The organism is Kistimonas scapharcae, from assembly GCF_039540975.1.
In the GTDB taxonomy this organism is placed as follows: domain Bacteria; phylum Pseudomonadota; class Gammaproteobacteria; order Pseudomonadales; family Endozoicomonadaceae; genus Kistimonas; species Kistimonas scapharcae.
In genome coordinates this window covers 57,672-115,342 of the sequence record NZ_BAABFL010000481.1, presented here as the reverse complement: position 1 = coordinate 115,342, position 57,671 = coordinate 57,672, and the positions used below count along the sequence as shown (strand labels likewise).

Annotated in this window: 33 protein-coding genes (2 of these 33 cut by a window edge); 17 read left to right on the top strand and 16 right to left on the bottom strand. The window is 55.9% G+C overall.

Annotation, left to right across the window (positions count from 1 at the left end):
* Positions 1-1,407, top strand: the 3' portion of a protein-coding gene (locus ABD892_RS26910) for an inositol phosphate phosphatase SopB (protein ID WP_345199518.1). Its footprint begins 1,299 nt before the window's first position; 1,407 of the gene's 2,706 nt are visible here — the last part of the coding sequence; its start codon lies beyond the left edge, outside the window; its stop codon occupies positions 1,405-1,407.
* Between the two features lie 64 nt (positions 1,408-1,471).
* Here ABD892_RS26910 and purL read toward each other — a convergent pair whose 3' ends face one another.
* Positions 1,472-5,374: a phosphoribosylformylglycinamidine synthase gene (purL, locus tag ABD892_RS26905; RefSeq protein ID WP_345199516.1), complete on the bottom strand. Its 3,903-nt coding sequence runs from the start codon at positions 5,372-5,374 to the stop codon at positions 1,472-1,474.
* 228 nt (positions 5,375-5,602) lie between these two features.
* On the opposite strand from purL, the gene ABD892_RS26900 reads away from it, so the two are divergent.
* A complete protein-coding gene (locus ABD892_RS26900; protein ID WP_345199560.1) occupies positions 5,603-6,454 on the top strand; it encodes a transglycosylase SLT domain-containing protein in 852 nt (283 codons plus the stop codon).
* Between the two features lies 1 nt (position 6,455).
* Here the strand turns inward: ABD892_RS26900 and tadA are convergent, their stop codons facing one another.
* Together tadA and ABD892_RS26890 are read right to left on the bottom strand one after the other, a co-directional pair.
* Positions 6,456-6,953: a tRNA adenosine(34) deaminase TadA gene (gene tadA / locus ABD892_RS26895; protein ID WP_345199513.1), complete on the bottom strand. Its 498-nt coding sequence runs from the start codon at positions 6,951-6,953 to the stop codon at positions 6,456-6,458.
* A gap of 60 nt (positions 6,954-7,013) precedes the next feature.
* Positions 7,014-7,862 carry a MaoC family dehydratase gene (locus ABD892_RS26890; RefSeq protein WP_345199511.1) on the bottom strand — a complete coding sequence of 283 codons (849 nt, stop codon included), beginning with the start codon at positions 7,860-7,862 and terminating at the stop codon, positions 7,014-7,016.
* Between the two features lie 259 nt (positions 7,863-8,121).
* Here ABD892_RS26890 and ABD892_RS26885 point away from each other — a divergent pair, with 259 nt between their 5' ends.
* Positions 8,122-9,189 carry an AraC family transcriptional regulator gene (locus tag ABD892_RS26885; RefSeq protein ID WP_345199509.1) on the top strand — a complete coding sequence of 356 codons (1,068 nt, stop codon included), beginning with the start codon at positions 8,122-8,124 and terminating at the stop codon, positions 9,187-9,189.
* Between the two features lie 45 nt (positions 9,190-9,234).
* On the opposite strand, the gene ABD892_RS26880 is transcribed toward ABD892_RS26885, so the two are convergent.
* The 7 genes from ABD892_RS26880 to ABD892_RS26850 all read right to left on the bottom strand — a co-directional run bounded on the left by ABD892_RS26880 (position 9,235) and on the right by ABD892_RS26850 (position 39,774).
* Positions 9,235-19,005 (bottom strand): Ig-like domain-containing protein, encoded by a 9,771-nt coding sequence (locus ABD892_RS26880; RefSeq protein ID WP_345199507.1) that lies wholly within the window; start codon positions 19,003-19,005, stop codon positions 9,235-9,237.
* A 52-nt stretch (positions 19,006-19,057) separates the two neighbouring features.
* Positions 19,058-31,396: a LamG-like jellyroll fold domain-containing protein gene (locus tag ABD892_RS26875; protein WP_345199504.1), complete on the bottom strand. Its 12,339-nt coding sequence runs from the start codon at positions 31,394-31,396 to the stop codon at positions 19,058-19,060.
* A gap of 352 nt (positions 31,397-31,748) precedes the next feature.
* The gene (locus ABD892_RS26870) at positions 31,749-33,065 is read right to left on the bottom strand and encodes a TolC family outer membrane protein (RefSeq protein ID WP_345199502.1); all 1,317 of its coding nucleotides are present in this window, start codon (positions 33,063-33,065) and stop codon (positions 31,749-31,751) included.
* 139 nt (positions 33,066-33,204) lie between these two features.
* Positions 33,205-34,662, bottom strand: a complete 1,458-nt coding sequence (locus tag ABD892_RS26865) for an HlyD family type I secretion periplasmic adaptor subunit (protein WP_345199500.1) — start codon at positions 34,660-34,662, stop codon at positions 33,205-33,207.
* Entirely contained in the window at positions 34,616-36,775 is a 2,160-nt protein-coding gene (locus tag ABD892_RS26860; RefSeq protein WP_345199498.1) for a type I secretion system permease/ATPase, read from the bottom strand. Before ABD892_RS26860 ends, ABD892_RS26865 begins: the two co-directional genes overlap by 47 nt.
* Before the next feature lie 68 nt (positions 36,776-36,843).
* On the bottom strand, positions 36,844-38,211 hold the full coding sequence (locus ABD892_RS26855) for a L,D-transpeptidase family protein (protein WP_345199495.1): 1,368 nt from the start codon (positions 38,209-38,211) through the stop codon (positions 36,844-36,846).
* A 141-nt stretch (positions 38,212-38,352) separates the two neighbouring features.
* Positions 38,353-39,774, bottom strand: a complete 1,422-nt coding sequence (locus ABD892_RS26850) for a 3-oxoacyl-ACP reductase (RefSeq protein ID WP_345199493.1) — start codon at positions 39,772-39,774, stop codon at positions 38,353-38,355.
* A 195-nt stretch (positions 39,775-39,969) separates the two neighbouring features.
* Between ABD892_RS26850 and ABD892_RS26845 the strand changes: the two genes are divergently transcribed.
* The 10 genes from ABD892_RS26845 (at position 39,970) to sctU (ending at position 48,597) form a co-directional block, all read left to right on the top strand.
* Entirely contained in the window at positions 39,970-41,259 is a 1,290-nt protein-coding gene (locus tag ABD892_RS26845) for an acetyl-CoA C-acetyltransferase (protein WP_345199491.1), read from the top strand.
* 210 nt (positions 41,260-41,469) lie between these two features.
* A complete protein-coding gene (locus ABD892_RS26840) occupies positions 41,470-41,979 on the top strand; it encodes a type III secretion system chaperone (RefSeq protein ID WP_345199489.1) in 510 nt (169 codons plus the stop codon).
* Positions 41,980-42,137: 158 nt separating this feature from the next.
* Positions 42,138-43,472, top strand: coding sequence for a type III secretion system ATPase SctN (gene sctN / locus ABD892_RS26835; RefSeq protein WP_345199487.1), 1,335 nt, complete (start codon positions 42,138-42,140; stop codon positions 43,470-43,472).
* Positions 43,472-43,933 carry a type III secretion system stalk subunit SctO gene (gene sctO, locus ABD892_RS26830; RefSeq protein WP_345199485.1) on the top strand — a complete coding sequence of 154 codons (462 nt, stop codon included), beginning with the start codon at positions 43,472-43,474 and terminating at the stop codon, positions 43,931-43,933. Before sctN ends, sctO begins: the two co-directional genes overlap by 1 nt.
* A gap of 39 nt (positions 43,934-43,972) precedes the next feature.
* Complete coding sequence (locus ABD892_RS26825) at positions 43,973-44,713, top strand: type III secretion HpaP family protein (protein ID WP_345199483.1); 741 nt, start codon at positions 43,973-43,975, stop codon at positions 44,711-44,713.
* Positions 44,714-44,721: 8 nt separating this feature from the next.
* Positions 44,722-45,774, top strand: a complete 1,053-nt coding sequence (sctQ, locus tag ABD892_RS26820) for a type III secretion system cytoplasmic ring protein SctQ (RefSeq protein WP_345199481.1) — start codon at positions 44,722-44,724, stop codon at positions 45,772-45,774.
* Positions 45,775-45,800: 26 nt separating this feature from the next.
* The gene (gene sctR, locus ABD892_RS26815) at positions 45,801-46,451 is read left to right on the top strand and encodes a type III secretion system export apparatus subunit SctR (RefSeq protein WP_345199479.1); all 651 of its coding nucleotides are present in this window, start codon (positions 45,801-45,803) and stop codon (positions 46,449-46,451) included.
* A gap of 18 nt (positions 46,452-46,469) precedes the next feature.
* Entirely contained in the window at positions 46,470-46,736 is a 267-nt protein-coding gene (sctS, locus tag ABD892_RS26810; RefSeq protein ID WP_345199477.1) for a type III secretion system export apparatus subunit SctS, read from the top strand.
* The gene (sctT, locus tag ABD892_RS26805) at positions 46,736-47,530 is read left to right on the top strand and encodes a type III secretion system export apparatus subunit SctT (protein ID WP_345199474.1); all 795 of its coding nucleotides are present in this window, start codon (positions 46,736-46,738) and stop codon (positions 47,528-47,530) included. Before sctS ends, sctT begins: the two co-directional genes overlap by 1 nt.
* On the top strand, positions 47,527-48,597 hold the full coding sequence (gene sctU, locus ABD892_RS26800; protein ID WP_345199471.1) for a type III secretion system export apparatus subunit SctU: 1,071 nt from the start codon (positions 47,527-47,529) through the stop codon (positions 48,595-48,597). The genes sctT and sctU overlap by 4 nt, the downstream gene beginning before the upstream one ends.
* Here sctU and ABD892_RS26795 read toward each other — a convergent pair.
* Positions 48,594-49,196, bottom strand: a complete 603-nt coding sequence (locus ABD892_RS26795) for a Yip1 family protein (protein WP_345199468.1) — start codon at positions 49,194-49,196, stop codon at positions 48,594-48,596. The genes sctU and ABD892_RS26795 overlap by 4 nt on opposite strands.
* A 215-nt stretch (positions 49,197-49,411) precedes the next feature.
* On the opposite strand from ABD892_RS26795, the gene yedF reads away from it, so the two are divergent.
* Genes yedF through ABD892_RS26780 form a run of 3 tightly spaced genes read left to right on the top strand, consistent with a single transcriptional unit; the run spans position 49,412 to position 51,101 of the window.
* Positions 49,412-49,762, top strand: a complete 351-nt coding sequence (yedF, locus tag ABD892_RS26790; RefSeq protein ID WP_345199466.1) for a sulfurtransferase-like selenium metabolism protein YedF — start codon at positions 49,412-49,414, stop codon at positions 49,760-49,762.
* Entirely contained in the window at positions 49,759-50,892 is a 1,134-nt protein-coding gene (locus tag ABD892_RS26785; RefSeq protein ID WP_345199464.1) for an aminotransferase class V-fold PLP-dependent enzyme, read from the top strand. Before yedF ends, ABD892_RS26785 begins: the two co-directional genes overlap by 4 nt.
* Positions 50,889-51,101 (top strand): putative Se/S carrier protein, encoded by a 213-nt coding sequence (locus tag ABD892_RS26780; RefSeq protein WP_345199461.1) that lies wholly within the window; start codon positions 50,889-50,891, stop codon positions 51,099-51,101. Before ABD892_RS26785 ends, ABD892_RS26780 begins: the two co-directional genes overlap by 4 nt.
* 66 nt (positions 51,102-51,167) lie before the next feature.
* On the opposite strand, the gene ABD892_RS26775 is transcribed toward ABD892_RS26780, so the two are convergent.
* The 4 genes from ABD892_RS26775 to ABD892_RS26760 all read right to left on the bottom strand — a co-directional run bounded on the left by ABD892_RS26775 (position 51,168) and on the right by ABD892_RS26760 (position 55,671).
* Positions 51,168-52,331: a double-cubane-cluster-containing anaerobic reductase gene (locus ABD892_RS26775; protein ID WP_345199459.1), complete on the bottom strand. Its 1,164-nt coding sequence runs from the start codon at positions 52,329-52,331 to the stop codon at positions 51,168-51,170.
* Between the two features lie 18 nt (positions 52,332-52,349).
* A complete protein-coding gene (locus ABD892_RS26770; protein ID WP_345199457.1) occupies positions 52,350-53,111 on the bottom strand; it encodes an acyl-CoA dehydratase activase in 762 nt (253 codons plus the stop codon).
* A 437-nt stretch (positions 53,112-53,548) separates the two neighbouring features.
* On the bottom strand, positions 53,549-55,324 hold the full coding sequence (locus tag ABD892_RS26765) for a C2 family cysteine protease (protein ID WP_345199455.1): 1,776 nt from the start codon (positions 55,322-55,324) through the stop codon (positions 53,549-53,551).
* Positions 55,325-55,338: 14 nt separating this feature from the next.
* Positions 55,339-55,671, bottom strand: coding sequence for a hypothetical protein (locus ABD892_RS26760; protein WP_486330437.1), 333 nt, complete (start codon positions 55,669-55,671; stop codon positions 55,339-55,341).
* A 341-nt stretch (positions 55,672-56,012) separates the two neighbouring features.
* Between ABD892_RS26760 and aspA the strand changes: the two genes are divergently transcribed.
* Positions 56,013-57,455: an aspartate ammonia-lyase gene (aspA, locus tag ABD892_RS26755; protein ID WP_345199451.1), complete on the top strand. Its 1,443-nt coding sequence runs from the start codon at positions 56,013-56,015 to the stop codon at positions 57,453-57,455.
* A 69-nt stretch (positions 57,456-57,524) separates the two neighbouring features.
* Here the strand turns inward: aspA and ABD892_RS26750 are convergent, their stop codons facing one another.
* Positions 57,525-57,671: the final stretch of a hypothetical protein gene (locus ABD892_RS26750; protein ID WP_345199449.1), read on the bottom strand. 609 nt of this gene lie beyond the right edge of the window; the window shows 147 of its 756 coding nt (coding positions 610-756); its start codon lies off the right edge, out of view; its stop codon occupies positions 57,525-57,527.

Genomic DNA, 57,671 nt, shown 5'->3' with positions numbered 1-57,671 from the left:
AAAGCCTTCGTAAAACAGCAGGCTTTTCGAGTCAATGGTGTTCTGCATCAATCAGAAACCCGCTACTGCCCTGCAGCCAAACTACGCTATCACCACCCTGACGAACCCCAGGGGGGGAGAGATCCTTTCGAGCATAGCTACCAGGATCGTATGAGCACCTCCATGCGACGGGACAGTGACTCAGCGGTAAACCTCTATACATCAAGCTTATCCATGGATGGCAGAGATGTTGAAAAGTCAGTCAGGGTAGGCATTCCCTACGCCTATGCCCATCCTGCTGACCAACGGGACACTATTACCCATCGCCGGCTCAATGAAGCCCTGACAGCCCTGTTGCTGCAACACAAGGCCGACACCGAAGAACTGGCAAATGCCATGGACAATCCTGATGCCGCCATTGACATGCCGGTATGCTACACCAACCTCATGAGCCCCGATGCATTGCGCAGCATGGGCAAGCACATCCCCATCACGAAAGTGAAAGATGTCATGGATGATGAGCGAAAATGGTGCCGCGAAACCTGGAAAAGCATGAAAAAACACTGGCAGGATAAAACAACCACTCTCACCATTTACTCAAGTGCCGGCACCCCCCATACGGTCAACATTAATGTTGAACCATTCATGTTTATCTGTCCCTGTAATCTGATTGCCCACAACAAACTTCTCGCGCTAACCGGCGATACATGGAGAGACGCAGAAAAACAGAATGGTAAAATGCTCGGACGGCTGATTGGCAGCCTGACACCCGGTGACCCCATAGAGGGATTTATTGGTCAACGACTTCAGCAGTACCCACCCGAAACCCAACAAAAGATCCAGCTACTGGCTGACCACATGCGTGAGCTGACACGTACTGGCATGCGCCACTGCGCTGAGAAAGACCCTTTTCTGTATAGCCGTACACTTAATTCCCTGCTTAACAGTATCGACATGCCAATCATTGAAGGCTGCAAAAGCAACAAGGATAGAACTGGACTCAAAAAAGCCCACGATCATACCCAGCTCTGCTACCTGAAGGCCTGCCAAGCAGATGCTATGGAAACGGATTTCATCCGTCGGCATATCATGACAGAAAGCCCAGAGTTCGAGGCGTTATTACAGCAGATGGCGGTTAATGGCGGCCATACCACGATTCAAACGCAAAATACGGCTATGCCGGGTTATCGAATTACCCGCTCGGTAAGCGCCCATCTTGACCCGATATTTGAGCTGATCCAACGAGGCACCCCACTCTCCAAAAAACAGGAAAAGATATTGCAAAAATCGCTGGCCGAGAGAGCGAGCCATATTCCAGCCAGTCAGAATGCCCACGAGCAGGGCACCCCAAAACAACAACCAGCCCCCTACCGACCTGCCGTCAATGCGGTGGATAATCCCAATCGCCCATTGGTGCCACCGGTATAACCACCAACAACGGTAATACCATAAAAAACCCCGCTTGCGCGGGGTTTTCAGTTTTCACTCAGAATCAGTTAACCCAGACCCGGGCATTACGGAACATCCGCATCCAGGGGCCATCCTCTTCCCACTCATCAGGACGCCAGGAATTCTGGACCGCCCGGAATACCCGCTCCGGGTGGGGCATCATAATCGTGACCCGACCATCATTTGTCGTCAGGCCGGTAATGCCTTCCGGCGAGCCATTGGGGTTGAACGGATAGCGCTCGGTCACCTGGCCATGGTTATCGACATAGCGCAAAGCCACCAGGCCGCTGCCGCTTGAACGACGCAGGGCATCCGCATTGACAAACTCCGCATGTCCTTCACCGTGGGCAATGGCGATCGGCAAACGATCTCCCACCATGCCAGACAGGAAGATCGAAGGACTCTTCTCAATCTGTACCATGGCCACCCGCGCTTCAAACTGCTCGGAGCGGTTACGGACAAAGTGAGGCCACAACGACGCACCGGGAATCAGCTCTCGCAGGTTGGACAGCATCTGACAACCGTTACACACCCCCAGCGTGAAGGTATCCCGGCGATCAAAGAAAGCAGCAAACTGTTCCCGTGTACGGCTGTTGAACAGGATCGATTTCGCCCAGCCTTCACCCGCACCAAGCACGTCACCGTAAGAGAAACCGCCACAGGCTGCCAGACCGGTGAAATCAGCCAGCGAACGGTCACCGCTCATGAGATCGCTCATGTGCACGTCAACCGCAGCAAAACCGGCACGGTCAAACGCTGCCGCCATTTCGACCTGACCATTCACGCCCTGCTCCCGCAGTATCGCGATCCGGGGTTTAGCGCCCCGGGCAATGTAGGGCGCAGCAATATCCCGGTTATGGTCCCAGGCCACCACGGCGTGCAGGCCGGGATCCCGGTCGTCCAGCAGGTTATCAAACTCCTGACGGGCGCATTCGGCGTTATCACGCAGCGCCTGGATCCGGTAGCTGGTCTCTGACCAGATGCGATGGTAACGAATCCGGTTGCCGGTCAACACGTCATGCCCACGGAAGACGAACTCGACATTCTGCTCATCCGCCAGTGTACCGATACTGTGGACACAACCTGACAGACCGAACTCGGCCAGGCAGTCCATCACATAGCCCTTGTCCTCACGGCGTACCTGGATCACTGCACCCAACTCTTCGTTGAACAGGGCCGGCAGCAGGTCTGACGGGGTTTCCGCCAGCTTATCCAGCTCAACCCGGATACCGGTATGGCCGGCAAAGGCCATTTCCAGCAACGTAGCCAGCAAACCACCGTCTGAACGGTCGTGGTAAGCAACGATCTTCTGCTCATCCATCAACTGCTGGATTGCATCAAAGAACGCTTTCAGGTCTTCCGGGCTGTCCAGGTCAGCCGGCACATCACCCAACTGACGATAAACCTGCGCCAACGCAGAACCACCGAGGCGATTCCGGCCACGCCCCAGGTCGATCAACACCAGCTCGGTGTCGCCCAGATCCGTCCTCAACTGCGGCGTCACCGTCTTGCGAATATCCTGAACCGGCGCGAACGCGGAAATAATCAGCGACAGCGGTGAGGTAACAGACTTCTCGGTACCATCCTCGTTCCAGGCTGTCCGCATGGACATGGAATCCTTGCCCACGGGAATGGTGATACCCAGTTCAGGACACAATTCCATACCCACGGCTTTCACCGTATCGTACAGACGCTCCCCTTCACCGGGGTGGGACGCTGCAGACATCCAGTTGGCCGACAGACGAATATCAGACAGGCTGCCAATCCGGGCACTGGCAATATTGGTGATCGCCTCACCGATCGCCATACGGCCGGATGCAGGGCCATCCAGCAAGGCCACAGGCGTACGCTCGCCCATGGACATGGCTTCACCGGTGTAGACATCGAAACTGGTCGCAGTAACGGCACAGTCCGCCACGGGTACCTGCCACGGACCTACCATCTGGTCTCGATTGACCAGACCGGTGATTGAACGGTCACCAATGGTAATCAGGAAACTCTTGCCAGCGACTGCCGGCAGGCGGAGTACCCGCTCTGTCGCCTCGGCCAAATCAATACCGGCCAGCTTCAGTGCCTTGCGCTCAAAATCGGTGCGTTCCACCGACCGGTGCATACGGGGCGCCTTGCCCAGCAGGACTTCCAGCGGCATATCAACCGGGTTGTTGTCAAAATGGCTATCTGACAGACGCAGGTGCTCTTCATCCGTGGCGGTACCTACCACTGCGAAAGGACAGCGTTCCCGACGACAGATCGCTTCAAAGCGCGCCATATCCTCCGGCTCAACAGCCATCACATAGCGTTCCTGAGACTCATTGCACCAGACCGCCAGCGGCGACATGCCGGGTTCATCGTTGGGGATGTTGCGCAGCTCAAAATTGCCGCCGCGGCCACCGTCACTCACCAGTTCAGGGAACGCGTTGGACAGACCGCCGGCGCCGACATCGTGAATAAAGCGAATCGGGTTCTTGTCACCCAGCTGCCAGCAGCGGTCGATGACTTCCTGGCAACGGCGCTCCATTTCGGGGTTTTCCCGCTGTACAGAGGCAAAATCCAGGTCTTCCTGGCCTTCACCGGTACTCATGGACGACGCCGCACCACCACCCAGACCGATCTGCATGGCCGGGCCACCCAGAACGATCAGCTTGGCGCCAGCAGCGAATTCGGCTTTCTGCACATGATCAGCTCGAATGTTGCCCAGGCCACCGGCAATCATGATCGGCTTGTGGTAACCACGCACTTCCTCACCGGCCGGGCCGTTGACCTGCTCTTCATAGGTCCGGAAATATCCGCAGAGATTGGGACGACCGAATTCATTATTGAAACCGGCGCCGCCCAGCGGCCCCTCAATCATGATATCGAGGGCGGAGACGATACGGTCCGGCTTGCCAAAATCCCCTTCCCAGGGTTGCTCATAACCGGGAATACGCAGGTTAGAGACAGAGAAACCGGTCAGGCCCGCCTTCGGCTTGGCACCACGACCGGTCGCACCTTCGTCACGGATCTCTCCACCGGAACCGGTGGAGGCGCCGGGGTAAGGGGCAATGGCCGTTGGATGGTTGTGGGTTTCCACTTTCATCAGGATATGGACATCTTCCTCATGAAAACCGTATTCGCAGGAGTCAGGGTTGGGGAAAAAGCGGCCGGCGCGGGAGCCGGTGATGACGGCGGCATTGTCCTTATAGGCAGACAACACGCCATCGCTGTGCATCTCCCAGGTATTGCGGATCATGCCAAACAGGGATTTATCCTGCGCTTCACCGTCAATATCCCAGGACGCGTTGAAGATCTTGTGCCGGCAATGTTCCGAGTTGGCCTGGGCGAACATCATCAGCTCAACATCGGTAGGGTCCCGTTGCAGGCGGGTGAAATTCTCCACCAGGTAATCAATCTCATCCTCTGCCAGCGCCAGCCCTAATTCAGCGTTGGCCAGTTCCAGCGCCTCGCGCCCCTCAGCCATGACCGCCACCGAAGTCAGTGGCTGTGGCTCGGCATCGCGGAAGAGGCACTCGGCCGCCTCCAGGCTGTGAAGTACGGTCTCCGTCATCGGGTCATGCAGGCTATCACCGATCCTTGCCAGCGCTTCGGCACCGGGTTCCCCATCGGTCTGGATATAGTAGGCAATGCCCCTTTCCAGACGCTGGACCTGGCCAAGGCCGCAGTTATGGGTAATATCAGTCGCTTTGCTGGACCAGGGGGAGATGGTGCCGGGCCGTGGCACCACGAGGAAGAGTTGTCCGACAGGTTCCTGGGCCTCAATGCCCGGACCGTAGCGCAACAACCGTTGCAGGACACCCTGCTCCTCGCTGGTCAGCGGAGCGGTCAGTCGCGCAAAATGCATGAAGTCAGCGTACACACCGGTGACACCGGTAACCTGCTGCTGAAGCGCCTTCAGCAATCTCTCAGAACGGAAAGAAGAAAGCGCGGGATTGCCGCGTAGAATCTCCATGGTCAGACGAACCCTCGAAATCCGGGAGAGGTTGGTAAGTACCGCAAATAGTCTGCGCGGGTACTCAGGGTGCGCGTATAATACAGAAAGCCGTGTGGCTGAACCACCCGGCAAACCCCTGTTTCACTCTCTTTGACGCTATTACCCGATTTTCGTTCATGCCCCGTCATTGCCCCTAAAGTCTGCGCTGATCATCGCCATGAAGGAGTACCGGTTATCGTGTTGAGAATGATACGCCTTCACTATAAAAATCCACGCGGCTCCTTGGTTTCGTGGCGGATCATCAGTGTGTTGCTGCTGACCGGCTGTGACAAACCACCAGACACAGGCGTCGTCTGTCCTGCGTTCCTGCCAGCCATGGTGGCCAATCAGCAAACCGGATCACCTGAGCACACCCGTGACAGTAATCGATCCTACCGGCAACTGAGCTGGGCTTATTACCTGGACAACCGCCAGGCGGCACCACTCTTTGATCCACCGTTGGATGCCTTTCCCGTGGCCCTGTCTGCCGCCGAAAATGTCAGTATCAACACCCATATTGCACACCGCCTTCCACGGTATGAGGCGCTGTTTCGCCGCATTGCCGAATCACACCAGATCGACTGGCGCCTGCTGGCTGCCATCAGCTACCAGGAATCCCACTGGTCGCCCAGGGCAAGGTCACCCACCGGCGTGCGGGGCATGATGATGCTGACACTCACCACGGCCCGGGAGGTTGGTGTTCGAAACCGGCTGGATGTGGAGCAGAGTGTGCGCGGTGGTGCCCGGTACCTGAACCGGATCCATGACCGATTGCCTGAATCAATCCGGGAACCTGATCGCACCTGGATTGCCCTGGCTGCCTATAACGTCGGCATGGGGCATGTGTATGATGCCCGTGACCTTACCCTCCAGGCTGGAGGCAATCCGGACAAATGGCATGATCTCCGATTCCACCTGCTCCTGCTGGAGCAATCCTGGTGGTACCGCCAGACACGGTACGGCTATGCCCGCGGATCAGAACCGGTGCGTTATGTGGAGAATATCCGCCTGTTTTACCAGCACCTGCAACAGCCGCAGATACTGGCGCAGTCAGACTGAGCTAACAACAGCCCGGCTGTTTAGCCTGTTTTTTCTCCAGGCGGCGCCGGCGGAAAAAGTCGGACAGTAACTGTGAACACTCCCCTTCCAGCACGCCGCCGGTAACAGCCACTACGTGATTCAGCCAGGGCATGTCCAGCAGCTCCGCCTGGCTGGCAACGGCGCCGGCCTTGGGTTCTGTGGCGCCATACACCAGCCGGCGAATCCGGCTGTGGACAATGGCACCGGCGCACATGGTGCAGGGTTCCAGGGTGACGTAGAGGTCGCAGTCCACCAGCCGGTAATTGTTGAGGGTGACCGCGGCATCGCGCAGTGCCTGGATCTCGGCATGGGCGACCGGGTCGACCCGGCTGATCGGGCTGTTGTACCCCCGCCCGACGATGCGGTTTTCATGCACAACAATAGCGCCCACCGGTACCTCGTTCAGGGCTGCCCCCAGTCGCGCAAGGCGCAAGGCTTGCTGCATCCAGTGCTGATCGGTTTCCTGAGTCGCCTGCATTACGCTACTGCCATCATCCAAAAGGGCGGGATTATAGCGGGACGGCTCTATGAGACAACGTTAAAGCCAGGCAACCTCACCGGTAAGGTGCGGCCGCCCCCCCGTAGAATACAGTTGGAAATCGACACCCGATTCAGACGATTGTCGGCTAAAACTCACCTCGGACGGTAAGTAGACCGGGGTTTTAAACCGCACATCAACCGAAAACGGTTTATTCCCGATGGTGGACGCCAGTGCCGCCAGACAACGGGCCTTGGACCACATACCATGGGCGATAGGACGCCGAAAACCAAACAGTTTCGCCGTGAACGGATAGAGATGAATAGGATTACGATCCCCGGAAACCGCACCATACCGGCGCCCCAGATCGGGCGGAAGCGACCAGTTTTCATCCGGTTCGGGTAGCGTTTCTTCCTGGCGTCGTGGCTTTTTGCCAGCCGTCTTCCCCGACATTCTCGAGAGTGTTGTGCTGACGCTGTCCCACACCGGTTCCCCGTTCGCCTCGATGCGGGTAATGAAGTCAAACTCCAGCCCGGCCTCCACCCGGCGGGTTTCACCCACCGTACAGTCAATCCACAGCAGCTCCTCCTGTTCGACCGGCCGGTATTGGCGAATCCGGTTGCGAACATGCACCAGCCCCACCGGTGCCAGCGGCATGGCGTTATGGACCAGCAAATGCATCTGCAACGGAAAAGAGAGAATATGCAGAAATGTCGGCGCCAACGTTGCCTGCCGTTCAAACCCACAGACCCGGTTATACGCCTGCACCTGGGGGCGATCAGCACGCACACCGGCGACACTGACGGACAAGGCAGGCAGCGAATCGCCCGTGGGACGCCCGCGTTTGACAGCGGCGCCCGCATAGAGACGCCACAAAGAAGGAATGGTCGATAACGTGTCTGCCTGCATGATGGAGCACCGATGTCTGGGACTGACAAGTCCTCGATTCTTACACGCACCGGTCGCGTCGCATTGGCTGATTCACCCCCGGCTCCCTGCCCGATTGCCAATGACGCCGCCGTAACCGATTGTCATCCCCCCCAATCCTCTCTAAGATAGCGAAACGAATACGGCACGATCAGGCAATAACACCCCGTACAGCCAAGGTGCTGACACTAACAGCCGCCGCAAAGGACTGACGGAATAACAACAGAAGCCGGGCAGTAACATGAGCGAATTAAAAGACGCAGGCATCCTGGTACGGATGGCACACCAGGCCTTCATGAATGCCGGGATTGATCCCACACCGATCTACAAACGCTGCAATATCACGGCGCAACTGCTGGCCGACCAACGCACCCGAACCCCCCATCATGCACAAACACTCTTCTGGCAGGCCTGTGAGGATGTCACCGGGGACCCATTAATCGGTTTACATCTTGGTGAAAACACGCCGTTGTTTCGCGGCCAGGTGCTGGAATACCTGTTCCTGAGCAGCCACACCTTTGAGGAAGGGCTGCAACGGGCACTGCGCTACCAGCGCCTGCTGAGTGACGCCATCTGCGGCCGGCTGGAAATCACCGACGACCGTTGTGCGCTGGTGGTGGCGCCCACCACCGGCGATGCCGTCAGCATCCGGCACCTGAGCGACAGCATCATGCTGGGTGTCATCCGTTTTTTCCAGCATGTCACAGACGGTGCATTTAAACCGCTGGCCATCACCTTCTCCCATGAAGGCGTGGGGGATGACAGTGAATACCAGCGGGTGTTCGGTTGCCCGGTTAGCTTCGGTGATGAGGCGGATGAACTGGTCTTTGACCCGGCCGTCCTCAGTTATCGCTCCCTGCACGCCGAGCCCGAGCTGATGCGTGCCCACGAGCAGGTAGCCTCCGAGCAGATGGCCCGACTGGAAAAGCAGGATGTGGTCATGGCAGTCACCCGGGTCATCGGCGAACTGCTGGACTCCGGCCAGGTCAGTCTGGAATCCGTAGCGGAACGACTGGAGATTACTGCCAGAACATTGCGAAGCCGACTGGCGGAAGCGGAAACCAGTTTCAACCAGTTGCTGGCCGGTTACCGGAGCAACCTCGCCCGGCGGTTGCTGGCACGGACGGATGAATCCATTGACGAGATTGTCTACCTGACCGGCTTTTCCGAACCCAGCACCTTCTACCGGGCCTTCAAGCGCTGGACCGGCCTGACGCCCATAGAGTACCGGCGCAGCAAAAGGCGCGAACGCGCCGCCGCACGAAAAGTACCAGCAAAAGCGAACAGACCGGAAGAAGCACCGGCCTGACGTGATCAGCCGGCTTGCCACACATGACAAACCGGCCGTTACAGATTACCCATCCAGATGCAGGTTGCCGTTCTGCAACAGGGTATTCAGGATGGCGTTGTTATCCCCCAGGCTGGAGAGGTCAACATCCTGCAGGACAATCTTCTGGGTCACATCCCCGCCCTCGCCTGTCGGATGAATACTGATCTCGGTACTGCCATTGACCACCGCCACATCCAGGAACTGGTCAATGGTTTCCGGTGTTTCACCGGACAACAGCTGGCTCAGGTCGATGGCATCGCCACTGACACTGGCGTCGAAATCGGTAATGGTATCCACCGCGATGGTGGACGCGGTCCCTTCATCACCGGCAATCCAGACAAAGGTATCGGAACCCGCGCCGCCGGTCAGGGTGTCATTGCCGGCGCCGCCGATCATGAAGTCATCCCCATCGAGGCCCAGCAGGGTGTCATCGCCGGCCATGCCATTGATCTGTTCACCAAACGCGGTACCCGTCAGGGTCTCGCCATTGACGGTGCCATCAATGCCGCCGGTGCTGTCCAGGGTATGCATCACATCAATGTCCAGCGTGGCCGTGCTGGTGTTCGAGCCATCCGACACCTCATACGTGAAGGTTTCCGTCTGATCCGCACCACCCAGCACCTTGACCTCAGCATCCGTTAACGCCCGGTTATAGAGGCTGGCCTCATCGATATCACCCTGGAAATAATTACCGGCACTGGCCACATCACCGCTGTGTATTTTGGTACTGTCAGGATTGGATCCAAAAGCGATTTGGTCACTGTGCGCGCTGACCGGAACGGCGCCGGACTGCGTCCCGAAATCGACCCCATCGAGATAACCCGTTACCGTTCTTTCACTGGCCGTCGCACCAGACGCATCCAGCACCATCGTGACGCTATGCCAACCGGCATCCAGATTATCCAGACTGGTACCGATAAAGGCGCCGTTCCAGCTATCCGATTCACTCCATGCACCGACGTAGAGATTTCCGTTGTTAATATAAATATTCAGGCCATTCGTACTACCGCCCTCTTCAAAAAGAATCTGGGTGCCACTGAGATCGTTGGCAGGATCAATTCTGAACGAGAGGCTGATCGTCCGCTCGGTGACATCCGCTGAAACAATATTGTTTTCCGCAGTCGTTCCCGAATAGGTATTGATTTCCGCCGAGTTGGCCACCGTGATACGGTCATTAACCCCATCAAAACTCACTGCACCGCCACTGACACCGTCAGAAACAAACGTCGCCCCGGCCAGCGTACCGTTATCCGCAATGCTGTCCACCGTTGAACTGTCAGCGACGGTGGTACCGGTGCCTTCATCAAAGGTCCAGCGGGCCATCAGGTTGCTGTCGAGATCCACACTGGCGAAGGCGGGATCAAGGTTGTAGTTCCAACTGCCGTCTGCGGCGATATCCAGGGTGCCGTATTCCCCGGCAATACTGGTGGTGCCGGTAGCCGCTACCGCCTGACCATTCACGCTGGAAACGGTCAGGGTATCTCCCGTTGCCGTGGTTTCCACCGGCAGCACATCGTCACTGATGCCCGTGGTGTCGGAGAGTTGAATGCTGGCATCCACCGCGTGGTCTAACTCGATGGTGGCACTGGCGGCCGTGGTGTTGGTGCCGTCGCTGACGTTGTAGTCCAGGGTCAGGTCACCCGCGAGATCGTCACCGGTGCGGATCGTCCAGGTGCCGTCATTATTGTCATAGACCGTGTGTTCATTGTCGGGATAGATATCCCATTCAGCGCCGTTGAGTGTATAGGTAGACACAGAGTTCCCCCGGTTCATGACCCCAAGTTCGCCGTCACTGATATTTTCACTGAACTGATGCGCAATCTTCTCCACACCATCGACCGTCAGGCTCACCCGGTTATCAATGATATCCACTTCATAGTGGCGTTCCGTGTTGATGTTGGAATTAGCACCGGATTCATTAAATTCAGACAACGGGGTTGACGTGCCGTTTGTCCACTGTTCAACCCGCCATATGGGTGAGCCAGATCCATCATAACTGCCGATGGTCTTGTAGTTATTGGCGTCCACATAATCAAAGACAATGAAGTTATTACGGGTGGTATGCCCGTCCGTCGGCGCCACCGTGAAATCCAGATGCAGGTCGGCGCTGCGGGTTCCACCACCAGTGGTATCAATCAGCACCACGTTTTCTTCCGTGCCGGACGTCAACGTCAACGTATCACCGTTGACCGACACACTACCGCCCGTGCCTGCCGAGAAGCTGGTCTGGAAATCATGCCGGTGGGCGCTGACACCATCAATGCTGACATCCTGAATACTCAAGGCATCGCCCTGAGCGTCACTGGCATTGGAGAGCAGGAAGGCTTCCGTCACGGTATGGGTCACCAGGTCATCCGGAGCAACGATGTTCAGTTCGCCGTCAATATCAGGATCCTGATCTGGCTGGATATGCACATTAATCGCCTGGGCAGTCACCTCCGTTGCACCCGTCGCCGTCTCCGTGGTGGTGGCGGTAACCGTCATCGTGAAGTCTGTATTGCTCTCCGGTGCTGTCAGCGTCAGGCTACCCAGATCCCAGCCGGACACATCCAGTGCCTCACCGGTTGAGGTCAATGTATTCGTGCCATCGGTCAGCACAACATCCGCAGGAATTCCGGTCAGCTCAATCGCCAGGGTTTCCGAACCGTCACTGTCCGGCGTCGCCACGTCCAGGTCAACGGCTATCGCCTGGTCTTCCTGACCATAAACACCGACACCCGTTGGAATGTGGCCGTTGTCGGCACTGGCTGCCTGAATAGAGACATTATCCACCCACAGGTCCCGGGAGGCCGTCGTCGATGACGTATCCGTGATACGAAGAATGGCGTTTCCGGCCGCTATCCCGGTAAAGTCCAGATTCAATGTCTGGTAGGTTTGGCTATTGGGATTCACATCCTGGCTGGCCAGCACCGCGCCGGAATCCGCATCAATGATTTCTATCCGTCCAGAAACCGGGTTTGTGTTCGCACTGGCAAAACCCAGGCTCAGCGAGTAGCTGACATCCGGATGGATGGCAAAAGTCTGCTCCGCTACGCCGGTGATCGGTGTCTCTCCACTACTGAAGGTCATCCTGCCGCCGGAAATTGCAACACTCCCACTCAGATCCCACCCCGTGGACGCGGATAAATCACCGCTGGCGATCAACTCCGTGTCCAGCGCCAGGTCACTGTACACTTCATTGTTCAGGGTAATGGTCGGCGCATCCGTGACCGGTGTGACATCAAAGGTCAGTGTCTGGACTGAACTCTCCAGCCCGTTGTTATCGGTTGCCTTGAATTCGATGGAAGCATAAGCATCGCCACTGGCATTAGCATCCGGCACAAAGACCAGTTCTTGCAGTTCATCGGTGGTGAAGGTGTCGTTGGCAGCGACCGCTGTGGTACCGAAAGGCTGCCCTTCCACAGGACTGGGTGCCAACGCTTCATTCACTATCTGGAAATCATCCAACTGGGCGGCAAAGGGCTGGTTATTGCCAATATAGTTACCCACTGTCACGATATCAGCAGTTGACTGGAAGTCACTGGAACCAACCTCGACACCATCAATGTAAAATGTTGTTGTGCCATTCTCACCGACGGCAACCAAGTCATGCCAACCATCACCGATGGAGCTGGCAAAGTAACCCGAACCATGGAAACCGGTACCACCGGCATTATCAAAAGTCCCCAGTTCTCCGGTCGTATTATGGAAGATTATCTGATGATCATTATTGCCTCTTGTTAACGTATTCCAGAGATTATTATCGAGAAACAGGTCATTAAAGCTGACACTGATGGTCCACTCGCTGCCCAGGTCATAGGCAGGATCAAGCTGAATGTATTCGTGCGTGCTGCCATCAAATTGGGCAACCTCTCCCCGATCAACATCTGTCGCCTGCTCTACTCCCTGAGACGTACCTTGAATTTCGTTTCGGGTATCATTCGCGATATCTGAAGAATCACTGAAATCAAAGTGCAGATCGGGCGTCGGTTGCTTGTACAGTGTCCCGTCACCATTGATCGCGGTGATTGTCACCGTATGGGTATCCCCGGCATCCTGATCGGCGATAGTAAAGTCATCCGCCGTAAACTGGTGCGAGGCATCTTCATTGATGGTGAAGGTCTGATCCGCCACTGTCGGTGCGTCATTGACATCCTGCACCAGGATCGTGAAGGTCTGGCTGCCGCCTGACAGCCCGTTACCATTGTCGTCAACGGCTGTGACAGTCACCGAAATCGATGCTTCGGTTTCATGATCCAGCACCTGACCGGCTTTCAGGCGCAGTTCATCGTTCACCACCTCAAACCGGTTGTCGGATACGGTGAAGCTGTGCTGGCTGAAGGCTTCGTTATCAGTGTCCGGATCGGTGGCAGTGACGGTGCCAATGGTAACCGCCGTGGTGGTGTTTTCATCCAGCACAGCATCAATATTGGCCACATCAGCCATCAATTCGGGAATCTGTGCTGCAGTCACGGCCTGATCAAACACTTGCAAGCCGGCAATGTCGCCGGTGAAGGCTCCACCAAAACTACTGTGGGTTGTACCCAAACGAATCGAGTCCTGCCAGTTAAAATCAGAAGCTGTCATTGAACCAGATGCTACAGCGGAACCATCAACAAAAAGCGTCTGACCACCTACGTCGCCACCCACACTGTGAACCACATAATGCCATTCACCATCATTGAAGGCGGTTGATGCATCGCTGGTAATTGTCTCTTCACTCCAAATCCGGGCATTAATCCTGCCGTCAGAATCAATCCAGATTTCACGATCAGCAGCTCCTAAATTAGCAGCTGTCGTCATTTCTGCCATTCCACCACTGCCCGTGGTTCTGAACCAGAAGCCGATACTGTAAGACGTTTCTGATGCATCAAGAGAGGCAATAAATGATGAATTACTGCCATCAAATTGCAGGGCATTGTCAAACTGATTATTTGGGCCATCAACAAACGTCGGAGTCCCTCCTGAAAAGCTATTGCCTCCGGCATCACTTTCGTAGTTATTGTTAAAATCCCATGCCGCTTGTGCAGTGGGCGCCGAAGGCGCCACGGCCGCATCCACCGCCAGCGACACCGCCGTCGGCGCTTCATTCACATCACCGACCTGGATGGTGTAATCCTGCTCACTGGTCAGCCCACCGGAATCCGTGACCTGTACCCGCACGTTATGGGTGGTGTCCCCTTCATGATTCAGCAGCGTGCCATCCGCGACGGTAATCTCACCGGTACTGCTGTCGATGGCAAAGCGGCCGCCGTCATCATCCAGCAGGGAATAAGTCAGGGTGTCACCGGCATCCACATCGGAGGCCGTGACCTGCCCGACCACGGTGCCATCGGCCGCATTCTCATTGACACTGAAGTCATCAATGAAATCTTCCAGCTGGCTGGCCTGGTAGAGGTTGCTGATCTGGGTGGCGTCCAAGGCTTCATTGAACACCGCGAAATCATCCACGGCGCCGTCCATGTAGCCGTCATTCGACCAGTTACTCTTGCCGATGAAGTTATTCGTCCGGACTTTTTCCGGCGGAACGACGCCCTGCAGGGTGCCGGCTTCCACACCATTCTTGTAAACGGTCATCATGCCACTGCTGTCGACTGTGGCAGCCACATGCACCCACTCACCGGCGGTGAAGAAATTGCTCACTTGCAACTGATGGTTGACACCATTGGCATCTTGTATCTGAAAACCCAGGGTGTTTGAGGTACCGACGTGCCCCAACAAAATATTGTCATCATTGGCTCCATCACCAAAGTCAAACACCCGCGACCAGTTCTGACTGAAACTGTCGAATTTCACCCAGGTGGATATGGTCATGGCGCCACCGGTCTGCAGGCCACTGATTTCCCCGGCGCCGGACGTGCCATCCATCTCAAAGGCTGAGCCGGTGCCATCATGCCCGGTGCCCCAGGTCGCACTGCCTGAGAAGGTCAGCGCCTGGTCACCGTCGCCGATATCGGATGCACTGGTGCCCGAACCTTCGGAGAAGGAATAGGCCACACTCACATCAATGCTGTTCACCGGATCCAGCTCCGGCGCTTCATTGACATTGGTGAAATTGATCGTGGCCGGGGCACTGGCCGTTACGGCGACACCATCCGTCACCGTCACTGAATAGGAGGGCTGCACTTCCCCGCCGTCATGGGTAAAGCTGACTTCACCGTCCAACAGTTGCTGCTGGGTGAAACTGAAAGTGCCGTCACCATTATCGGTAACACCGGTGCCGCTGAATGCACCATTCTGAACATTACTGACGACAAAAGTCAGGCCACTGTCATCGTGATCCAGGTCCGTTGCGCTGAGGTTGTCAGCGGTCAGCACCACCGTGGCGCCCTCGTCAATCGACAGCGTATTGTTGGCCAGTTCCGGCCCGTCATTGACCGCAGCCACCTGGATGGTCCGGCTGACGGCGCCGGAGGTCTCCGTCCCGTCGGAGACGGTGAAACTGACTTCACGGTCGCCAGTATCCGGGTCATCCGAGCTGTTGCTGTAGGTGATGCTGCGCAACGCCGCCTGGTAGTTTTCCTGGGACGCACTGCCGGTCAGGGTCAGGGTGCCAGTTGCCGCATCCCAGCTGCCGGTGATGCCGTTCTGGTCGGTAAAGGCCAGCGCATCCTCACCGGTCTGGTAATTGCCGGTGACCTGAACCGTCGCACTCTGCAGCGTACTGCTGTCAGCATCAGACAGTGTCACGGTATTCAGCACTGTCGCCTCACCGTCGTTTTCGGTATAGGTGAACGGCGTGACGGGCATGGTCACGACCGGTGCATCGTTGGTGCCGTTGACCGCGATCGTGGTGGTTACAGACGACGATGCCCCTTCATCGTCACTCATCGTGTAACGGATCTGAACCGTGGCATTGTCACCCGTGCTGAGGTAATCAAAATCACTGCCCGGATCAAACCGGAGCTGGTTGTTGACGATACTGACCGTGCCCTGGCCTGTCACCGGGTTACCGTCGGCATCCACAATCTCGACGTTGTCCAGTGAGAAGTTGGCAGGGCCGTCATCGACGTCGACATCCACATCATTGGCCAGCACATCGAGGGTGAGGCTGTCGCCCTCATCTGTGGTCGCAACCTGGAACAGCTGGAAGCCGTCCACGCCGGTATAGCTGTCACCATTGTTGGAACTGATATCGAGTTTGAAATAACGGTAGGTGGCGGGCTCATCCAGCTCGAAGTCTTTGACTTCACGAAGCGACCAGTCGGTCACACTGCTATGGCTGTCAATCACTTCGAAGTTCACACCATCGTTACTGCCCAGCAGCTGCCAGTCCCTGGGCTCGCGTCCCTGGTCACGGCCGATGGCCTTGAGGTCATAGCGCCAGATCGTGATCGGTTCGCCGGTATCCACCTGTAACCAGCCGGAACGACCAGCCGTTGCCCAGGAGTTCACATTGTTGGCACTGCTGGCATCAACGCCGTCAAAGGCTTTGTACGCGGCATAACCCGCATTAACCTGGCCACTGGCACTCACCACAAAGCCCTGATCCGTATTGGCCGTCAGAGCCGATATGGTTGGATCCGTCATATTGCCATCCGCCACGGCGACCGGGCCATCATTCACCGATGTCACATCAAAGGTCAGCGTCTGTGTGGCACTGCTGGCGATTCCGTCACTGACGGTGAACTGGATATCCGCGTAATCCGTACCATGGGCATTGGCTGCTGGCGTAAAGACCAGCGAGCCGATTTCTGCCGCAGCAATCGGCTGCCCGTCACTCACTAAATCACCATTGAGCGTGAGCGTGCCTGCCGTCGGCGCCTGGGTGATCGTAACGGAGTGGAGACTGTCACCATCCACATCGGTGAAGCCAAAATCGGTGGCTGAGAAGGTATAGCTGTTATCTTCCGCCAGGGTAAACGTGTTATCGGTAGCCACCGGCGCATCGTTGGTGCCGGTCACGGTGATGGTGGCCGTGGATTCCGAGGTCGCCCCTTCGTCATCGGACATCACGTAACGCACGGTCACCGTCGTGCTTTCACCGCTGGCCAGGCTGTCGAAGTCACTGCCCGGCACAAACTGCAGCTGGTTGTTCACCACGCTGACCGTGCCCTGCCCGCTTAACGGATTGCCGTCGCCATCCACGATCTGCACGCTGTCCAGGCTGAAGTTGGCGGTGTCATCGTTGTGATCCGCATCCGTGTCGTTGGCCAGCACATCAATGGTGAGGGTTTCATTCTCATGGCCGGTGTGCGTATCCGCACTCGCCACCGGCGCATCATTGGTGCCGGTCACTGTGATAGTCGCTGTCGCCTCAGACGTTGCGCCGGCCCTGTCAGAGATTTCATAACGTACGGTAACCGTCGCGGTTTCACCGGTTGCCAGTTCATCAAAATCGGTTCCCGGTTCAAACCGGAGTTGCCGGTTTGAAATGGTCACCGAGCCTTGTCCTGTGAGCGGATTACCGTTGCTGTCAACAATTTCAGCCCTATCGAGATTCAGCGTCTCATAGGTATCCCCGGTATCGGCATCGGTATCATTGGCCAGCACGTCCAGCATGAGCACCTGATTTTCCGAGGCGCTGCCGACATCGGCTACCGCTACCGGCATATCATTGGTGCCCGTCATGGTGATGGTGGCGACCTGCTCAACCGTGCCACCTTTGTCGTCTTCCACCGTAAAGCGGTATTCAATCACCACCTGTTCACTGTTTTCCAGGTAGGCATAGGCGGACGGATCCACGGTCATCTGGTTGCCGATAATACGAATACCACTGTCATCACCGCTGATCAGCCGGACACTGCCATCCTGTACGGACAAAGTGTCACTGACATCAACATCACCGGCATGGGACAGGAGATCGAGGGTATAGCCGGCGTCATCGGCACCCGCTCCAGAGGTGATCGCCCGGCTGACAAAAGGGGCATCATTACTTCCGGTGATGGTCAGCGTCGCGGTGGATTCTGAGGTACCGCCAAAACGGTCCGACATGGTGTAACGCACCACAACCGTTGCGCTCTCACCCTCGGCCAGGGCATCAAAATCCCCGTTGGGGTCGAACTGCAGCTGCCTGTTAACAATGCTGACCTGTCCACGGCCTGTCTCAACATCACCGTTAACAGCGACAATCGCCACATGATCCAGGGTGAAATTGGCAGGGCCATCATCCGTATTGGCATCGGTGTCATTGGCCAATACATCCATGCGGAACACGGCATTTTCATCGCCCTCACCCCGGTCTTCCCTGGCAACCGGGATTTCATTGACCCGCACCACCGCTGCCGGGACTGCGTATTCCTGCACCAAGGGTGCCTGCTCACGCTCCGGTTCTGATTGTGTGCCTGGCGCCCGGTCTGAGGCCTTGTCGATACCGTCGGTTTCTATATCCAGGATGCTGGACTCTGTGCGGGTGACAAACGGGGATTCGTCCAGTTTTTCTTCAAGCTGCTGTTGACTGCCCTGTGCGTTTTGCCTGTGGTCAGCATCATCACGGGAGGAAGTGGACGATGGCTGCTGAAAGTCACGTGCCTGGAGGTTCTGGGTCAGCACCGTGTAACCGGATTGCCCTTCATCCAGATCATCAACGTCTTCCGGCATGAACGGGTTACCCGGTTCTTCTGGAAACTGCTGATTGCCGTACCGGTCATAGGTCACCCCATCCACAACAATGGCGGGATCAACGGACTCTTCCGCTGTTTGCTCCTCACCCTCGGGCTGTTCCTGCGCCGGAGGGACCACCACAGGTTGTACCGGGGGGGACGCATGGGCCTGTTCCTCACGCGGCTCCTGCGTTTCCTCCGGTGTTGGCTTTACCGGTTCATTCGGCCCATTGGCAGACTCAGCGCCGGTCTGCTTATTTTCATTATCAGCCATACGACCTCCCTATCCATGGCTGTACAACACAAGCGGTCCTCCCCGGAACCGCTCAACCGTTAATGTGCAGATTTCCATTCTGCAACAGGGTATTCAAAATCGCCGTGTTATCCCCAAGGCCTGACAGGTCAACCCCCTGAAGGATGATTTTCTGGGTGACATCCCCGCCGGGCGTGGCGTTGAAATCCGTGATGGTATCAATAGCCACCGAAGACGCTGTGCCTTCGTGGCCGGCAATCCAGACAAACGTATCGGAGCCGGTGCCACCGGTCATCGTATCGTTGCCAAGGCCGCCGACCAGGAAATCATCGCCGTCGTTGCCGATCAGGGTATCCATACCGGCCAGCCCCTCAATCCGTTCACCGAAGGCGGTGCCAGTCAGGGTTTCATCACCCACCGTGCCACTGATGCCATCCGTACTGTCGAGGGTATGCTGCACGTCAATGGCCAGTGTGGCGGTGCTGGTATGTGTGCCATCCGAAACGTCATAGGTGAAGGTTTCCGACTTATCCATCTGCCCCAGCACTCTGGCCTCTGCATCGGTCAACGCCCGGTTGTAAATCCGGGCTTCATCAATCTCACCCTGGAAATAATTCCCATCGCCCGTCAGGTCACCCGTATCAATCTGTGTATCTTGGCTCATCCCCCCAAAAGCGATGGCGCCGCTATGGGGGTTGACTGCCTGTGCCCCCGTGTTGGTACCAAACGCCATACCATCCAGATAGCCCGTCAGCGTCCTTTCGCTGGCTGTTGCGCTGGTGGCATCCAGCACAAGGGAAACACTGTGCCAGCCAGACGCCAACCCATTCAGATTGGTACTGACATACGTACCGTTCCAACCAGTCGATTCACTCCATGCGCCAACGTATAAATTGCCGTCACGAATATAAATATTGAAACCATTGGCCCCTCCGCCCTGTTCATACAGAACCTGGGTGCCCGTCAGGGCATTGGCCGGATCGACTTTAAAGGCAAGACTGATGGTGTAGGCAGACTTGGTGCCGGTATAGGTATTGAGTTCAGTAGAATTCGCCACATCAATGCGGTCATTGCTGCCATCAAACGCCACTGCACTGCCGCTAATACCCTCACTGGCAAATGTCGCGCCATTCAGCGTACCGTTATCCGCGATACTATCGACGGTTGAACTGTCCGCAACCGTGGTGCCGGTACCTTCATCGAAGGTCCACCGAGCTACCAGGTTGCTGTCCAGATCCACACTCGCATAGGCCGCATCCAGGTTATAGGTCCAGCTGCCGTCGGCAGCGATATCCAGGGTACCGAACTCGCCGTCGATACTCGTTGTACCCGTGGTGGCCACCGCCTGGCCGTTCACCGAGGTCACTGTCAGCGGATCTCCACCGGCAGTGGTTTCCACCGGCAGCACATCGTCACTGATGCCCGAGGTATCGCTGAGTTCAATGCTGGCATCCGGTGATCGATCCACGGGAATCACTGCCGTAGCGGCGGTGGTGAGCTCCCCATCGGAGACGCTGTAATCCAGCGTCAGGTCACCCGCGAGATCGTCACCGGGCAGGATGGTCCAGGTGCCGTCGTTGTTATCGTAGACGGCATGCTGGTTATCCGGGTAGATATCCCAGTCTGCGCCGTTGAGGGTATAAGTGGAAACGGAGGTCGCGCGATTCATGACACCGATCTCACCGTCACTGATATTTTCACTGAACTGGTGGGCAATCTTTTCCACACCATCGACGGTCAGGCTCACCCGATTATCGATAATATCCACCTCGTAATGGCGGTCAGTGTTGATGTTGGCATTAGCACTGGTTTCATTAAATTCAGACAATCGGGTTGCTGTACCGCCAGTCCATTGCTCAACAACCCAATGCGGTGAATCACTTCCATCATAGCTACCAATGGTCTTGTAGTTATTGGCATCCACGTAATCAAAGACGATGAAGTTGTTGCGGGTTGTGCTGTTATCCCTCGGCGCAACCGTAAAATCCAGATGCAGGTCAGTACCACGGGTACCCCCACCGGTGGTATCAATCAACACGACATTCTCTTCTGCACCAGACGTCAATGTAAGTGTATTTCCATTAATAGCGACGCTACCGCCCGTGCCCGCTGAGAAACTGGCCTGAAAATCATGCCGGTGCGCCGTCACGCCATTGATGCTGACATCCTGCACGCTCAGGGTGTCGCCATCCACATCGGAGGCATTGCCGAGCAGGAAGGCCTCGGTCACCGTATGGGCGTCCAGATTCTCCGGCGCTGTCACCGTCACTGCGCCGGACACTTCCGGTGCCTCATTCACATCCTGCACCTGGATGACCATGTCCTGCTCGGCAGTCAGGCTGCCGCTGTCGGTCACCCGCACCCGGATGGTGTGGGAGGCATCGGTTTCATGATCCAGACGGGTGCCATCGGCCACCGTGATGTCGCCGGTCGATGCATCAATGGCAAAGCGGCCACCGGCATCATTGACCAGTTCATAGGTCAGGGTATCGCCATCATCCACATCCGTGGCACTGGCGCGGCCAACGAGAGTGCCATGCGCGGCATTTTCATTGACCTGATTGCCCCCCAGCCCGACGGAAGCGCTATAGATGTTGTCATTGCCATCCTGATTCGAGGTCCACAGCACCTGCAAAGCGCCGCTTTCGAGCTGAACCACGGAAGGATCAAACTGGTTATCCGCCGACGTGCTGTTGATGGCAATTTCACCGGTCAGCGGGTTGCCATCGGCATCAAAGCGTCGCCCATAGACACCCTGGGTTCCGTCCGCATCCTGCGAGGTACTGCGCCAGACCACAAAGAAGCCACCGTCGCTCAGCGCTTCAATGGAGGCCTCGGCCAACGCGGAAATATCCGGCGCCACTGACGTGTTGATCTGAACCGGGGAACCCTGCTGGGTACCGGTGTCAGACCAGCGCTGGAAGAACAGGTTGTCGCCACTCTGGTAGACCGTGACAACATCACCATTGCTCAGGGTGTCAATCTCAAAATGGGGGTCATTGGCATTGATAGCGCCACCAAATGCAATTTCCCCGGAGGTGTTGTTTCCGTCACTGTCAAAAAACTGGATCCTGGCGCTGTCATCCGCGGTGGTTCCACTTAAACGCCAGACCAGGGCGAAACCACCATTGTCCAGGGCGGTCGCTTCCGGGCCACCCCACTGCCATCCACCCACGTTACCGGCAGTCACCGTCTCCAGCGTGTTGCCCTCGCTGTCCAGTATCGTCGCCTTCACATCCAGACTATGGGTATTCGTGACCAGAAAACGATTGCCACTGAGCGCGATGACATCCGGCTTATAGTGGCTGCCACTGGCCGTGCTGATTTCAAACTCCCCTTTAACTTCAGTGCCATCCGCTGCAAACACCCGCATTTTGGTCGCCGCGAAGCTGTTCGGATCAAACTGTTCCCAGACAACGGCATAATTGCCATTCGCCAGTGTTGCCACCTGAGGGAGATGGACGTACTGATCCTCAATAAGCGTCGTGGTATCCACCTGAACCTCATTCCCCTCAGGCTGCAGTTCCGGCGTGGTGGCCGTCAGGCGGACATTGTCGAAAGATACCTGGTGGGTACCATCGTCATTAATCAGTTCAATAGTTAACGGTTCCCCGATGGCCGCAGAATCTGCTGGTATCGACGTACCACTGAGATTCAGGGTCAAGGTGGCAAATTCACCTTCATTCGGTGTTACTGAACCATCACTCACCAGCACTACACCACCGGCAGAAAGGCGGACAGTATAATTACCCATGCCCGCCGCATCCTGCCTGTTACCAATGTCAACCTGTAGTGTATAGTCGCTGGAACGGTCAAAGGTTTCTGACAAGGTCTGGCTGATCGTACCGCCGGCCGTATTGATAAAAGCGACGTTTTCCCCGTCGCTGGCTTCAGCCGACAAATGGTTTGCGCCATAATCATGGATACCCAGTAAGGATCCGGTAAAGGTCCAGGCACTGGCGGCAGGAGCCTGCTGCCAACCACCATTCGAGAGGTTCACACTCTCAAAGCTGTGATCTCCGATAGTAATGTCTCGGCTGACATCCACATACGCATACTTCTGCGCCTTGATGGCATGACCGCCGTTTTCTTCGGAGTGCCAGACCGCGAGGTAACCGCCATCGGACATGGGTGTCAGCACCGCTTCATTCTGAGTGCTGTCGGTATCGGTGTTGACCATGGCCTCATTGCTGACGGCCGTATCCAGCGTAGTGCTTAATTCCGGCGCATCATTAATATCCGCCACCTGAATGGTCAGCTGCTGAGTTGAAGTCGCCTCACCATCGGATACCTGGACGGTAATGGTGTGACTGTCGGCGCTTTCATGGTCCAGTGCACCGGCCACGGTGACTTCACCGGTCGCGCTGTTGATGGCGAACCGGCCGCCGGCATCATCGGTCAGGCTCCAGGTCAGGGTGTCGCTGTCGCCATCCAGGTCATTGGCGCCCACGATACCCACCACGGTATCCGTCGCGCTGTTTTCATCCACGGACAGCGTGAAGGCATTGGTCACGGAGGTGGTGATACCGTAAGCGTTAAATGCGACGCCCGGTTTGACCGCCGTGAGGGTGATAGCGTCGGTTCCGCTGGCGGTGGGTGTCACGATCCGGCTCAGGTCAAAACCGGTCATCTGGCCAAGCAGGGCATCACGGATATCGGTTTCACTTTCACCCGCGACCACGGTGTGGCTGACCTCCAGGTCATCGATGTAGAACCGTACCGTTTGTCCCGCCTGCAGCCCGGCCGGGATGGTGAGGGTTTCCACCTGGGCAGTGCCGGCAGTGCCGGCAGTGCCGGCACCGTTATAATTCACACCTTGCACCGCACCAGCGTTATTCATCATGTTCACATCGGTGGCGACCACCTGGTCCGCAGAATCCTTGATGACAGTTGTCAGCGTGAAGGGCGGACGGTTCGGGTCATCAAACCCGATCACGTTACGGTAGGTGGAACTGATCGGGTTCCCGCCCTCAGACACCACGCTGACATGGCAACCGATACCGGGATCAGCGTTGATAATCGCATTGGTCAATCCAATAGCAATACGATGGAGTGCGGTATCGGTAATGGTGAATGAGACCGTATAGGTTTCACTGGTATCCGCACTGTTGGTGAACGTCAACTCAATTGTTTCGCCCACTGTGAAGGTATGGGAGCCGGATCGGGTAATCTGGATATGCTGGGCCAGCCCTTCCTGGTTCGCGGTATCCACGGTTTCACTGAGCGCAGTGCCGGCGCCGGTGATGACCGGGCCATCATTGACGTCGGCAATAGAGAGCGTGGTATTGCCAGCATTACTGTCCAGCGAACCGTCGTTCACCGTGACCGACAGGATGCGGTCATCCGTATCCGGGCTATCGGACAGGTTGGTGTAGGTAATACTGCGCAGCGCCGCCTGGTAGTCCGCCACACTGGCGCTGCCGGTCAGGGTCAGGGTGCCGGTGGCGGCGTCATAGCTGCCGGTGATGCCATTCTGGTCGGTGAAGTTGAGCCGGTCTTCCGCCACATGGCTCTGGCAGTCATGCTCGGTGAACTGCACCGTGGCGCTTTCCAGGGTACCTTCAGGATCGGTCAGTGACAGGGAATCCAGCACAGCGACATCACCATCCCCTTCGGTATAGCTGACAGGGCTTGATGCGGTGACCACCGGCGCTTCGTTGACATCCTGCACCAAGACGGTGAACACCTTGTCGGCAGACAAACCAGTGCCGTTGTTATCCGTGGCCGTAACTGTGACAGTAATCCTGTCCTCGGTCTCATGGTCCAGCGACTGCCCCGCCTTCAGGCGCAGTTCGCCACTGACCACCTCGAACCGGTTATCAGACACAGTGAACGAATGCTGCCCGAATGGGTCTGTCTCACTGTCCGGATCCGTGAGGCCAAGGGTCGCGAGGGTGGTGGCTGTTGTGGTGTTTTCATCAATGGCTACCACACTGTCCGGGGCAAAAAGTTGCTGAACCTCGGTAGCTGTCACGGCGTCATCGAACACCTGAACCCCTGCAATCGCCCCGTCCAGATGCGTATTTCCCTGAGACGAATATCCCAGCCGTAAGTGCGTCTGACCAGTAAAAGTGGAGGCAGACATCGTACCGCTGGCCACTTCCCCACCATCCACATACAGCGTCTGGCCACCCACCGCGCCACCGAACGTATGCACCACATGGTGCCACTCGCCGTCGTTGTAGGTTTCCCCTACCGTGCTGGTGATGGACTCTTCCTGCCATACCCGGGCGGTAATCGTCCCGTCAGCATTGAGGAACACATTTCGGTCATGGCCACCGCCTTCGATCTGCAGTAACCCACCCGCATTATCGGCCCTGAACCAGAAAGAGACGGTATAGGCGGTTTCAGAGACATTCAGCGGCACATTGAACGTCGTCGCACTGCCATCAAACGCGACAGCGTTGGCAAACTGGCTGTTCGGTGGTCCACTGGTAAAGGTGGGGGTTGCACCGGCAAAGGCCTGGCCGCCCGCCTCACTGTCATAGCTGTTGTCGAAATTCCATGCATGATCCGCCGTCGGCCCGGTGGTTGCCCGTGCCGGATCCACCGTCGCCGAGATGTCGGGGGCATCATTGACGGAGGCTACATCAAAGGTCAGCGTCTGTACGCCGCTGTCGGCTGTCCCATCACTCGCCGTAAACTGCAGGTCGGCATAACCGGTGCCATGGGCATTAGCGGCGGGTGTGTACTTGAGATTCCCCAGATCGGCTGCCGTAATCACCTCGTTGGCAGTGACAGCGACATCATTCAAGGTCAGGCTACCATCAGACGGCAACCGGGTGATGGTCACTGACTGCAGGCTGTCGCCATCGTCCACATCACTGAAACCAAAATCGGCGGCCGCAAACGTGTGGCTCTCATCCTCATTGAGTGACAGCGTCTTGTCCTGCGCGGTGGGTGCTTCGTTAACATCCTGCACCAGAATTGTGAAGGTCTCGCTGCGGGAAAAACCGGTGTTGTTGTTGTCGGTGGCGGTCACCGTGACATTGATGGACGATTCGGTCTCATGGTCCAGCGACTGCGCCGCTTTCAGGCGCAGTTCGCCATTGACGACCTCGAACCGGTTATCCGACACCGTATAATTATGCTGGCCAAAAGCTTCATCCACATTGTCAGGGTCAACCAGTGACAGAGTGCCGATGGTGACGGCTGCCGTCGTATTTTCATCGATAACAGCATCCACACTCCCCATTAACAATTGGACATCATTAGCTGTAACCGCCTGTTCAAATACCTGCAGACCTCCGATGGCACCGTCCAGATGGGTATTCCCACTGGTTGAATAACCGAGCCGCAAATGAGTCTGTGACGTGAAACTTGAGGACACCTTCGAACCAGTGGCGACAGCCTCACCGTCAACATACAACACCTGGCCACCGACACTGCCGCCAAAAGTATGGACAACATGGTGCCACTGGCCATCGTTATAGGTTTCACCTGACGCACTGGTAACGGTTTCCTCAGACCAGAGCCGGGAAGAGATCGTGCCATCGGCATTGAGGAAAATGTTTCGGTCATGGGACGTCTGGGCACTGGCCTGAATCTGCAGCAACCCGCCGGCATTGTCCGCCCGGAACCAGAACGACACGGTATAGGCCGTTTCCGACACATCCAGCGGAACCTTGAAATCCATCGCACTGCCGTCAAACTCCACCGCATTGGCTACGTGGCTGTTGGGTCCTGTCGTGAAGGTCGGCGTAGCACCGGTAAAAGCCTGGCTGCCAGCCTCACTGTCATAACTGTTGTCGAAATGCCATTCATGGTCAGCGACAGGTGCACTAATGGCATGGGCGGCATCCGGTGTGAATGTCAGATCACTGATCGCCTCATTGACATCCGCCACCTGCACCACAAAATCCCGTTCACTGCTCAGCCCGCCGGAATCAGTCACCCGCACCCGCAGGGTATGGCTGCCGTCGGTTTCATGGTCAAGGAGGTTGCTGTCGGCAACGGTGATCTCACCGGTGGTGCTGTTGATGGCGAAGCGGCCTCCGGCGTTGTCCGCCAGAGAATAAGTCACATTGGTGCCATCTTCCGTATCACTGCCGGAGACCTGCCCGACCACCGTACCGTTGGCGCTGTTTTCATCCAGGGTGAAATGGGCATCAATGAAATCGCTCAGTTCACTGGCCTGATAGAGGTTGCTGATCTGGTTGGCATCTAATGACTCATTCACTATCATCAGGTCGTCCAACCGGCCGTCCAGCCGCTGATTCGCATTCCAGTTATCGGCTCCCACGAGGTTATTACTTCTGACCAGTACCTCCGGTGGGGCACCGGTTGTCATGGTCGCAGTCCCGACCGACGCGCCATCCACATACAGCGTTATCTGCCCGGCATCATCAATGGTAAAGGCCACATGCGCCCACTGGTTGGCGGCAATGACATCCGGCACTTCCAACTGGCCGATACGCTGCCCCGTACCGTTATAGATATGAACACCGAGGCCGTTTTCGATGTTGGATCCCAGCACAATATTGTGTTGGGCGGCGCCATTGCCAAAGTCAATAATCCGTGCCCAGTTGCCCGTTGCATCAAACTCAACCCAGGCGGCAACCGTCATGGCGCCACCGGTTTCCAAACCATTGATGGCAGCAGAACTGCTCCCGTCCATTTCCAGGGCGTTGCCTGTGCCATCATGCCCGGTGCCCCAGGTCGCGCTGCCGGACAAGGTCATCCCGTTATCGTTGCCACTCTGGTCAGCCACCGTGGTGCCGGAACCTTCCGAGAATACGAAGGCGGCGCTGGTGTCCACGGTATCGCCTTCGGCAATGACGGGCGGATCATTCACCGCTTCGATATGGACATTGATCGCCTGGGTGGTGACATTCGTCGTGCTAGTCGCCGTTTCCGTGGCGGTCGCTTTCACGGTGAAGGTGAAATCATCATGATTGTTGGCCGGCGGCGTCAGGGTCAGGCTGCCCAGGTTCCAGTCAGACACATCGATCACTGTGCCAGTAGACGTCAATGTATTAGTTCCATCGCTCAGCACGACGCCGGAGGGAATACCGCTTAACTCAAAGGCCAGGGTTTCCGAACCATCACTATCCTGTGTGGCGACATCAAGATCAACGACAATGACCTGGTCTTCCTGAACGTAAAGGCCTACGCCTGTCGATATATGGCTGTTATTGGCACTGGTTGCCTGAATGGACACATTATCAACATAGAGATCCCGGCTGTTGGTAATCGCCGTAGTATCTGTAATCCGAATCATTGCATTGCCTGTAGCAATGCCGGTGAAATCGAGATTCAGCGTCTGATACGTTGGGCTACTCGTATTCACATTCTGACTGGCCAGTACCGTACCCGAATCCACATCAATGATTTCTATGCGTCCAGAAACCGGATTCGTATTGGCACTGGCAAATCCCAGACTCAACGAATAGTTGATATCCGGATGAATGGCAAAGGTTTGCTCTGCCACACCCGTTACGGGTGACTCACCGCCACTAAACCCCAGGCTCTGGCGTGATGGGGAAATGCCAACACTGCCCGACAATGTCCAGTCAGAATTCGTCGCAAATTGCCCGTTGCTGATCAGGTTAGTATCCAGCGACAGGTCTCCGTATACGTCGTTATTCAACTCAACCGTTGGGGCATCGGTCACCGGCGTGACATTGAACGTTACCGTTTGAGCACTACTGCTGAGTTCACCATCGCTGACTGTAAACTGCAGGTCCGCATAACTGTTGCCACTGGCGTGCGCTGCCGGTGCATATTTCAGGTTACCGATATTGGCGGCTGTTATGACCTGGTTGAGTGTGACCGGCGAATCATTCAGCGTCAGGCTACCCACAGATGGCAGTCGTGTAATCGTCACAGATTGGAGGGTGTCGCCCGTGTCGACATCAGCAAAGCCAAAATCCCCGGCAACAAACGTATGGCTGCCATCCTCGTTGACGCTGAGGGTTTTATCCTGCGCGGTCGGTGCATCATTGACCGCTTCGATATGGACAGTGAGTGCCTGATTGGTGACATTCGTGGCGCCCGTCGCCGTTTCCGTGGCGGTCGCTTTCACGGTGAAGGTGAAATCATCGTGGCTGTTTGCCGGCGGCGTCAGGGTCAGGCTGCCCAGATCCCAGTCCGATACATCAATGGCTGCGCCAGTAGACGTCAGCGTATTAGTACCATCACCCAGTACAACGCCAGAGGGTATACCGCTTAATTCTATGGCCAGGGTTTCCGAGCCATCCACATCCGGTGTTGCTACCGCAAGATCCACCGCTATCGCCTGATCTTCAACGCCTGTAACACGCGGCAACACGCCCGGATTATCCACGGTATTGGCCATCAGGCTGAAATCTTCCAACACCATATTCCGGCCATCACCCGTTGTGCTAACATCCGTCAGACGCAGAATGGCCGTTCCTGAAAAGTTGGCATTGAAGTCTAATGACAGCTGTCTGAAAACCGTTGAAGAAGCACTGATGGTTTGTGAGGCCAGGACTGTGCCTGTCGCCTCATTGATGATATCAACCCGTGTGCTGACAGGATTCGTATTCACCGCCTGATAATTGAAAGTCAGGGCATAATTAATGGCCTGATGTACCGTGAAAGACTGTTCGATAACGCCACTCACAGGCGTATCACCCGCATTCATGACCAGCCTATCGCCAGACCAGAATGCTGCAGAACCTGTTACATCCCATGCCGCCTGATCATCGGTATCTGCAATCAGTTCTTCATCAAATGCCAAGACATCATTATCCAGAGCAATGGTTGGTGCATCCGTCACTGCCGTGACATTAAACGTCACTGTTTGTGCGCTACTGCTGAGTTCACCATCGCTGACTGTAAACTGTAGGTCGGCATAACGGTTGCCACTGGCATGCGCTGCCGGGGCATATTTCAGGTTACCGATACCGGAGGCTGTAATTACCTGATTCAGTGAGACCGGCGTATCGTTCAGCGTCAGACTACCAACAGACGGTAGTCGTGTAATGGTCACGGATTGGAGGGTGTCGCCGGTATCAATGTCATTGAAACCAAAATCCGTCGCGGCAAACGTATGGCTGCCGTCTTCGTTAATGCTGAGGGTTTTATCCTGCGCGGTGGGTGCATCATTCACTTCACCGACAGCAATGGTGAGTGTCCGAACCGGGCTGTCGGCCCGTCCGTCACTGACCGTGAACTGCAGGTCGGCATAACCGTCGCCATTGGCATTGGCTGCCGGCGTAAAGGTCAGGGCGGCCAGTTCCGCAGCCGTGATCACCTGCCCGGCCGTGACGGCCTCATTGTTGAGGATCAGGCTACCCGCTGCTGGCAACCGGGTAATCGTGACCGACTGCAGGGTATCGCTGGTATCGATATCACGGAAACCAAAGTCCGCCACCGTAAACGTGTGGCTGCCGCCTTCCTGTACCAGCAGGGTATCGTCCGCTGCATCAGGAGCGGCATTGACCCCAGTGACAATCACCGTCGCCGTGGATGACGCACTGGCCCCCTCATCGTCCGACATCTGGTAACGCACGGTGACCGTCGCGGTTTCCCCTTCGGCCAATGCATCGAAATCCGTGCCCGGGGTAAAAACCAGCCGGTTGTTGACTATCGTGACCTGCCCGGCGCCCGCCGGGCCGGTATGACCGACAATCTGCACCTGGTCCAGGGTGAAGGTGGCGGGCGTATCATCGGCGTTGCCATCCGTGTCGTTGGCCAGCACATCAATCTCAAACTGGCTGTCGGCTCGCCCCTCGCCACGGTCGGCATGGGCCACCGGCGCCTGGTTGACCCGGGCCGCCGGTTCAGGGGCGCTGCTCTCCTCGGCGGTCGGTTCTTTGGCCTCAACACGCTGTACCGGGGCCGGCCCGCCGCGCTCTCCGATCACCACCCGCACCGAGGGTTCCTGGACGATCAGGACACTTTCTTCCGTCCGGTCAACCTTGGGCATCTGAGAGTGGAAGGTATCCGCTTCCGGTTTCTGGGTGCCGCTGACACGGGAGGTCGGCTCACTGCGTCGTGGCGTGGAAGTCTCGGTATTCGTGGAAGGCTGGTTGATCGCTGACTGGCTGTACTGGTCCCGGTTCAGGGCCGTGGTACGCCCGAGGGATTCTTCCTGTTGCTCGGGTTCCTCTTTCCGGGACTCCGGATCACTTCGCCGCGTGAGCGTGGTATCCATCTCAGCGGCGGGCTGGTTGATCTCTGACTGACTGTACTGGTCACGGTTTAATGCCGCCGTGCGGCCCTGCGCCTCTTCCGGCTCAGGTTCACCAGGGCGCTGAAGGCCATCGCGCCGGATGGCGCTCTTATCATACTGATCCGCCCCCAGAACCACCGCCTGGTCCAGCGCATCCTCATCCGGTTGCTGATGGGATTGCCCGTCAGTGGGTGCCTGCTGAGGCGCACCCTCCCGGGGCTGGGATTCGTCTTTGTTCTGGTTTTCCGGTTCCCTGGCTTCTTTATCAGCCATACATCCTCCGCTGACACTGACTGCTGTTTACGGAACTGCTAGGAACAACAGCCCTGATCCGTCACTCTGCATAACAATACGCCCGGTCGTCACACCGGTTGAAAGAAATGTCCCCCAGCTAAACGGTCAAAGCCCTTCCTTCCACAAACAAGTGGCCTATTTACCTAATGATAAACGCTGGTTAAGGGGCAAAATGCGAGACAACACAATCAGGCAGGCCGTTTTTAGACAGGATTGTAATTACCAATGACACATCAAAGTGAGAATAACGAAACGCCTATTTATCACAGGCCGTTATCGCCATTTCTGATAAAAATTCTCTCTGTTCCAAAGTGAGTATGGACTGGCTGGCTCACTCATCCTTAAGCGGGATATTAAGCCATGGAAGCAGGTCGCCGGTTGCACTCAGTAACTCCAACCGTGCGTATAAGAGTTCATAATGGGCTGAGGTGTAGGCCTGTTGGGCCTGAAACAATTCATTGGCGCTGTCGAGCAGATCAAGCAGACCACGCTGTCCAAGGGAAAACTGCTCCTCATAGGCTGACTGAGTCTTCCGGCTGGCCTTGACATGGGTCTCCAGGAAGGGCATCTGCTTTTCGAGGTAGCGGTAGGATGACCAGGACAACTCCAGCACTTCATTGAGCTGACGCCGTACCTTTTCACGGATCTCCTCCCGCTCCGCCATCCGGTAGGCCGATTCACTGACCGCGGCCTTGTCTGCACCGCCGCGGAAGAGGTTGTAACGTATCCTGAGTATTGCCTGGAAATTATCATCACTGGCCTTGACCCCGTCAGTGTCATGACTCCAGCTCCGGTCCACTTCCAGGTTCAACGACGGATAGTAACTCGCCAGGCTGACCTGGTAGGCATTCTCTGTGGCCTCAACCTCCAGGTTGGCCACCTGCATCTGGGGATGCATGATAAGCAGTTGCCTCGCGGCCCCCAGGGTGCGATACGGTAGCGCTTTGTCCATCTGAGGGGGTAAGAGTTTACCGGGCAACCGGTCGGTCACCGATAAAAACTGGCTGACGGCATCATCCAGATTATTGCGAGCGACCATCAGGTTCGCGGCGGCACGGGCCGTCCGGCCTTCCATCTGAGAGAGGTCGGCTTTGCTGGCCAGTCCCTGTTCAACCCGCTGCCGGATCTGGTCATGGGTTTTTTCATGAATGCCATAGTTTTCTTCAGCCAGTTCCAGCTGCCGACGCTTTTCCAGCAACGTGAAATACACTTCGGCAATCGACAACGCGGTATCCTGCGCCGCATTCAGCCATTCCTGGCGTCGGGCCTGATAAAGATGGCTGGATTGCTCAATGCGGTTGTCGATAGCCTCCCCTTCAAACAGGGGCTGACGCAAACTGAGTGACAGCTCCTGGCGGGTCATGTGGGTATCTTCATTGCCACTGGACCGGGTCGTCGAACTGTTACGTCGCTGCTTACCCCATCCGCTTGACAGGTCCAGCGTAGGCAATTTACCGGCCCTGGCCTGCTTGTAACCGGCCTTTTCAGCCTGCATGCGGTTGTAGGCGGCCATGACATCCGGATGGCCGTCCAGGATTTCCCCGATCAACCCTTTCAGCGTGATCGATTCATCAGCAAGAGCAACATGGCTACCCGTGCATAGCAACAGAAACGACGCAACCTGAAGTAGTCTTGTGTATCGTGTCATCACAGCATCCCTGCTTGCTTTCCTTAACCCATGCAATGACTTCTACACATCCATTCACAAGGTCAATGTGATAACAGCGTATCCTCGCTGTCATGGCAGTGTCTGACTGCCAGTGTTCAAATTCTCTTTATCCGCCTTTTTAACGTTCCGTAAAGGCCCGGCTCTTGGCCCTGAGAATCGGCTTCATCAGATAAGCCAGCAGACTTTTCTGCCCCGTGATGATATCCACTTCCGCCTGCATGCCGGACATGATCGGCAACGGCTTGTCGATACCCCCAAGATGCGACTCATGGGTTTTGATTTTGACGATATAAAAGGCTTCACCCTTCTCATTCTGTATGGTATCGGCACTGATATGGACGACTTCACCGTCCAGTCCGCCGTAAATCGTGAAGTCATAGGCCGTCAGTTTGACCACCGCCTTGAGTCCAACCCGGATAAACGCGATATCCCGGGGGCTGACCATCATTTCCACTTCCAGGGAATCCCCGATCGGGATGATATCCACCAGATCCATGCCGGGGTCCACAACACCACCGCGCGTATTGATATGCAATTTCTGGATAATGCCATTGACCGGTGAACGAATGATGGTCCGTGACACCCGGTCTCCGAGGGATTTTCTCGCCTCTTCCAGCTGATCCAGCACCACTTCAACTTCCTTCAGAGATTCGAGGGTTTCTGAACGGTATTTCAGCTCGACTTCGGCGATCCGGTCCTGGATTTCGTCCCGCGCCGCTTCCAGTCTCGGGATCGACAGTTCGGCATTTTCTTTCTGGGACGCCAGGTCATTGACCTCCTGCTCCAGCCTCAGCAACTGGACCTTCGAGACAATGCCTTTTTCGGTCAGCGGCTCCGTCATCTCAAACTCCTGCTTGGACAGCAGGTAATTCTTCTCAAGAATCTTCAACTGTGCCCGGATGGTTGTCAGTTCCTGCACCGCCTGGCGCTGCTGCTGGCGGATCACACTCAGCTCCGCCTCGTGGGCACTGCGACGGTTCTGGAATAACTGCTGCTCCCGGGTTCGGTAATTTTCGTAGTCTTCCAGTTCGCCGGGGAATACCAGCGTTTCATGGTGCTCCAGCTCCGCCTTCAGGCGCGACGCCCGGGCCAGGTTGCTGAAATAGTCCAGCTCTTTTTCACGGAAATTGGAGGCAAACTGGGTATCATCCAGCTCCATCAACGGCTGGTGGAGTTTGACTTCGTCCCCCTCGCCGACAAAGATATCTTCAACAATGCCGCCTTCCAGGTTCTGTACCACCTGCAATCGGGAAGACGGAATCACCTTACCCTGCCCCCGGGTGATTTCATCCAGTTCGGTCAAGGCGGCCCAGATGGTCGCAGATAACAGGAAGGCAGCCAGCCCAAGAATCAGCAACCGCGTGAGATACGCCGTATTGAGTAGCATGGCCGCACTGGACTCGGACATGAACTGCAATTCCGGCGGTGTGCGCAGCCAATACCGTTGCTCCGCTCCCTTCTTCCGGAAACGGGGAAAATAAGGGCGAAGCGCACGACCAACCGGACTGCTCCAGAACTGCCGCCGCGTTTTAATGAAACGGTATTTTACCGTTCTTAATTGCTTCGATAACGCCATCCTTGGCTCCATACGCAACTAACGCACCGTGATCCAGCACGGCCAGCTTATCCACCAGCCCCAGCAGTGATGTACGGTGAGTGATGAGAATAATCGTCTTGTCCTTGCAGTGTTCCTTGATGTTGGCAATGACCTTGGCTTCCGTCACCTGATCCATGGCGCTGGTCGGCTCATCCAGGATCAGGATCGGTGGATCCAGCAGCAGGGACCGGGCCAGAATCACGGCCTGGCGCTGCCCACCTGACAGGTTAGCGCCACGCTCAGCCACCGGCATATCCATACCTTCGGGATGCAGGTTCACAAAATCCGTGACACAGGCAATTTTGGCGACTTCAGCAACCCGCCCCATATCGACATCTTCCGCACCCAGGGTAATGTTGTGCTTGACCGTTCCGAAGAACAGGTTCATGTCCTGCGGCACACAGCCAATCAGGCGCTGACGCTCAGCCGGATCCACCTGGTTGATATCAATACCATCCAGCCGGATTAACCCTTCTGAGGGTTTGTACAGGCCTGGCAATAACTTGGCGAGGGTCGATTTCCCGGAACCCACCCGGCCTATCAGCCCCACTTTTTCGCCCCCTTCAATCTTGATCGTGAGATCCCTGATCGCCGGTACCGGTTGCTCGGCATAGGTGAACGAGAGGTTATTGATCTCAAGTTCACCCCGGCAATGATCCAGGTGCAGATAGGCTTTCTCCGGATTACGCTCCTTAGGCATATCCATGACCTTCTGCAAGCCTTCCAGGGCAGCCTTGGCCTGGTTGTAACGGGTCGAGAGGCTGGCGACCTGAACCATCGGCCCCATGGCGCGACCGGACAACATGACCGTGGCGATCAGCGCGCCCATGCTCGCCTCGCCGGCACTGATCAGGTAAACCCCGACCAGAACAATCAGAATGGTGGCACTGCTCTGGACAAACCCGGCAAACAGGCTGGCAGAGTTACTCAGCTGCTTCCCTTTCATACTCCAGCGGGAGATATGGCCGACCGAGCTTTCCCAGGTATGCTGCATCTGGGATTCCGCCCCATAGAGGCGCAGCGATTCCAGCGCCGTGAGGTTCTCGATCAGGCTGGCATTTTTCTGTGCTGAGGCGCGATAGGTCTTTTCAATGGATTCTTTCAGCGGTTTCTGGATCAGGAAACTGTAGGTCAGGATGGCAATGATCCCCACTATCGGCACCAGGGCGATGGGGCCGCCGACCATGGCGATGGCCAGCAACAACAAGACCGTAAACGGGATATCAATCAGGGTGGTGGTCGTGGATGAGGTGATGAACTCCCGGATACTTTCAAACTCCTGCATGCTCTTGGCAAAACTGCCCACGGATGCCGGCTTGGCCGCTATCTCCAGTCCCAGCACATGCTCCATGATACTGGCCGAGAGCAGGATGTCGGATTTTTTGCCCGCCACATCAATACAGTAGGAACGGAGCCACTTCAGGATAAAGTCGAAGGTGAAGGCAATCAGTCCCCCGATAGACAGCATCCACAGGGTTTCTATCGCGTTATTGGGCACAACCCGGTCATAGACATTCATGACAAAGAACGGACTGACCAGCGCCAGCATATTGATCACGAATGAGGCCACCAGCACATCCCGGTAAATCGGTACCGACCGGAGAATCGTTCCCCAAAACCAGTGGGACTGTTTCTGCTTCAGGACTTCCGGCGTACGGCTGTCATGCTCCAGCCGCCGTTTGATCAACAGGATAGAGCCATTGCCGGCCGCTTCCAGCTCTTCAAACGACACGACCCGGGTTTCAGGTTCATCAACATGGAGCAGGGTTATAGTGGCTTCCTTGTTCGCCTTGTTGACGTCTGTGAGGATACAGCCGGAGTCTTCGCTGAACAGGAACACGGCAGGACAAATCAGGCTGCTCAACTCATCCGGCTTACGATCCAGCATCCGTGAGGAGAAACCGGCCCGTTCAGCAGCACGGATAAACAGGCCGGGGGTCAGGCTGTGTTCCTTGATCGGCAGTCCTGCGGTCAGGGATTCGGCACTGAGCGGCTTGCCCAGCATTTTGGTCATGGCAACCATGCAGGTCAGCAGGGACGTAGCTGGCAGCGTCGTCTCTGATGCCTTATCAGGCGAGTCAAAAGCATCCATGCAGTACAGCCTTTGTAATTCATGTATGAAGCGAATACGAGGGGTATCGGCCGGACATGGCCAATACGTTAGAACCGACTTTCAAGGGCGTTATCCAGCTGATAAATATCGTCCCTGAACCGCACCCTGCCGTTTTCATCAGGCCAGGCGGTAAAATAGACAAAGAAAACCGGTATCTTCTGTTTCAATACCAGTTTTTCGGTATCGCTGGAGCCTGCCAGCACGCGCCATTCGGCCTGCATGCCCTGGGGAGTCACCATCTGACTGACCAGTTGCGCGATACCCTCAACACGGGTACAACCCGAGCTGAGTGAACGGTCATCCTCATCGAACAGTTCCGGCTTGTGGGTATCATGGAGATAAATACCCAGCTTGTTGGGCAGGTTGATCTTGTAACGGCCCAGCCGGTTTTTGGGTCCAGGCTGCTGTTCCAGCCGGTAGCGAAATTCTCTCTCTACCTGGTGCTTGAAATCGATCCGGTCAATGGGCACTTCCGGCGCGCTGTCATCCCAGCTTTCATAAACCCTGAACCCTTCCTGCTTCAAAAACCCGGGTGTTTTTTTCTCTTTGCGTAACAGGTCATATGCCGCCAGGGAATGGGGCACCTTCCAGACAGGATTCACGATCACATTTTCAATGTCTCCCTGAAAAATGGGTGTCTGGCGATTGGGCATGCCGCTAATCGCCCGGTAACGCCCGGCTTCACGGCCATCATTCATCCATATGACCTCATAACCGGCGATATCCACCCAGACATGCTGCTCCGGCAACGCCCTTGGCAACCAGCGCAATCGCTCAAGATTCACTTTGAGGGTACGAATGCGATCATGGGTAATCGCGACGAGTGCCTGACGCGTCATTGGCCCAAGGCGCCCGTCCGGCCCCAGGTTATAACGCTCCTGAACCTTGGTCAGGGCCTCAAGATGGGATTCACTGTAATGATCATCCGGCAGGTCATGGGCTAGATCCAAATCACGCAGCCAGGCATTGAGCAGCGGGATGGCAATATGCTGGTCTCCCTTATAAATCACCAGGTCATCAGGAAACAGTCGCCGCGCGTCCTTCAACCAGTATTGTAAACGGGCCATCGCCTCCCTGAGAGTTTCGTACTGGGGAATCGCGGACTGGGTCAGATAAAGCTGGTTGATCTCTATGCGTTGCTGTTCAGGTGACAATACAGGTACGTCCGGAATCTGCCATCCCGGCTGATAAAGGTGGCGGTCAACCTGACCGGTATCCAGGTAACGGGCATATTTCGTGGTAATGGCCTGTAATTGTGCCGGGGAAGGAGAGGTCGACAGAATCAGCCAGTCCTGATCAGATACAGACAGGCCATGGCTGGGCAGGCTGGCAAGCCAGTCCAGCAGGCGACGCTCTTCCGCAGGAAGGTGAGGGGTGACTGTCAACAACAGCACGACTGCAAACCACCGGTGCATGACTCTGTCCATACCTCCAGACAAACATCAGGTATACAGGCATGTATCGGCGGCTTGCGTGAGGAGTTCTGGATCAATTACGAATATAAAAACGGCTGGCTGTCGGGATTTCTGATAAGTCCCGACAGCCTTTTGCCACGGTCAGGCACCCAGCAGGGATTGCCCGCAGACCCGGATTACATTGCCATTCACACCCGCTGAGGCGGGGCTGGCAAAGAAAGCAATGGTCTCAGCCACATCCTCAGGCAACCCGCCCTGTGACAGCGAGTTCATGCGACGCCCGGCCTCGCGGGTCAACAGCGGGATGGCCGCTGTCATCTGGGTTTCAATAAAGCCCGGCGCAACGGCATTAATGGTGATCTGTTTTTCAGCCAGTGGCCTGGCCATGGCCTGCACGTAACCGATGACACCCGCCTTGGAAGCCGCATAATTGGTCTGACCAAAATTCCCGGCAATACCACTCATGGAGGATACACAGACAATCCTCCCGCCGGGGCGCAACAGATCCCGCACCAGCAAGGCATCATTAATACGCTCTTCGGAACAGAGGTTGATATCCATGACCATGTCCCACCATTCCGGCTTCATCCGGGCCAGGGTCTTGTCACGGGTGATCCCTGCGTTGTGCACCACAATGTCCACACCGCCGCCAATCTCCGCCAGGGCATCGGCGATAGTGTCCGCCGCTTTGTCATCCGTGATATCAACGGCCAGCGTCTTACCCTTGATTGATGCGGCAACCACCTCCAGCGTCTGGGCAGCAGCCGGAATATCCAGACACACGACTGTTGCGCCATCCCGTGCCAGTATCTCGGCAATGGCCTCACCGATGCCCCGGGAAGCACCAGTCACCAGCGCCACTTTGCCTGACAGGGGCTTTTGCCAGTCAAGCACCTCGTTCTCTTGAGCACTGCCAACCGTAATCACCTGGGCGGATACATAGGCGGAACGGGACGAGAGGCAGAATCGCAGTGGCGAGGCCAGCAGTGCTTCAGCGCCCTTTTCCACATAAATCAGTTGTACTGTTATCCCCTTACGCCCGACTTCCTTGGCCAGACTGCGGACAAATCCTTCCAGCGCCCGCATGGCGGCAGCCTGGGAAGGTGATTCCGCAGCAGCCACCGGACGCCCCAGCACTACGATTCTGCCGCAGGATGTCACCTGTCTAACCACAGGGCTGAAAAAGGCATGCAGCGCGCGTAGCTCTCCGGTTGAGGCAATCCCGCTGGCATCGAAAACCAGCCCTTTAAAGCGAGTCCCTGTTTCGCCCTGCAAATCGAAAGCTTCTGATTGCCCACCGACGGCCGTTACTGCATCCGCTATCGGGCCTGCCGTCTCTGACGTCGCCATTCGGCATAGATCGACCCCACTGTTACACAGGGTTTTGGCCAGGGCCGGCAGCAGTTCAGCCTTGTCGGCAGCACCCAGCAGCACCTTACCCTGGATGACGGTATCCGATGCCTTACCCTGCCGTTCCAGCGGTACCGGCGTCGGCAAACCAAGCGCACTGCACAGGCTCTTACCCAGGGAGGAATTGGCAAATTTCTGGTATTTATCGGGCATGGCGAGCCTCTTTTGTTATCGGCGACATCATTGTCTGCGGGTAGACACCCTCTGGCGACCTGCTATTTCAGCAAAGCCTTCACGCCAGGGAATTGACTGGTCACAGAAGAATACGGGGCTGACAGGCCAATGAGAAGCAGGGCATGACGTTTAGACTGCCCTCACACACAATAACAGCTGCATCGCGGGGACATCATGAACCAGACCCTCACACGCGTCGCCATCATCGGAGGCAACCGTATCCCCTTCGCCCGTTCGAACGGGGCCTACGCCAACGCCAGCAACCAGGATATGCTGACCGCGGCACTCAACGGCCTGGTCAACCGCTACCAGCTGGAAAATGAACGGCTGGGCGACGTGGTGGCCGGTGCCGTCATCAAGCATTCCCGGGATTTCAACCTCACCCGGGAAGCCGTACTGAACACCGCACTGAGCCCGGAAACCCCCTGCTACGATATCCAGCAGGCCTGCGCCACTGGCCTGGAAGCCGCCATCCTGGTCGCCAATAAGATTGCCCTGGGGCAGATAGATGCCGGCATCGCCGGCGGCTCGGACACCACATCCGATGCCCCCATCGGCGTCAATGAAGAGCTGCGCCATATTCTGTTGGCGTTAAACCGGGCCCGCTCTCTGGGGGAGCGCCTGAAGCTGGTCGCCCAGATTCGTCCTCGTCACCTGATTCCCCTCATTCCGGTCAATGGCGAACCCCGCACCGGCAAATCCATGGGGGAACATGCCGAAATCACCGCAAAGCACTGGGAGATTGCCCGGGATGAACAGGACCAGATGGCCTTCAACAGCCACCAGAATCTGAACAAGGCTTATCTTTCCGGATTCTTTGACGACCTGGTGTCCCCTTTCCAGGGATTGGAGCGGGATAACACCCTGCGCCCTGAAACGTCACTGGAGAAGCTGGCCAGCCTTAAGCCGGTCTTTGACCGTGACGGAGGCACCCTGACTGCCGCCAACAGCTCGAACCTGACCGATGGTGCGTCCTGTGTCCTGCTGGCCAGTGAAGCCTGGGCGGCTGAACGCAATTTGCCGGTTCAGGCTTATCTCACACACTGCGAATCCGCTGCCGTCGACTTCTTTGGCAAGACGGATAATGACAGGGAAGGCCTGTTAATGGCCCCCACCTATGCCGTTCCCAGAATGCTGCAAAAGGCCGGGCTGACATTGCAGGATTTTGATTTCTATGAGATTCACGAGGCTTTTGCCGCCCAGGTACTCTCTACTCTCAGGGCGTGGGAAGACCCGATATTCTGCCAGGAAAAACTGGGACTTTCCGCCCCACTGGGCGCCATTGACAAGAATAAGCTCAATGTCAAAGGCAGCTCTCTGGCCACCGGCCATCCTTTTGCGGCAACCGGTGCCCGAATCATCGCGACACTGGCCAAGACGCTGGCAGAGAACGGGGGAGGCCGGGGCCTGATTTCCATCTGTGCCGCCGGTGGATTGGGCGTCACTGCCATTCTGGAACGGTAATTGCGCTTTCCCTGTCCTGAGCTTGTATATACTTAGGTGTATATCTGATGGCAGGTTTTCAGAACGCATCCATGCGACTGACGGTCATCTGGTGTGGGGTTTCGGCTATAAGTGACTGATATAGCCGGAACTTTACAGGGGGAATATGAGTCTAACCCTGTAATCTCCAGAACCTGTCAACATTTTTAGATCCAGGGAGGATTCACCACCATGTCACACCGGCAGAATGTCGAAGAAAACCTGCAACGCTTTGCCGAAGGGATTGGGCTGGGCGAACTGAAACTCAATGAACACGGCGCCTGCGGTCTCTGCTTCGACGATACCATGATCGTCAACATCGAGTACCTTGAGGATGACGAGGCCATGGTGTTTGTCTCCTCCGTCAAGCGTCTCGATCCCCACGGCGTCGATAAAGCCAAGCTGTTTGAGAAGCTGCTGTTTGTTAACCTGCAGCATCACAGCATGCAGGGCGCGTTCCTCGCACTCAACCACGACAAGACCGAAATCTTGCTAATCAAGTCCATGCCGGGTTCCATTGATTACGGTTCCTTTGAATCCAATCTGGAGAAATTCGTGAATACGCTGGAATGGTGTATCGCAGAAGTGGACAACGAGAGTGATACCCCGATTGACTTGTCAGGTAAAACCGGACCAACCAATAACGACGTGCCCAAGCCACCACCCGGTCAACCCGGCGGGGATATGGGCATCATGGTCTGATTTCTGGCAGATGTCGGTTCCCACACCCAAAGCGCCGCACTGCCGGCGCTTTTATTTTGACGGTTGTCAGCACGTTTTAACGATCGGCCCGGACATCATCGACAGTGGAAACATATACTTTGCTAATGATCCGCTGATCAGACAGAAGGAACTGTCTTGTGAGCAACAATGACGCACTCGAGTACCTGACAGAAGCCCTGCAGACCGCCGTCGACGGCAGTCGGCTGGTGGATATCCGTGGCCGGGTCACGGAAGTCCAGGGCATGATCATCAAGGCCGCCGTTGCCGGCGCCAAGATCGGTGAACTGTGTGAGCTGGTAACGCCCGGTGAAGAGGAAGTCGGTTACGCCGAGGTGGTCGGTTTTCAGGGATACGACGCCGTACTCACACCTCTCGGTGAAATGCTGGGCATCTCATCCAATACTGAAGTCATTCCCACCGGTCGGGTTCACCATGTGGCTGTAGGTCCGCATCTTCTGGGCCAGGTGTTGGATGGTATGGGCAATCCGATCCACAAAGACCCCAAAGACAAGACGAAACCGGAAGCCTGGTATCCGGTTTATGCGGATGCACCTGACCCATTAACGCGGAAGCTGATTGATCACCCCCTTCCCCTTGGCATTCGGGTACTGGACGGGATGTTGACCTGTGGCGAAGGCCAGCGGATGGGTATTTTTGCAGCCGCCGGTGGTGGTAAATCGACCTTGCTGTCCATGCTGGTCAAGGGAGCAGAGGTTGACGTAACCGTTCTGGCACTGATCGGTGAACGGGGACGGGAACTCCGGGAATTCCTGGAACATGACCTGGGGCCGGAAGGTGTCAAAAAGTCCGTCACCGTTGTCGCAACATCCGACAAGTCCTCCATGGAGCGGGCCAAGGCTGCCTATACGGCGACGGCCGTTGCCGAATATTTCCGTGACCAGGGCAAGAAAGTACTGTTGCTAATGGATTCCGTCACCCGTTTTGCCCGGGCACAGCGTGAAATCGGGTTGTCCGCCGGTGAACCACCTACCCGGCGAGGCTTTCCACCCTCGGTGTTCGCGACCCTGCCCCGTCTGATGGAACGGGCCGGCATGTCGGACAAGGGCTCGATCACCGCGCTATACACCGTTCTGGTGGAAGGGGATGACATGACCGAACCAGTGGCCGATGAAACCCGCTCGATTCTCGACGGCCATATTATCCTGTCCAGAAAGCTGGCGGCCGCCAACCATTACCCTGCGATCGATGTACTGGCCAGTGCCAGCCGGGTCATGAACAATATTGTCCCGGAAGAACAGCAACAGGCAGCCGGACGAATCCGGGAATTAATGGCCAAATATGAAGAAATCGAGCTGCTGGTCAAAGTCGGCGAATACCGGCAGGGCACCGATCAGGTCGCGGATGAAGCGCTCGCCAAGATTGATTACATTCGCCAGTTCCTCAGGCAACGTACCGATGAATTCACCGAATACGAAACCACCCTGCAACACATGATGCAACTGGTCCGCTGATGCTGCACGACCTGCTCAAGATCAAGCGCATCCGGGAAAAATCCGCCCAGGATGAGGTCAGGAAAGTGCGTTATCGCCTTGAGCAGGCGGTAATCGAAGTGGATCAGAAAAAGGAAGAGCTGGCGACTTATATAGACTGGCGTGGTCAAGAAGAACGCAATCTCTACGATAACATCATTAATGCCCAGGTTCACCAGCACGACCTGGACTTCCTGAAACAACGCATTGCCAGGATGCGGGAACATGACCTCGTACTCGAGGAAGCCATCAGGAAGGCCGAATCCCGCGTTGAAGAAGTCCGTGAAGAGCTCCAGCAGGCCGAGGCGGCACTGAAAGTAGCCATGCAGGCGGTGAAGAAGTTCGAAGAGTTCACCCAGGTTCTGGACGAGGAAAAGGCCAAAAAGAAGGCCTACCAGGAAGAACAGGAACTCGAAGAGTTCAACCCCAGGAACCGGTATTAATGGCGTTACCAGTTCTGATGACACAGCAGGGACGCAGACATGAGTATCAGCGGCACACCAACGCCATCGACAGGGCCAACCAACAACCAACAATCCGCAACCGGTGCTGAAGAGCAGCCCCGGGGCAATGCCGACCAGAAAGATGCCGATGATTTCAGCAAAGCCCTGGTGAGTGACAAGGCCAAAGGTGCCAAAGAGGCCAAGTTGCCAGAAGGCGACAGGCTACCCACCGATAAAAAAGAAACACCGCGCGACGAAAAACAACAGGAATCCAAAAAGACCGACAGCGAATCGCCTGAAGACCTGTTTCGTTCTGTCTACGGAGACCGGGAACAGGAACAGGGTGCACAGGCCGTTCATGCCAAGGGTGCCGATGTCTCAGCTGCCAAAACCGCTGAGGTTCAGGGTGCCAACACCCAGGATGCCATCGACAAGATTGAGAAGATTGTTGAACGGATACAGGTGCAGACCGCCGGTGATGTCAAAACCGTCAACATCAAGCTGAACAATAACATCCTGCCAGGGACTGAAGTCATGTTTCGTCGCGAAGGTGGCGAAATAAAGATTGAATTCATGACCACCTCCACCGATTCATTCAATTTTCTCAGCAAGGGCGAGCAGGCCCTCAACGACACCCTGAACCGTAAGTTTGGCGACAATGTGTCCGTCAACATCCAGTTGCAAAACGACAGCGACTCGGATCAGTCCGGCGATGGACGCTCCCGTAACCAGTACGCCGGGGACGAATCGCAAGACGATGATACCGGGGATAACGGGTAACCTGAATCATGGCCATCAAGCCCCTGATCTGCACGGAAATCAGTCATGAGCAGGCCCTGCTGAACAACCTGGTCTGCGGTCAGCCGCCGACGCTCCGTTCACAGCTGGCGTCTGAAAACTGCATGGTGGCCGTGCGCCCGCTCCTGCTGAACCGCCGTTATAACCTGCGGCTGACCGCCAGCATTGATGGCATGGACACGTTTATTTTCCTCAACAGCTCCCTTTTCAATGAGGTGTCACTGGGTAACAGTCGGCTTGGCGATATCGCTGAGAGCCTGCCGGAAGAACTGCTGGTGGGCACCCTGTCCATGGTCACGGATCGACTGCTGGGCGACCTCCGTTCCCTGTTGCAAACCGACATCCAGCTGATTCACGCCAGCCGTTTCAACCCGGCCGAAGAACTGCCTACGGGCATTGAGCTGATGATCAGTACCGACAGTCAGAACAGCAGCGCCCTGATGACCGTCAACAACCAGACCCGGCAGTGGCTTGCCCTGCTCCAGCAGCAGGCCGGCGGCTACCTGCCGGATACGCTGGTATGCCCTCTGTCCCTGGAAGTGGGCTACACCGTGCTGGCCGATACCCAGATGCGCCAGCTGGCCACCGGCGATGTCCTGTTGTTCGACCATTGCTATTACCAGGACAAAACACACCTGTTTGTGCGGCTTTCGTCGCAGAACGGGTTTCTCGGTCGTATCGACGGAACCCGCGTCCTTCTGGAAGAGACCGTGGAGAATCACATGAGTGATGAATTTGATGAATACGATGACGACCTGGATGAAGATCTCGACGAACAGGTTGATGATGGCCATCAGGCACATCCCACACAGACAGCCAGTGCCCGGGATATCGACGGCATCCCTGTCCGGTTGGTGTTCGATGTCGGCCAGCAGGAACTGACCCTCGGCGAAGCCCGCCAGCTCCAGCCCGGCTTCACGTTTGAGCTGAACCGGGATATGTCCAGCCCGGTCACAGTGAAAGCCAACGGCAAGCCTTTCGCCGAATGTGAGCTGGTCCAGATCAATAACCAGCTGGGCGCGCGGATCGTTCGACTGCTGTAAACAGCAACCGCCGGGGACTCGCACGCATGGACCTGAATCTTACAACGCCGTTTTACCTCATCCTGCCACTGGCGCTGATGTCGCTGGTGCCTTTTATTGCGATTCTGGGCACCTCCTTCCTCAAGCTGGTGGTGGTATTCGGTATTCTGCGTAACGCCACCGGTCTTCAACAGATTCCGCCGAATATGGCGTTGAATGCGCTGGCGATTATCCTGACGGTCTACATCATGGCGCCGGTGGGCATGGAAGCCTATGAGATTCTCAAGGATCGGGAAGTCAGCCTGAAGGACGACAGCTGGCGGGGCGCCTTTGAAGACGGCATTGAGCCCTACCGTAACTTTCTGATCAAAAACACCAATGAACGGGAACGGTCCTTTTTCCTGAGAAGCGCCAAGGCGCTCTGGCCACCCGATTACCAGGAAGAAATTGCCACCGACAGCCTCATGGTACTGGTACCCTCCTTTGCCATCAGCGAACTGACCAAGGCTTTCCAGATCGGTTTTCTGCTATATCTGCCGTTTATAGTGATTGACCTGATCGTTTCCAACATCCTGCTGGCCATGGGGATGATGATGGTCTCGCCCATGACCATCTCACTGCCGTTCAAACTGCTGCTGTTTGTACTGCTGGATGGCTGGACCAAGCTGATTCACGGGTTGGTCATGGGTTACGCCTGACCGGGACAGGAGCACATCATGGTCGATGCCGACATACTCAACCTGACCGCTGAAGCGCTGATGCTGACGCTGATCCTGTCCATGCCGCCCATTATTGCGGCGGCGGGTATCGGACTGCTGATCAGTCTGATCCAGGCGCTGACCCAGATTCAGGAACAGACGTTGCCCTTCGCCTTCAAACTGGTAGCTGTAGTCATCAGTATTTTCCTGACTGCTCGCTGGGTGGGGATTGAGATCTTCAACTTTGCCCTGGCCGTCATGAACCAGATTCCCGAGATACGCTGATGCCACCGGAAATCATTGATACGATCAAGGAATACCTCTACGTCTATTCCATGACGATGATCCGGATGACGGCGATTTTCACCGTGGTTCCCATGCTGAACGCCAAATCCCTTGGCAGCGCGATGATCCGTAACGGTGTGGTGGGCGGCCTTGCCATTTTTCTGTTTCCCCTGGTGTCACAACAACAGCCTGATACCTCACCGGGCATGTGGATGCTGCTCGCCCTGATCATGAAGGAAGTATTGATCGGCATGCTGATCGGCTTTATTGCAACCATTCCCTTCTGGGCGCTGGAGTCCGCCGGTTTCTTCGTTGATAACCAGCGCGGCGCCTCCATGGCCAGCAGCATGAACGCCATGACCGGCTCAGAATCCTCACCGATGGGTATTCTGTTCGGCCAGACATTCTTTACCCTTTACCTGGTCAGCGGCGTCTTCCTGATATTGCTCAACAGCATTTTCCACAGCTATGAGGCCTGGCCAGTCTTCAGTTTTTATCCGGTGTTGAACCAGTCAGCCATGATTTTCTTCCTGGGTCAGTTTGACCAGATCATCACCCTGGCCGTATGGCTCGCCGCACCGGCAATCATCAGCATGTTCATTGCCGAGTTCGGCGTCGCCCTCATCAGCCGTTCAGCACCACAGCTTAACGTGTTCATCCTGGCAATGCCGATCAAGAGTGCTGTGGCACTGGCCATACTGGTCGTCTGCATCACCACCATCATGACACTGGGCAAAGAGCATGCCGCCAAAATTCCCTGGCTGTTCACACGGCTTGGAGAATTGATGGTATGAGCGGCCAGAGCAGCAGTGAAAAGACAGAACAACCCACCCCCAAAAAACTCCGCGATGCCCGACAAAAAGGCCAGGTGGCCAAAAGCAAGGAAGTCGCTTCCACCGCAACTATCCTGCTGGTGGTCGCTACATTGTGGGCTCTGAGTGACTGGTACCTGGTGATGTTCCAGGAAATCCTGCTGTACCCGGCAGAGTTCTACAACCTGGAGTTCAAGGAAGCGTTCCGGCTCGTGGCCGAGGGGCTGCTGCATAAAATGCTCATGATGCTGGCGCCACTGGTGGCCGTCGCCGCATTTGCAGCCATCCTCGGCAATGTCATGCAGTTTGGTTTCCTGATCGCCTTTGAATCGATCAAACCGGATATCAAGAAAATCGACCCGGTACAGGGTGCCAAGAAAATCTTTTCGATCAAAAACCTGGTGGAATTGCTCAAATCCATCATCAAGATTGTGTTTCTGTCGTTTGTCGTTTATTACGTGATCAAGAACAGCTTACCCGACATGGTCAACATGCCCTGGTGTGGCTCACGCTGCATCCTGCCGGTACTGGCTGCTCTGCTGAAAAAACTGATGATCTTCTCGATCATCGCGTTTATTGTCATTTCCATTGCTGACTTCATGTTTGAAAAATGGAATTTCACCAAAGAACAGCGAATGACCAAGGATGAGGTCAAGAAAGAATACAAAGAGATGGATGGTAATCCGGAAATCAAGCAAAAGCGGAAAGAGATTCATCAGGAGATCATCAACTCCGACGAAGGTGTCAAAAAGTCAGACGTTGTTATCAAAAACCCAACCCACATTGCCGTTGGTTTATATTACGATCGGGAGAAAACCCCTCTACCCGTCGTTACCTCCATGGGCAAGCGGGGTCAGGCCGCGTTTATTCTAAAGGTGGCGGAGCAGAACAACATCCCGGTCATGGAGAATGTGGCACTGGCTCGTGCGCTGTTCAGCCAGACGGAAATTGGCGCCTTTATTCCTTCCGACCTGATAGGCCCTGTCGCTGAAGTCTTTCGCTGGGTACAGCAATTGAAACAACAACAGGGCGATAACGGCGACGCCTAACCATCCATAAAGACCGGCCCGAAACCCACCTCCCAGAACAGTGCTGAAATCACTTTCATGGACACCAGCACCACCAGCCCGACACAAACAACCGCACTGGCAAACAGGAACCCTCGCTCAAACGGAATATGCATGACATGGGGGATTCCGATGAACAGCAGATAGACGGCATAACTGACGCCCATCAAGATCCCGAACAGGCTCAGGGAGACCGAAGGAAACAGAGCCAGTAACCCCGTCAGATAGAGTGGTGTTGCCGTATAGGCCGCAAAAATAATGCAACGCCCACGGGACGGATGACAGCCATAGGTTCGCGCCATCCAGTGAATGAACAATCCCATGAAGACAATCGCACCGACAATCGCCACGTATGACAAGGCGCTCATTAACAGCGCGCTCAACGGCGTCAGCCTGACAGGATCAAGACCCAGCGGTGACCAGCCGACATAGGTTGCCCCCAGATAAGAGCAAAAGCCGGGAATGGCCGCAAGAACAAACAGGTGGGAGAGATAAAAACGCTCACGACGATCAATTTCATGATCTATGGCATCCCATTCCTTATGCGGATGGTAGAACATGCCCATTACATGATTAAGCATTGTCTTACACCTCCTCCGGCATTATAGACCAGTGGATCAACACACTACTGATGCCATGCACAGGATATGTTTCTTGATCTGTTCACCCTCTACACCCAACAAACGGGGTATCACGGATACAAGGAATGCTGCTTTTTCTGAATACTCTGGCAGACAGGTATGACTAACCGTCGACCTGACCCATCCCGGACAGACTTTCTGGAGAGGATCACAGTATGAACACAGACAAACAGCACTTCGTTGTCGCTTTCAAGAGCGACAAGATGGGTTCCGGTGACGATCAACTCGGGGGGCTGCTGATCAAGGCCTATATCAATACTCTGGTTGAAAACGACAACAAGCCTGCGGCTCTTGTGTTTTACAACGCCGGCGTTTTGCTCGCAGCAGAAGACGGTGATACCGCACCCGCGCTGCAGGTACTGGAAGAACAGGGCGTTGAGCTGCTGTTATGCGGCACCTGTGTCGAGTTCTTTGATCTCAAGCAACGGCTGGCTGCTGGCACCATCTCGAATATGTATGCCATCTCCGAGACCCTGTCCAGCACTGGCCATGTGATCTATCCATGAACGTGACCCAACCCCTGACCTATTTTGATAACAGTGCCACCAGCTTTCCCAAACCGACCCAGGTGGCCGAAGCCGTCACCCGCTACCTGACGGAAGTCGGGGGCAGCTATGGTCGTTCTGCGAATCAGCGCTGCTGTACGGTGGCACGGGTAGTGGAACAGTGTCGCGATACGCTGGCCGGCATTCTTGGCATACAAGACGCCAGTCATCTCTGTTTTACCGCCAACGCCACCCAGGCCGCCAATACCGTGATTCGTGGTATGGATCTGACCGGTGGACGGGTACTGATTTCCCCGATGGAGCACAATGCCATTGCGCGTCCGCTCGAGGCGCTACGGCTTGCGGGCAACATCCAGATAGAGACGCTTCCGGCCTTCTCCGACGGCCTGATTGATGTGACAAATATCAACATACCTGACGACACCCGTCTGGTCGTGGTCAACCACCAGAGCAATGTCAACGGTGTCACCCAGCCATTGTCCGCCATACGACAGGCTATTGGTGATGCGCCACTGCTGGTTGATGCTTCCCAGTCTCTGGGCAAGATCCCCTTCAAGGTAGAGGCCTGGGGACTGGATTATGTGATTTTTACCGGTCACAAGGGATTGCTTGGCCCCACCGGTACCGGTGGTTTCTGGGCACGTCATCCCCATACCCTGGAGCCTCTTCTTCTGGGAGGAACCGGTAGCAACAGTGAACACCTCGATATGCCGGAATTCCTGCCTGACCGGTTTGAAGCGGGCACCCCGAATGTAGCCGGTATCTTTGGTCTGGAGGCCGCGCTGTCTCATCCACCAGAAGCATCACACCATCGTGATGATCTTGAAGCATTGCTGGCAGCCATCCGAGCGATTGAAGGATTCCAGCTACACGCTGCTGAAGACTTCAACAATCAGGGCAGCCTCTTTTCTCTGACCCACAGAACGCTGGCCAGTTCAGAACTCTCATGGCGTTTGGATGAAGGTTTTGGCATTGAAACCCGCGCCGGTCTGCATTGCGCACCCTTGGCACATCGACACCTGGGCACAGTCCCGGATGGCACCTGCCGGTTCTCTCTTTCTCCGTACCATTCCAACAGCGATTTTGACTATCTGCTGGATGCATTAACCAAAGTGGCAAAAGGACAATGAAGCGTCAGTTTCTTCTGTTTGAAAATACCCGCGCCGTTATTCAGGCCGAGGCTCAGCTCAAAACGGCTGCGGTAGCCTGTCGTGTGATGCCCGTTCCACGGGCCATTTCTTCGGAATGCGGTATGTGTCTGGAGCTGACCGATTATGGCAGTGACAGCATACCCACCAGCCTGACAGTACCAGCAAAACTGGCGAGTATTGCGGGATAAAACAAAAAGCCTGTGCATGGTTTCCACAGAAATAAATGCACAGGCTGATGCCATAGATAAGTGCCCTTATAACATCTCTACAAAGGCTTCCATGCGGGTTTTGATCTGACCTGTGTCAGACTCGGAATAATTGGTTTCCAGGGTCATAAACGGAATCTGTTTTTCGCCGGTAACGATTTTCCGAATAGCGTAGCTTTCGATGTTATAGGTGTGGCAGGCCTGCAGCACCACATCAACGACAGCATCGACCTGATAGTCATCAATCATCTCTTTCAGTAATGTTTCCCGACCTTTATTCGGCGTCATCACGGAACAGGGGATATTCAGGTATTTATTGGCAATAGCCTCGACCGGATCAATGTCTTCTGCCACTTCTTCATGAAGCTCCTTATACCCCTGGCAATTCTCCAGCGCCACCACTACAGCACCGGCCTCTTCGATCGCCTTGATCACCTTGTTGGCTACACCGCCAATCGGACAGCCGGTAATCAATATGCGTGGAGTATGCTCGGGAGCAACCCATTTACCCTCTGCATAACGTGCTTCAACATCCGCAATCATTTGCCGGACATTGGCCTTCATGTTTTCCCTGTCAAAGGTGTAACTGGCACCATTGAGTACCGTAAACAGATCGAACCCGGTTATCACCGAAGGCTTGTATCGCCCAAGCTTGTGGAAAGCTTTCAGTACACGGCGGTCTTCGTTACACGACCTGATGGCCGCTGCCAGATCTTCCTGTTTGATCACCGTGTCAAACTTCTGTTCCAGCTTCTCGATCAGTTTTCCGACCTCTGTTTTCCAGAGCGTCCGGGCGTCGGTCTTTTCCTGGGTCTGGGGCAGCTGCATGACCCAGGTATCCTTGATTTCACCCAGTAACTCGTACATTTTCTTTTTACCGTCGCAGGTGGTTTCGCCAACGATCATGTCCGCAAAATACATGTAGGGACAACGGTCAGTCAGCGCAAAGCCGTAACTGGCTTTGATCAGTGGACAGAGGTTTCGGGGCAGATGTTTTTCTGCATCCGGAATGGTTTCCTCACTGACGGAACAAAGCGACACGGGATGTGCACCCGCCGCATAAATGACTTCTTTCGGGGTAAAGGTACAGAAAGTGCCAACCACCTTCTCCCCCCGATCCTTGAATTCCTTAACGGCCAGAAAACCGTTTCTGCGGGCTTCACCAAACTCATCAAACTTTTCCGGCAACGTGGATACAGCAATTTTTTCCATGGTTATCATCCGTTGGTTTCAGTGAATACGTTCCTGCGCCAGCATGGCGGCACCAATCGCCCCGGCGTAACGACCGAGGGGGCTTGATGTCACGTTTGCCTGCAATGTGCTTTCCAGGCTGTGGAGCAGGTAGGAGTTACTGCTCAAGCCGCCGGTGAGAAGGTACTGTTCATCACGCCCGTGCTTGATGCAGAGAGAGCGGACTTTGTTGACGACCGAATCGACAATGCCAAAGGCAATGTTTTCTTTCTTTTCGCCCCGCCCAATCAGGCTGGTGACTTCAGATTCCGCAAAGACCGTGCACATGGAAGTAATCGTGATGCCGGAACCGGCTGCGGCCAGCGTCGTCAGATCGTCAATGGTGACACCCAGTGTATTGGCCATGACCTCAATGAACTTGCCGGTACCGGCAGAACACTTGTCGTTCATGGTGAAGTTGACCACCCGGCCACCTTCCATGGAAATGACCTTGGTGTCCTGACCGCCAATATCCACAATGGTACAGTTTCGATCGGTAAAAAACGCAGCGCCCCGGCCGTGACAGGTTATTTCTGTGATGGTCTTGTGGGCATAGGGCACTGATACACGACCATAACCCGTGGCGATGATGTAAGCGCTATCCGGACTGAGTCCCTGTTCCAATAGTTTCTGGAGAATAACCTGCGCCGTTTCCGCGCTGCTCCATCCGGTGGGAATGACAAAATGGTGCTGGAGCGCATCCCGATGTAATACCGCCACCTTGGCGGCGGTCGAACCAATATCAATACCGATGGCGTGCATGGTCTGTCGTCCATCAAAAACACAATAAAAGGCGGCAATAATCCTGGATCGGTGTTACACAGATAACAGACACAACAACCCTCTCCCGACAGCATGACGCGGTCAGGTCACAGGTATGATCAGAGTCTTGTGTCGGTTACCGGTATGAATCGGTCAGTCTTGCCACGAGAGCAACAGTATTCCGTGTCGTTAGCCGGACGCCTGATCGGGAATACCGGTTAGCAATGACCCTATAGATAAGCGGGATGGCTGACAGGAAATGTTGTGTAAAGGGAAAGCGATGTTGCACAGAACAGCGTCCAGCGCACAGGGCCGGATGGTAGTGACAGGTAACAACACAGGGGTATTCCTTTTAGCGAGTTCAATAGTCGCAATGTGGGCAAACCCTATCAACAGTAAGGTTTTATTTCCCTAATTCAGATCAATAAAACATCCAGTCAGGACTGGATCGGCTTGTCCGGATCAATCACCACAAAGAACAGCTCACGGAATGCATCCAGACTGATTTCAAAGATGCCATCTCCCTGGTTGGCGGGTTGGCCGGGCTCCGTATGACCCCAAGGATTGCGGATCATAACTGTATACTCGCCGCTGTCCTGCTCCATCCTGACCTGAAGCACCTGGAAGGCGTGATTGCCGGGAATCCCCTGCGCAATTTCCTGCCGGTCACTGCGTCCCTTGCTGCCAATCATGACCGGCTGACCATGGGGAGGATCCGGGTTTGTCTTGGCCAGTGTTGCCACCAGCTCGGCATCTGACAACCGTGTCACATCCTTGGGCGTCGCCGTTTTCCCGGTCAGGGAAAAGTACGCTTCATGACCTCCGCCGCCCTGGTCGATTTCCAACAGGCCATCCACCAGTTCTTTGGTATCGGAACGGTACGCGGCATAGGCTTTCTCATACAGCTGCACCCAGATCTCTTCCCGGCCGTCCCGATCCATGTCCGGGGTATCGGCAAACATTGGCTCACCGTTTTTATCCAGAATATTGAGCGAATCCACCGGCACCCAGACCTCAACCACTTTGCCTTCCTTATCCTGCTCAAAGAAACGGACTTCAAACTGGTGGGCAATGGTGTCGCCCGTCACAGGATGCGTACGCTCCCGAATCCCGGAGCGGATCAAATCCGGATCTTCCTGGGCCACCCCGGCCAGTTGCCCGAGAAAGAAACAGTCGCCAATCATCCCCTGGCGTACCGCCTCGTGTGTCGGCCCCTTTTCGCCAAAAACCTCTTTACGGGTCTGGTGCATCCAGCCTCGCTTATCGCCGTCATCATCGGCCACACCGCTACTCTCATCACGGGTGATGCCTGCCTCATCCAGTGCTTCATATTTGTCATACAGATTGGCAAAGGCGGCCTCAAGGGGCTTGTTGGCCTGACCTCCCAATCCATTGAGCAGATCACTGACCCGATTCCAGACATTCAGTGTGGCCTGCTTGTACTTACCTGCCAGTTCCCGGCTGAAGGTGTCCGCGTTGAGATTCAGTGCCGTTGCTTCCATGCCATGGGTCAAATCCCGCTGAATCTGGCGAATGGTGGCTTTTTTTTCAGCCCTGGCGGACCGGCTGTGGTCTGCCAGTAATTGCTGGGCCTTTTCCAGTTTCGGTTTGACCACCGAATCCGCCTGATAGCGATCTGCCGCTTCCAGGCGCTGCCCCTGAAACGGATCCCGCCACTGGGGCTTGGGGGTTGTCAGGCGGTCATACTCGCCCTGTAGTTGCTTCACCACCCTGGTTAATGTGGCTGTTTTCTTGTCTAGAGTGGACAGCGTTTTTTCCGCATTATCCAGTAACTGGGCCAATGCTTCAGTGGTCGGGGTGGCTGGCTTTCTGGGTGTTGAAGGCGGCAGCGGAGAGTCTGGCTCAGCTTTAGTCGCCGTTGATTGCAATAAAGCCTCCGGACGGGTATCGGGTGACACACTGCCAACACTGATGTCATCCAGCGCCTTTCCAGCGATAGCCGGTACCTTTCCCGTCAGGCTGCCTGCCACCAGCGTGGCGCTCCTGATAATTTCCAGCAACTGCCCCGCTTGTCGAACGCCCCCTTTCTTACGCCCAAGAGTCGCCTCAAACCAGCCTTCGGTGTTCGCCCAGGCGGATTTACTGGCCGGCTTTTCCGTACTGCCTGTCTGGGGTTCCGGTTGTGAGGATTGGGGCTTTTCCTGGACAGGCGCCTGAGAAGGGATTCGCCGGGGTGAGTTAATACCATCCATTGTCTTCTCTCGTCTCAGATAAACCGCTTGCGGTTACGTCCGGTGGAGCGCTTGGGAGAGCGTGCCTGAGCCATGGCGTTCAGCGCCGAAATGAGCTGTTCCCCTTGCTCAGCCAACGCCTGATTCAAGGCATCCAGCTTGTCTCGCTCCATATCATCCAGACCTGCAGTGAAAGTACAGGCGATCTGAGACAGCGCCTCGGGAGTAAACTGGTCTGCAGGCAATGCCTCAATGGCTTCAAGATAGGCCTCCGGCAGCTCAGCCATCAGCTGTTGGTGCAATGTGGCCAGCTGACTCAATGCCTCATCCAGGGCTTGATCGTCCGGTTTTTCATTCTGTAACCGCATGCTGGCCGTCCTGTGCCTGTCCCGATATCCGCCGTAGAAATCCAACAGAGCCTTGAAATCACTTACTTTTTAACTATAGCAGCGAGCCAAATACCCTATTCCCATACCTGCAATGACAACGAATATCGTACATATCATAGACACAGCACCACGCACGACCAGTCATTCGCACACTTCATAGGTAGTTCTGCCTATTGTGGTAAACCCCACCCGACAAGAGACTATCGCCCTTTCATAAGGCGGTATGGGCTGTCACTGGAACTCTTCGGCCCTCGACGATGTCTGAGTCCATAGTGCATAACCGCTGATTTCTCACAGTCCTGGCATCAGGTAGCCATTGCATGACACAGATTCACCTCTCCGGCGCATACCGTATTGAACACGACCTGCTGGGCGACAAGCAGGTTCCCCTAGAAGCCTACTGGGGCGTGCAGACCCAGCGCGCCATGGAGAACTTCAACATCACCGGTGTGCCGATCAGCCATTACCCCAACCTGATCAAGGCGCTGGCCATGGTCAAGAAAGCCTGCGCGATGGCTAACCACGACCTCGGTCAACTCTCCGACGAGCAGGCGGACGCCATCTGTATGGCCTGTGATGAAATCATCGACGGCAAGCACCATGAGCACTTCCCGGTAGACATGATCCAGGGCGGCGCCGGCACCTCCACCAACATGAACGCCAACGAGGTGATTGCCAACCGTGCACTGGAGCTGATGGGCCACAAGCGGGCGGAATACCAGTACCTGCACCCGAACACCCACGTCAACATGGCGCAGTCGACTAACGATGTTTACCCGACTGCGGTTCGCCTGGGCATGGTGCTCAAGCACAAGCAGCTGGTGGTCGCCGCCAAGCAGCTGAAAGCCGCGTTTGACGTCAAGTCAGAAGAATTCAAGGATATCCTGAAGATGGGCCGTACCCAGCTGCAGGATGCCGTTCCCATGTCCCTGGGCCAGGAGTTCCGAGCCTTCGCCACCACCATTGGTGAAGATATCGACCGGATCCAGAGCATGATCGACCTGCTCAAGGAAATTAACCTGGGCGGCACCGCCATCGGCACCGGCATTACCGCCGACAGCCGCTATGCGCCGCTGGCCGTCAAACATCTGTCTGACATCTGCGGTCACCCGATGATCCTGGCCACCGACCTGGTGGAAGCCACCTCTGACATGGGTGCCTTTGTCATCCTGTCTGGCGCGCTGAAGCGTCTGGCCATCAAGCTGTCCAAGATCTGCAACGACCTGCGTCTGTTGTCGTCCGGTCCCAAGTGTGGTTTCAATGAAATCAACCTGCCGGAAATGCAGCCCGGTTCTTCCATCATGCCTGGCAAGGTGAATCCGGTGATTCCGGAAGCGGTCAACCAAGTGGCATTCCATGTCATCGGTAACGACCTGACCGTCAGCATGGCTGCCGAAGCCGGCCAGCTGCAGCTGAACGTGATGGAGCCAGTCATTGTCTACAAGATCCTGCAATCCATTCAGGACCTGACCAACGCCATGACCATGCTGTCTGAAAAATGCATTAAAGGCATCACGGCTAACGTTGACGTCTGCCGCGCCTATATTGATAACAGCATCGGCATTGTGACAGCGCTCAACCCTTATCTGGGCTACGAGAACTCCACCCGTATCGCCAAGACTGCACTGCTGACCGGCAAGCGGGTTGTGGATCTGGTACTGGAAGAAGGCCTGATGGACAACGAAGAACTGATGGAACTGCTCAAACCTGAAAACATGATCGCTCCGATTGATATGACGGCGAGAATGCGGAAAGCAAACTAATCGATAAACACAAAAAAACCGGTTTCTATGGAAACCGGTTTTTTTTCAATAAACACGACAAACGTCTTTTTACTCACCTGCAGCCTGCATCAACTGCCCAACAATCGATTCACTGTACCGACTCACCAGATAAGGCACGGTCTGATTTTGGTAATCCATCAGCTTAGGCGCAATGAATCGCCACTTTTTCTCGACTTTTGACAGTCTTTCCGACAG

What these genes read in the sequence shown, in the direction of transcription:
- purL (WP_345199516.1), bottom strand. Translation starts at nt 5,374, where the DNA reads ATGGAGATTCTACGCGGCAATCCCGCGCTTTCTTCTTTCCGTTCTGAG.
- ABD892_RS26900 (WP_345199560.1), top strand. Translation starts at nt 5,603, where the DNA reads ATGATACGCCTTCACTATAAAAATCCACGCGGCTCCTTGGTTTCGTGG.
- tadA (WP_345199513.1), bottom strand. Translation starts at nt 6,953, where the DNA reads ATGCAGGCGACTCAGGAAACCGATCAGCACTGGATGCAGCAAGCCTTG.
- ABD892_RS26890 (WP_345199511.1), bottom strand. Translation starts at nt 7,862, where the DNA reads ATGCAGGCAGACACGTTATCGACCATTCCTTCTTTGTGGCGTCTCTAT.
- ABD892_RS26885 (WP_345199509.1), top strand. Translation starts at nt 8,122, where the DNA reads ATGAGCGAATTAAAAGACGCAGGCATCCTGGTACGGATGGCACACCAG.
- ABD892_RS26880 (WP_345199507.1), bottom strand. Translation starts at nt 19,005, where the DNA reads ATGGCTGATAATGAAAATAAGCAGACCGGCGCTGAGTCTGCCAATGGG.
- ABD892_RS26875 (WP_345199504.1), bottom strand. Translation starts at nt 31,396, where the DNA reads ATGGCTGATAAAGAAGCCAGGGAACCGGAAAACCAGAACAAAGACGAA.
- ABD892_RS26870 (WP_345199502.1), bottom strand. Translation starts at nt 33,065, where the DNA reads ATGACACGATACACAAGACTACTTCAGGTTGCGTCGTTTCTGTTGCTA.
- ABD892_RS26865 (WP_345199500.1), bottom strand. Translation starts at nt 34,662, where the DNA reads ATGGCGTTATCGAAGCAATTAAGAACGGTAAAATACCGTTTCATTAAA.
- ABD892_RS26860 (WP_345199498.1), bottom strand. Translation starts at nt 36,775, where the DNA reads ATGGATGCTTTTGACTCGCCTGATAAGGCATCAGAGACGACGCTGCCA.
- ABD892_RS26855 (WP_345199495.1), bottom strand. Translation starts at nt 38,211, where the DNA reads ATGCACCGGTGGTTTGCAGTCGTGCTGTTGTTGACAGTCACCCCTCAC.
- ABD892_RS26850 (WP_345199493.1), bottom strand. Translation starts at nt 39,774, where the DNA reads ATGCCCGATAAATACCAGAAATTTGCCAATTCCTCCCTGGGTAAGAGC.
- ABD892_RS26845 (WP_345199491.1), top strand. Translation starts at nt 39,970, where the DNA reads ATGAACCAGACCCTCACACGCGTCGCCATCATCGGAGGCAACCGTATC.
- ABD892_RS26840 (WP_345199489.1), top strand. Translation starts at nt 41,470, where the DNA reads ATGTCACACCGGCAGAATGTCGAAGAAAACCTGCAACGCTTTGCCGAA.
- sctO (WP_345199485.1), top strand. Translation starts at nt 43,472, where the DNA reads ATGCTGCACGACCTGCTCAAGATCAAGCGCATCCGGGAAAAATCCGCC.
- ABD892_RS26825 (WP_345199483.1), top strand. Translation starts at nt 43,973, where the DNA reads ATGAGTATCAGCGGCACACCAACGCCATCGACAGGGCCAACCAACAAC.
- sctQ (WP_345199481.1), top strand. Translation starts at nt 44,722, where the DNA reads ATGGCCATCAAGCCCCTGATCTGCACGGAAATCAGTCATGAGCAGGCC.
- sctR (WP_345199479.1), top strand. Translation starts at nt 45,801, where the DNA reads ATGGACCTGAATCTTACAACGCCGTTTTACCTCATCCTGCCACTGGCG.
- sctS (WP_345199477.1), top strand. Translation starts at nt 46,470, where the DNA reads ATGGTCGATGCCGACATACTCAACCTGACCGCTGAAGCGCTGATGCTG.
- sctT (WP_345199474.1), top strand. Translation starts at nt 46,736, where the DNA reads ATGCCACCGGAAATCATTGATACGATCAAGGAATACCTCTACGTCTAT.
- sctU (WP_345199471.1), top strand. Translation starts at nt 47,527, where the DNA reads ATGAGCGGCCAGAGCAGCAGTGAAAAGACAGAACAACCCACCCCCAAA.
- ABD892_RS26795 (WP_345199468.1), bottom strand. Translation starts at nt 49,196, where the DNA reads ATGCTTAATCATGTAATGGGCATGTTCTACCATCCGCATAAGGAATGG.
- yedF (WP_345199466.1), top strand. Translation starts at nt 49,412, where the DNA reads ATGAACACAGACAAACAGCACTTCGTTGTCGCTTTCAAGAGCGACAAG.
- ABD892_RS26785 (WP_345199464.1), top strand. Translation starts at nt 49,759, where the DNA reads ATGAACGTGACCCAACCCCTGACCTATTTTGATAACAGTGCCACCAGC.
- ABD892_RS26780 (WP_345199461.1), top strand. Translation starts at nt 50,889, where the DNA reads ATGAAGCGTCAGTTTCTTCTGTTTGAAAATACCCGCGCCGTTATTCAG.
- ABD892_RS26775 (WP_345199459.1), bottom strand. Translation starts at nt 52,331, where the DNA reads ATGGAAAAAATTGCTGTATCCACGTTGCCGGAAAAGTTTGATGAGTTT.
- ABD892_RS26770 (WP_345199457.1), bottom strand. Translation starts at nt 53,111, where the DNA reads ATGCACGCCATCGGTATTGATATTGGTTCGACCGCCGCCAAGGTGGCG.
- ABD892_RS26765 (WP_345199455.1), bottom strand. Translation starts at nt 55,324, where the DNA reads ATGGATGGTATTAACTCACCCCGGCGAATCCCTTCTCAGGCGCCTGTC.
- ABD892_RS26760 (WP_486330437.1), bottom strand. Translation starts at nt 55,671, where the DNA reads ATGCGGTTACAGAATGAAAAACCGGACGATCAAGCCCTGGATGAGGCA.
- aspA (WP_345199451.1), top strand. Translation starts at nt 56,013, where the DNA reads ATGACACAGATTCACCTCTCCGGCGCATACCGTATTGAACACGACCTG.